The 57671-nt window shown below is 54.2% G+C and carries 55 protein-coding genes and 1 tRNA gene; 11 read left to right on the top strand and 45 right to left on the bottom strand.

The features are described from left to right. Nucleotides 1-50: 50 nt before the first annotated feature. Nucleotides 51-1283, top strand: a complete 1233-nt coding sequence (gene pepT / locus ED901_RS24690) for a peptidase T (protein WP_122097533.1) — start codon at nucleotides 51-53, stop codon at nucleotides 1281-1283. 50 nt (nucleotides 1284-1333) lie between these two features. Here pepT and hisP read toward each other — a convergent pair whose 3' ends face one another. The 15 genes from hisP to ED901_RS24615 all read right to left on the bottom strand — a co-directional run bounded on the left by hisP (nucleotide 1334) and on the right by ED901_RS24615 (nucleotide 15921). Further along, the gene (hisP, locus tag ED901_RS24685) at nucleotides 1334-2107 is read right to left on the bottom strand and encodes a histidine ABC transporter ATP-binding protein HisP (RefSeq protein WP_056782185.1); all 774 of its coding nucleotides are present in this window, start codon (nucleotides 2105-2107) and stop codon (nucleotides 1334-1336) included. Nucleotides 2108-2142: 35 nt separating this feature from the next. Continuing rightward, nucleotides 2143-2859 carry an ABC transporter permease gene (locus ED901_RS24680; protein WP_056782183.1) on the bottom strand — a complete coding sequence of 239 codons (717 nt, stop codon included), beginning with the start codon at nucleotides 2857-2859 and terminating at the stop codon, nucleotides 2143-2145. Further along, nucleotides 2856-3542 carry a histidine ABC transporter permease HisQ gene (locus ED901_RS24675; RefSeq protein ID WP_122097532.1) on the bottom strand — a complete coding sequence of 229 codons (687 nt, stop codon included), beginning with the start codon at nucleotides 3540-3542 and terminating at the stop codon, nucleotides 2856-2858. Before ED901_RS24675 ends, ED901_RS24680 begins: the two co-directional genes overlap by 4 nt. 105 nt (nucleotides 3543-3647) lie before the next feature. Continuing rightward, nucleotides 3648-4430, bottom strand: coding sequence for a lysine/arginine/ornithine ABC transporter substrate-binding protein ArgT (gene argT, locus ED901_RS24670; RefSeq protein WP_056782177.1), 783 nt, complete (start codon nucleotides 4428-4430; stop codon nucleotides 3648-3650). 323 nt (nucleotides 4431-4753) lie between these two features. Further along, entirely contained in the window at nucleotides 4754-5326 is a 573-nt protein-coding gene (locus ED901_RS24665) for a UbiX family flavin prenyltransferase (RefSeq protein WP_122097531.1), read from the bottom strand. Between the two features lie 127 nt (nucleotides 5327-5453). Next, nucleotides 5454-6971, bottom strand: a complete 1518-nt coding sequence (purF, locus tag ED901_RS24660) for an amidophosphoribosyltransferase (RefSeq protein WP_056782171.1) — start codon at nucleotides 6969-6971, stop codon at nucleotides 5454-5456. A gap of 30 nt (nucleotides 6972-7001) precedes the next feature. Continuing rightward, nucleotides 7002-7493, bottom strand: a complete 492-nt coding sequence (gene cvpA / locus ED901_RS24655; protein WP_034791821.1) for a colicin V production protein — start codon at nucleotides 7491-7493, stop codon at nucleotides 7002-7004. Nucleotides 7494-7757: 264 nt separating this feature from the next. Next, the gene (gene dedD / locus ED901_RS24650) at nucleotides 7758-8555 is read right to left on the bottom strand and encodes a cell division protein DedD (protein ID WP_122097530.1); all 798 of its coding nucleotides are present in this window, start codon (nucleotides 8553-8555) and stop codon (nucleotides 7758-7760) included. Beyond that, nucleotides 8545-9831: a bifunctional tetrahydrofolate synthase/dihydrofolate synthase gene (folC, locus tag ED901_RS24645; RefSeq protein WP_122097529.1), complete on the bottom strand. Its 1287-nt coding sequence runs from the start codon at nucleotides 9829-9831 to the stop codon at nucleotides 8545-8547. The genes dedD and folC overlap by 11 nt, the downstream gene beginning before the upstream one ends. A gap of 205 nt (nucleotides 9832-10036) precedes the next feature. Continuing rightward, nucleotides 10037-10954 carry an acetyl-CoA carboxylase, carboxyltransferase subunit beta gene (gene accD / locus ED901_RS24640; protein WP_056782162.1) on the bottom strand — a complete coding sequence of 306 codons (918 nt, stop codon included), beginning with the start codon at nucleotides 10952-10954 and terminating at the stop codon, nucleotides 10037-10039. 262 nt (nucleotides 10955-11216) lie between these two features. After that, nucleotides 11217-11885 (bottom strand): DedA family protein, encoded by a 669-nt coding sequence (locus ED901_RS24635; protein ID WP_122097528.1) that lies wholly within the window; start codon nucleotides 11883-11885, stop codon nucleotides 11217-11219. Nucleotides 11886-11920: 35 nt separating this feature from the next. Then, nucleotides 11921-12751 (bottom strand): tRNA pseudouridine(38-40) synthase TruA, encoded by an 831-nt coding sequence (truA, locus tag ED901_RS24630; protein ID WP_122097527.1) that lies wholly within the window; start codon nucleotides 12749-12751, stop codon nucleotides 11921-11923. 2 nt (nucleotides 12752-12753) lie between these two features. Then, complete coding sequence (locus ED901_RS24625; RefSeq protein ID WP_056782155.1) at nucleotides 12754-13764, bottom strand: aspartate-semialdehyde dehydrogenase; 1011 nt, start codon at nucleotides 13762-13764, stop codon at nucleotides 12754-12756. Between the two features lie 119 nt (nucleotides 13765-13883). Then, a complete protein-coding gene (pdxB, locus tag ED901_RS24620) occupies nucleotides 13884-15011 on the bottom strand; it encodes a 4-phosphoerythronate dehydrogenase PdxB (protein ID WP_122097526.1) in 1128 nt (375 codons plus the stop codon). Between the two features lie 100 nt (nucleotides 15012-15111). Then, nucleotides 15112-15921: a helix-turn-helix domain-containing protein gene (locus ED901_RS24615; protein ID WP_371414340.1), complete on the bottom strand. Its 810-nt coding sequence runs from the start codon at nucleotides 15919-15921 to the stop codon at nucleotides 15112-15114. A gap of 137 nt (nucleotides 15922-16058) precedes the next feature. Between ED901_RS24615 and ED901_RS24610 the strand changes: the two genes are divergently transcribed. Together ED901_RS24610 and flk are read left to right on the top strand one after the other, a co-directional pair. Continuing rightward, a complete protein-coding gene (locus tag ED901_RS24610; RefSeq protein WP_056782150.1) occupies nucleotides 16059-16955 on the top strand; it encodes a DMT family transporter in 897 nt (298 codons plus the stop codon). A 252-nt stretch (nucleotides 16956-17207) separates the two neighbouring features. After that, entirely contained in the window at nucleotides 17208-18257 is a 1050-nt protein-coding gene (flk, locus tag ED901_RS24605) for a flagella biosynthesis regulator Flk (protein WP_122097525.1), read from the top strand. Between the two features lie 36 nt (nucleotides 18258-18293). Here flk and ED901_RS24600 read toward each other — a convergent pair whose 3' ends face one another. Continuing rightward, nucleotides 18294-18749: a rhodanese-like domain-containing protein gene (locus ED901_RS24600; protein ID WP_122097524.1), complete on the bottom strand. Its 456-nt coding sequence runs from the start codon at nucleotides 18747-18749 to the stop codon at nucleotides 18294-18296. An 84-nt stretch (nucleotides 18750-18833) separates the two neighbouring features. On the opposite strand from ED901_RS24600, the gene ED901_RS24595 reads away from it, so the two are divergent. Next, nucleotides 18834-20375 (top strand): PLP-dependent aminotransferase family protein, encoded by a 1542-nt coding sequence (locus ED901_RS24595; RefSeq protein ID WP_122097523.1) that lies wholly within the window; start codon nucleotides 18834-18836, stop codon nucleotides 20373-20375. Here ED901_RS24595 and ED901_RS24590 read toward each other — a convergent pair. From ED901_RS24590 to fabB, 6 genes are all read right to left on the bottom strand, one after another. After that, the gene (locus ED901_RS24590) at nucleotides 20329-21456 is read right to left on the bottom strand and encodes an SLC13 family permease (protein WP_122097522.1); all 1128 of its coding nucleotides are present in this window, start codon (nucleotides 21454-21456) and stop codon (nucleotides 20329-20331) included. The genes ED901_RS24595 and ED901_RS24590 overlap by 47 nt on opposite strands. Before the next feature lie 191 nt (nucleotides 21457-21647). Next, complete coding sequence (locus ED901_RS24585) at nucleotides 21648-23954, bottom strand: Orn/Lys/Arg decarboxylase N-terminal domain-containing protein (RefSeq protein WP_122097521.1); 2307 nt, start codon at nucleotides 23952-23954, stop codon at nucleotides 21648-21650. Nucleotides 23955-24003: 49 nt separating this feature from the next. Continuing rightward, entirely contained in the window at nucleotides 24004-25341 is a 1338-nt protein-coding gene (adiC, locus tag ED901_RS24580; RefSeq protein ID WP_056782139.1) for an arginine/agmatine antiporter, read from the bottom strand. A gap of 271 nt (nucleotides 25342-25612) precedes the next feature. Continuing rightward, entirely contained in the window at nucleotides 25613-27067 is a 1455-nt protein-coding gene (locus ED901_RS24575; protein WP_122097520.1) for a PepSY domain-containing protein, read from the bottom strand. A 93-nt stretch (nucleotides 27068-27160) separates the two neighbouring features. Then, nucleotides 27161-27637: a DUF2946 domain-containing protein gene (locus ED901_RS24570; RefSeq protein ID WP_122097606.1), complete on the bottom strand. Its 477-nt coding sequence runs from the start codon at nucleotides 27635-27637 to the stop codon at nucleotides 27161-27163. A gap of 130 nt (nucleotides 27638-27767) precedes the next feature. Then, nucleotides 27768-28988 carry a beta-ketoacyl-ACP synthase I gene (gene fabB, locus ED901_RS24565; protein WP_056782131.1) on the bottom strand — a complete coding sequence of 407 codons (1221 nt, stop codon included), beginning with the start codon at nucleotides 28986-28988 and terminating at the stop codon, nucleotides 27768-27770. A 169-nt stretch (nucleotides 28989-29157) separates the two neighbouring features. On the opposite strand from fabB, the gene mnmC reads away from it, so the two are divergent. Next, entirely contained in the window at nucleotides 29158-31188 is a 2031-nt protein-coding gene (gene mnmC, locus ED901_RS24560; protein WP_122097519.1) for a bifunctional tRNA (5-methylaminomethyl-2-thiouridine)(34)-methyltransferase MnmD/FAD-dependent 5-carboxymethylaminomethyl-2-thiouridine(34) oxidoreductase MnmC, read from the top strand. An 81-nt stretch (nucleotides 31189-31269) separates the two neighbouring features. On the opposite strand, the gene ED901_RS24555 is transcribed toward mnmC, so the two are convergent. From ED901_RS24555 to prmB, 6 genes are all read right to left on the bottom strand, one after another. Further along, nucleotides 31270-31548 (bottom strand): YfcL family protein, encoded by a 279-nt coding sequence (locus ED901_RS24555; RefSeq protein ID WP_056782127.1) that lies wholly within the window; start codon nucleotides 31546-31548, stop codon nucleotides 31270-31272. A 32-nt stretch (nucleotides 31549-31580) separates the two neighbouring features. After that, nucleotides 31581-32138: an elongation factor P hydroxylase gene (locus tag ED901_RS24550; protein WP_056782125.1), complete on the bottom strand. Its 558-nt coding sequence runs from the start codon at nucleotides 32136-32138 to the stop codon at nucleotides 31581-31583. Between the two features lie 102 nt (nucleotides 32139-32240). Then, the gene (locus ED901_RS24545; RefSeq protein WP_056782123.1) at nucleotides 32241-33041 is read right to left on the bottom strand and encodes a sulfite exporter TauE/SafE family protein; all 801 of its coding nucleotides are present in this window, start codon (nucleotides 33039-33041) and stop codon (nucleotides 32241-32243) included. 42 nt (nucleotides 33042-33083) lie between these two features. After that, nucleotides 33084-33941, bottom strand: a complete 858-nt coding sequence (gene mepA / locus ED901_RS24540; RefSeq protein WP_240994012.1) for a penicillin-insensitive murein endopeptidase — start codon at nucleotides 33939-33941, stop codon at nucleotides 33084-33086. A 7-nt stretch (nucleotides 33942-33948) separates the two neighbouring features. After that, nucleotides 33949-35034, bottom strand: coding sequence for a chorismate synthase (gene aroC, locus ED901_RS24535; protein ID WP_056782117.1), 1086 nt, complete (start codon nucleotides 35032-35034; stop codon nucleotides 33949-33951). A gap of 70 nt (nucleotides 35035-35104) precedes the next feature. Further along, nucleotides 35105-36037, bottom strand: coding sequence for a 50S ribosomal protein L3 N(5)-glutamine methyltransferase (gene prmB, locus ED901_RS24530; protein WP_056782114.1), 933 nt, complete (start codon nucleotides 36035-36037; stop codon nucleotides 35105-35107). A gap of 202 nt (nucleotides 36038-36239) precedes the next feature. On the opposite strand from prmB, the gene smrB reads away from it, so the two are divergent. Beyond that, nucleotides 36240-36779, top strand: a complete 540-nt coding sequence (smrB, locus tag ED901_RS24525) for an endonuclease SmrB (protein WP_056782366.1) — start codon at nucleotides 36240-36242, stop codon at nucleotides 36777-36779. An 88-nt stretch (nucleotides 36780-36867) separates the two neighbouring features. On the opposite strand, the gene sixA is transcribed toward smrB, so the two are convergent. The 4 genes from sixA to ED901_RS24505 form a co-directional block, all read right to left on the bottom strand. Further along, complete coding sequence (gene sixA, locus ED901_RS24520) at nucleotides 36868-37356, bottom strand: phosphohistidine phosphatase SixA (protein ID WP_056782111.1); 489 nt, start codon at nucleotides 37354-37356, stop codon at nucleotides 36868-36870. Between the two features lie 402 nt (nucleotides 37357-37758). Further along, nucleotides 37759-39942 carry a fatty acid oxidation complex subunit alpha FadJ gene (gene fadJ / locus ED901_RS24515; protein WP_122097518.1) on the bottom strand — a complete coding sequence of 728 codons (2184 nt, stop codon included), beginning with the start codon at nucleotides 39940-39942 and terminating at the stop codon, nucleotides 37759-37761. Beyond that, entirely contained in the window at nucleotides 39939-41252 is a 1314-nt protein-coding gene (gene fadI / locus ED901_RS24510) for an acetyl-CoA C-acyltransferase FadI (protein ID WP_056782106.1), read from the bottom strand. The genes fadJ and fadI overlap by 4 nt, the downstream gene beginning before the upstream one ends. A 211-nt stretch (nucleotides 41253-41463) precedes the next feature. Further along, entirely contained in the window at nucleotides 41464-41796 is a 333-nt protein-coding gene (locus ED901_RS24505) for a YfcZ/YiiS family protein (RefSeq protein WP_122097604.1), read from the bottom strand. Nucleotides 41797-42213: 417 nt separating this feature from the next. Between ED901_RS24505 and fadL the strand changes: the two genes are divergently transcribed. After that, nucleotides 42214-43491, top strand: a complete 1278-nt coding sequence (gene fadL, locus ED901_RS24500; RefSeq protein ID WP_056782104.1) for a long-chain fatty acid transporter FadL — start codon at nucleotides 42214-42216, stop codon at nucleotides 43489-43491. Between the two features lie 67 nt (nucleotides 43492-43558). On the opposite strand, the gene mlaA is transcribed toward fadL, so the two are convergent. From mlaA to ccmA, 10 genes are all read right to left on the bottom strand, one after another. Further along, nucleotides 43559-44326, bottom strand: coding sequence for a phospholipid-binding lipoprotein MlaA (gene mlaA, locus ED901_RS24495; protein ID WP_056782103.1), 768 nt, complete (start codon nucleotides 44324-44326; stop codon nucleotides 43559-43561). Between the two features lie 35 nt (nucleotides 44327-44361). Beyond that, nucleotides 44362-45576, bottom strand: coding sequence for a c-type cytochrome biogenesis protein CcmI (gene ccmI, locus ED901_RS24490; RefSeq protein WP_122097517.1), 1215 nt, complete (start codon nucleotides 45574-45576; stop codon nucleotides 44362-44364). Then, nucleotides 45573-46058: a cytochrome c-type biogenesis protein gene (locus tag ED901_RS24485; RefSeq protein WP_056782097.1), complete on the bottom strand. Its 486-nt coding sequence runs from the start codon at nucleotides 46056-46058 to the stop codon at nucleotides 45573-45575. The genes ccmI and ED901_RS24485 overlap by 4 nt, the downstream gene beginning before the upstream one ends. Further along, entirely contained in the window at nucleotides 46055-46606 is a 552-nt protein-coding gene (locus ED901_RS24480) for a DsbE family thiol:disulfide interchange protein (protein ID WP_056782095.1), read from the bottom strand. The genes ED901_RS24485 and ED901_RS24480 overlap by 4 nt, the downstream gene beginning before the upstream one ends. Beyond that, the gene (locus tag ED901_RS24475) at nucleotides 46603-48576 is read right to left on the bottom strand and encodes a heme lyase CcmF/NrfE family subunit (protein ID WP_056782093.1); all 1974 of its coding nucleotides are present in this window, start codon (nucleotides 48574-48576) and stop codon (nucleotides 46603-46605) included. Before ED901_RS24475 ends, ED901_RS24480 begins: the two co-directional genes overlap by 4 nt. Continuing rightward, complete coding sequence (gene ccmE, locus ED901_RS24470; RefSeq protein ID WP_056782091.1) at nucleotides 48573-49067, bottom strand: cytochrome c maturation protein CcmE; 495 nt, start codon at nucleotides 49065-49067, stop codon at nucleotides 48573-48575. The genes ED901_RS24475 and ccmE overlap by 4 nt, the downstream gene beginning before the upstream one ends. Next, the gene (gene ccmD / locus ED901_RS24465) at nucleotides 49064-49324 is read right to left on the bottom strand and encodes a heme exporter protein CcmD (RefSeq protein ID WP_056782089.1); all 261 of its coding nucleotides are present in this window, start codon (nucleotides 49322-49324) and stop codon (nucleotides 49064-49066) included. The genes ccmE and ccmD overlap by 4 nt, the downstream gene beginning before the upstream one ends. Further along, on the bottom strand, nucleotides 49321-50058 hold the full coding sequence (locus tag ED901_RS24460) for a heme ABC transporter permease (RefSeq protein ID WP_056782087.1): 738 nt from the start codon (nucleotides 50056-50058) through the stop codon (nucleotides 49321-49323). Before ED901_RS24460 ends, ccmD begins: the two co-directional genes overlap by 4 nt. 216 nt (nucleotides 50059-50274) lie before the next feature. Continuing rightward, entirely contained in the window at nucleotides 50275-50934 is a 660-nt protein-coding gene (gene ccmB, locus ED901_RS24455; RefSeq protein WP_122097516.1) for a heme exporter protein CcmB, read from the bottom strand. A gap of 21 nt (nucleotides 50935-50955) precedes the next feature. Further along, the gene (gene ccmA, locus ED901_RS24450; protein WP_122097515.1) at nucleotides 50956-51597 is read right to left on the bottom strand and encodes a cytochrome c biogenesis heme-transporting ATPase CcmA; all 642 of its coding nucleotides are present in this window, start codon (nucleotides 51595-51597) and stop codon (nucleotides 50956-50958) included. A 249-nt stretch (nucleotides 51598-51846) separates the two neighbouring features. Here ccmA and ED901_RS24445 point away from each other — a divergent pair, with 249 nt between their 5' ends. Together ED901_RS24445 and ED901_RS24440 are read left to right on the top strand one after the other, a co-directional pair. Further along, a complete protein-coding gene (locus ED901_RS24445; RefSeq protein WP_056782081.1) occupies nucleotides 51847-52764 on the top strand; it encodes a formate/nitrite transporter family protein in 918 nt (305 codons plus the stop codon). Nucleotides 52765-52875: 111 nt separating this feature from the next. Continuing rightward, a tRNA-Arg gene (locus tag ED901_RS24440) sits at nucleotides 52876-52950 on the top strand. 181 nt (nucleotides 52951-53131) lie between these two features. Here ED901_RS24440 and ED901_RS24435 read toward each other — a convergent pair. Together ED901_RS24435 and ED901_RS24430 are read right to left on the bottom strand one after the other, a co-directional pair. Further along, nucleotides 53132-54136: a DUF2971 domain-containing protein gene (locus tag ED901_RS24435; RefSeq protein WP_122097514.1), complete on the bottom strand. Its 1005-nt coding sequence runs from the start codon at nucleotides 54134-54136 to the stop codon at nucleotides 53132-53134. Between the two features lie 8 nt (nucleotides 54137-54144). Further along, nucleotides 54145-54951: a DUF2971 domain-containing protein gene (locus ED901_RS24430; RefSeq protein ID WP_122097513.1), complete on the bottom strand. Its 807-nt coding sequence runs from the start codon at nucleotides 54949-54951 to the stop codon at nucleotides 54145-54147. A gap of 763 nt (nucleotides 54952-55714) precedes the next feature. On the opposite strand from ED901_RS24430, the gene ED901_RS24425 reads away from it, so the two are divergent. Both ED901_RS24425 and phoC read left to right on the top strand, forming a co-directional pair. After that, nucleotides 55715-55993, top strand: coding sequence for a DUF3761 domain-containing protein (locus ED901_RS24425; protein WP_072158082.1), 279 nt, complete (start codon nucleotides 55715-55717; stop codon nucleotides 55991-55993). Between the two features lie 137 nt (nucleotides 55994-56130). Next, entirely contained in the window at nucleotides 56131-56868 is a 738-nt protein-coding gene (phoC, locus tag ED901_RS24420) for an acid phosphatase PhoC (protein ID WP_056774350.1), read from the top strand. Between the two features lie 71 nt (nucleotides 56869-56939). On the opposite strand, the gene nlpA is transcribed toward phoC, so the two are convergent. Continuing rightward, a partial coding sequence (gene nlpA / locus ED901_RS24415) for a lipoprotein NlpA (RefSeq protein ID WP_240994010.1) occupies nucleotides 56940-57671 on the bottom strand: 732 nt, incomplete at its 5' end.

Genomic DNA, 57671 nt, shown 5'->3' with positions numbered 1-57671 from the left:
ATGAAAATCTTATAACAAGTAAACCCATTGGCGATCATTCAGAGGTCAAGATGTCGACAACAATCGCAAAACAGCTTACCGAACGTTTCTACCGCTATCTCTCCGTGACGTCACAAAGTGACGCCAGCGTGAACACCTTACCGAGCACGCCGGGCCAGCATGACATGGCGCGGTTACTGGCTGAAGAGCTGCATCAGCTCGGTTTAGAAAACATTCAGATTGATGAATATGCGACCGTCACCGCGGTCAAACCCGGCACTAAAACCGGCGGGCCGCGCATAGGTTTTATCACTCACATTGATACCGTCGATGTGGGCCTGAGCGCGGATATTCATCCGCAAACGCTGCGCTTCACCGGCGATGACCTGTGCCTGAACAAAGAAAAAGATATCTGGCTGCGCCCTGCTGAGCGCCCGGAAATCCTGGCGTATCAGGGTGAAGAAATCATCTTCAGCGACGGTACCAGTGTGCTGGGCGCAGATAATAAAGCCGCCGTGACGGTGGTCATGACCATGCTGGAGAATCTGAACGCGTCGCAGGAGTATGGCGATATCGTGGTAGCGTTTGTGCCTGATGAAGAAATCGGGCTGCGCGGTGCGAAAGCGCTGGATCTCGCCCGCTTTGACGTGGATTTTGCGTACACCATTGACTGCTGTGAACTGGGTGAAGTGGTGTATGAAAACTTCAACGCGGCAGCCGTGGAAATCGACTTTACCGGTGTGACGGCGCATCCGATGTCAGCCAAGGGTGTGCTGGTCAATCCGTTACTGATGGCGCAGGATTTCATCAGTCACTTTGACCGTGCAGAAACGCCGGAAAATACCGAAGGCCGCGAAGGCTACGTCTGGTTCAACGGCATGAGCGCTTCCCAGCAGGGTGCGCGGCTCCATGCCTCCATCCGTGATTTCGACAGCGCCAGTTTTGCGGCCCGTAAGCAGAAAATTCAGGATGTCGCGAAAGCGATCGCAGCTCAGTATCCGACGGCGAAAGTCTCGGTGGATATCAGCGATACCTACAGCAATATCAGCAGCGCGATCGGGGAAGACCGCCGGGCGATCGATCTGATTTTTGCCGGGCTGAAAGAGATCGGCGTTGAACCGAAAGTGATCCCGATGCGCGGCGGCACTGACGGCGCAGCGCTGTCAGCCAAAGGTTTGCTGACACCGAACTACTTCACCGGCGCACATAATTTCCATTCGAAGTTTGAGTTCCTGCCGGTGAATTCGTTTGTGAAATCCTACGAACTGACCGTACAGCTGTGCCTGCTGGCAGCGAAAGGGTAACCCTGTCATCCAGCGTTCCCCTCATGAGAGGGGAACGCTGCGTAACGATATTACTTCAGCGCACCTGACAGAAACTGTTGCAGACGGGCACTTTTCGGGCTGCCGAACACGTCGGCAGGGTTGCCCTGCTCTTCAATCACGCCCTGATGCAGAAAAATCACATGGCTGGACACGTGGCGGGCAAACTCCATTTCATGCGTGACGACCACCATGGTTTTCCCCTCTTCCGCCAGTTTCTGCATGATGCGCAGCACTTCACCGACCAGCTCAGGGTCGAGCGCCGAAGTAGGCTCATCAAACAACAGCACTTCGGGTTCCATTGCCAGTGCACGGGCGATAGAGACACGCTGTTGCTGACCACCGGACAAGTTCACCGGGTATTTACCCTGCGCACGTGCATCGATGCCGACTTTATCGAGGTATTTCACCGCACGCTCGCGCGCTTCGGCTTTGCTCAGCCCCAGCACCTGTACCGGCGCTTCCATGACGTTTTCAAGCACCGTCATGTGGCTCCACAGATTGAAGTGCTGGAACACCATCGTCAGTTTGGTACGCAGCAGTTGCAGCTGTTTTTTGTCGAACACTTTCAGTTGCCCGTCGGTGTCGCGCACCATGCGGATATCCTGATTGCTGACGCTGATTGACCCTTCGCTCGGCTTCTCCAGGAAGTTAATGCAGCGCAAAAATGTACTTTTCCCTGAACCTGATGAACCAATAATACTGATCACATCTCCCGCATTGGCGGAGAGCGACACGCCTTTGAGCACCTCATGGTCGCCGTAGCGTTTGTGGAGATCGAGAACGGCTAATTTGTTTTCTGACATAACGTTTCCCGCAATGGTGTCGATAGTTGGCTTTTTTAATGAGCGGACTGGGGCTTCACATGCGCCAGCCAGCGTTTTTCCGCCTTACGGAACAGACCAATCAGAACAAAAGAAACACAAAGATAAATCACCGCCGCGATCCCGAAGGCGTAAAACGGCTGATACGTCGCCGAGTTAATATCGCGGGCAATCTTCAGCACATCCGGCACGGTGGCGGTAAACGCCAGGGCGGTGGAGTGCAGCATCAGAATGACTTCGTTACTGTAAGCCGGCAGCGCCGTGCGTAACGCCGAAGGCAAAATAATGCAGGTATAGAGTTTAAAACGCGAAAATCCGTAGGCGTTCGCGGCTTCGATTTCACCGTGAGGCACTGACCGGATGGCACCGGCAAATATCTCGGTGGTGTACGCACAGGTGTTGAGCGTCAGCGCCAGGATCGTACAGTTCAGACCGCTGCGAAAGAACGCATTCAGAAAGTCCGTGCCACGCACGATCTCCAGGCTGTACATTCCGGAGTAGAACACCAGCAGTTGCACATACAGCGGCGTGCCGCGAAAAATGTAGGTGTATAACCAGATCGGATAGCGGATTAATTTATTAGACGACACGCGCCCGACGGCCATGGGCACCGCCAGCAATCCGCCGATCACCACGGAACTGATCAGTAACCAAAGGGTGATCGCCAGCCCGGTGAAACGGTAGCCATCGCTGTACAGCAGCGACCAGCCATATTGTTGGAGGATTTCGATCATAGCTCAGCCCTCTTCACACCCAGCGAATAACGGCGTTCAAGCCATAACAGCACGCCGTTCGACAGCGTGGTAAAGATCAGATACACCACACCCGCCACAATCGCAAAATAGAACGGCTGATAGGTGCCCTTTCCTGCCAGCTGCGTGGCTTTCACCACATCATTCAGGCCGAGCAGTGACACCAGCGCGGTGGCTTTTAAAATCACCTGCCAGTTGTTACCGATACCAGGCAACGCGAAACGCATCATGGCCGGGAAGAGGATACGGCGGAAAATTTGTGAGCCGGTGAAACCATAAGCGGTGGCCGCTTCAATCTGCCCGCGGGGAACGGCCATAAACGCGCCGCGAAATGTCTCGGTGAAATACGCACCATAGATAAAACCGAGCGTGATGATACCGGCGCTCATCGGGTCGATATCAATTTGCGTCATCCCGAGAGATTCGGTGACGCTGTTGAGTGCAATCTGCAAGCCGTAAAAAATCAATAACATCAACACCAGATCAGGTACGCCGCGGATAAGCGTGGTGTAACACCCAAAGAAACCAGAAATAACCCGGCTTTTTGACAGCTTCCCACCCGCCCCGATAAGCCCTATCACCAGCGCTAAAACAACTGACGAAATCGCCAGTTCCAGTGTCACCAACGTGCCCTGGATGATTACCTGGGAATACCCATACAGCATGGTTTTTTCCTGTCTGAAAGGATCCCGGCGCGGCCAGAAAACGGCGCGCGTCAGAACCTCAGGGAGCAGCGCACCGCCCCCTGTGGCACATCACACAGCGCGCAATTAGCCGCCGTATACGTCAAAGTCGAAGTATTTCTTCGCCAGCTTGTCGTAAGTACCGTCTTTACGCATGCTGTCAAACGCCTTATTCAGCGCGGCTTTCAGATCCGTATCGGTCTTACGCAGACCCATGCCGGTACCCACGCCGAAGAATTTATCGTCTTTAACAGACGGACCCGCGAACGCGTATTCTTTACCTGCAGACTGTTTCAGGAAGCCTTCGCTGCCCGCCACTTCGTCCTGGAACGCAGCATCAAGACGGCCTGAAGCCAGATCCGCATAAATCAGATCCTGATTCTGGTAAGCCACAACGTTGATGCCTTTTGGCTGCCACATGGCGTTGGCATAGGCTTCCTGAGTGGAACCCTGCAATACACCGACGTTTTTGCCTTTCAGCGCGTCCAGTTCAGGCAGAACTTTGGAGCCTTTAGGCGCGATCAGACGGGCGTTGGCAGCGTACAATTTCTCAGTGAAATCAATTTCCTGCTGGCGTTTTTCAGTGATGGACAATGAGGAAATGATCGCATCAATTTTTTTGGCTTTCAGGGAAGGGATCAGTGCGTCGAAATCACTTTCGACATACGTGCATTTAATTGCAGCGCGTTTACACATTTCATTTGCGAGATCGATATCAAAACCTACCAGCTTGCCGCTGGAATCCTTTGATTCAAATGGGGCATACGTCGGATCAGTACCGATATTAATTGCTTTAGGTGCGGCAGCGAACGCACTACCTGCGCTGGCTAAGACCAAAACCAGCGGAAGAACCTTGAACAACTTTTTCATACATTAGCCTCAGTGATTATTCATCTGTTGTGGTTGCGTGTGCGTGAATGAACGTCTTTTTATAGTTTGCTGAACGATGCAAATGGCTTTTTTGCCAGATTCTCTCATGCACGTTTCGTGCCGTTTCTTAGCGAGGGCAATTTCCCCGTTAAGAGAGTGAAAACCGGTCAAAAAATCATCAGGAATATGAAAGTATTCAGAGGTCTGAGGAAAGGATAGCGTAAGCGCTCGTTAACAATGCACCAGAATGAATCAAATTGTGATCAGCGTTGGTGCATTGTTAGTGAAATGCTAGAAATAAGTGCGTAGAGGGGGGAGAAAACTCAGTGGCTGCCCTGCCATCGAACAAACAGGTCTTCCGGCAACTCAATATCGAACTGATCGATGACGCGGTTAACGGTCTGATCGATGATATCTTCCACCGACGCCGGGCGATGATAGAACGCCGGAACTGGCGGCATGATGATGGCTCCGAGCTCAGCGGCCTGAGTCATCAGGCGCAGGTGGCCAAGATGCAGCGGCGTTTCGCGGACACAGAGCACCAGACGGCGGCTTTCTTTAAGCACCACGTCTGCCGCGCGGGTCAGTAATCCATCGGTATAGCTGTTAACAATGCCGGACAAGGTTTTGATCGAACAGGGTAAAATCACCATTCCGGCGGTTTTAAAAGATCCGGAAGAAATACTGGCGGCGATATCGCGGGAATCATGAACCACATCGGCCATGGCCTGCACGTCGCGCAGCGTCAGATCGGTTTCCAGAGTCAGCGTCTGCCGTGCGGCATTACTCATCACCAGATGGGTTTCGACATCCGGTACGCTTTTTAACACCTGCAACAACCGGACACCGTAAATTGCGCCGCTGGCGCCTGAAATACCGACAATAAGTCGTTTCATGAACACTGCCTTAGAAGAATGAACCCGGACGGTGCTAATACTGACATACATTCAGGCATAAAAAAACGCGCCCGACCTGTGTGTTCACAGGAGGGGCGCGCTTTGTATCATGCCAGCAACGCGCTTATCAGCCTTCGTTGTGCATCTCGAGGTTTTCAGCTTCCTGCTGACCACGTAACGCCTGAGCGTCGTCGTTGCGCAGGGCTTCGAGGTATTCCAGGTAATTCTGGTCAACGTCTTTCGTGACGTAAATACCATCGAATACTGAACACTCAAATTTCTCGATATCGCTGTTGTCTTCTTTCACTGCGGCGATCAAATCGCTCAGGTCCTGGAAGATCAAGGCATCGGCACCGATGATTTGGTTGATTTCGCTGACTTCACGGCCATGCGCAATCAGTTCGTTGGCACTTGGCATATCGATGCCGTAGACGTTCGGGAAACGAATTTCCGGTGCCGCTGAAGCCAGATACACACGTCTTGCCCCCGCTTCACGTGCCATCTCAACGATTTGCTGAGACGTGGTGCCGCGCACGATGGAATCATCCACCAGCAACACGTTCTTATCACGAAACTCCGCGCGGTTAGCATTGAGTTTGCGACGCACAGATTTACGGCGTTCCTGCTGACCCGGCATGATAAATGTACGGCCAACATAACGGTTTTTCACAAAACCCTGACGGTACGGTTTATCAAGGATGCGCGCGATTTCCAGCGCGATATCACATGAGGTTTCCGGGATAGGGATCACCACGTCGATATCCAGATCTTCCCATTCACGGGCAATTTTCGCGCCCAGCTTTTCACCCATACGAACACGGGCGCTGTAGACGGAAATTTTGTCGATAAACGAGTCAGGACGTGCGAAATACACGTACTCGAACAGGCACGGATTGTACTGCGGATTCTCAGCACACATGCGGGTGAACAGCTGGCCTTTTTCGGTGATGTACACCGCTTCGCCCGGCGCCACATCACGCAGGAACTCAAAGCCCAGTGTATCTAACGCCACGCTCTCAGACGCCACCATGTACTCATTGCGGCCATCTTCCAGCGTACGTTTGCCGATCACCAGCGGGCGGATGCCGTGCGGGTCACGGAAGGCCAACATGCCGTGGCCGATGATCATCGCCACGCAGGCATAAGCACCACGGATTTTCAGGTTCACCGCCGACACGGCAGCGAAAATGTTGTCAGCTTCGAGCGGATAATGCTGGAAACGATCCAGCTCGCTGGCCAGGATATTCAGCAGGACTTCAGAATCAGAAGTCGTGTTGACATGGCGACGCTGGCCTTCGAACAGATTGCTTCTCAGTTCATGGGCATTGGTCAGGTTACCGTTATGGGCCAGGGTGATGCCGAACGGAGAGTTGACGTAAAAAGGTTGAGCTTCTGAAGCGCTGGAACTGCCAGCCGTTGGGTAGCGAACATGGCCGATGCCCATGTTGCCTTGCAAGCGTTGCATATGGCGGGCTTCGAAAACATCCTTCACCAGGCCATTCGCTTTCCGTAAACGGAAGTTATTATTGGCATCAATGGTGACGATGCCTGCGGCATCCTGCCCACGGTGTTGTAACACCGTTAACGCGTCATAAATCGACTGGTTTACCGGCATGAAACCGGCGATACCGACAATACCGCACATGTTGTCTTTTCCTCTTCAGCGCTGCCAAAACTAAAGATGTTTTGGCAAGAAACTCGACGTGCTCTGCAGGTAGTCAAAGAACCACCTGATGATATAACTGAACTGTGGGATCAACTGGGATTGCTTCCAGTCTTCACTTTGTGAGAAGCCGGTAAAAGTATCCAGGAAGAACAGCATCGCGGAGACAATCAACACCCCGCGCAGCGCGCCGAAGCACACACCTAACACCCTGTCTGTGCCGGACAATCCGGTTCTTTCCACCAGCGAACCAATCACATAGTTGACAATTGCACCTACGATCAACGTCGCGATGAACAAGATGGCAATTGCGATCCCGTTTCGAACTAACTCATCTTCGAAACGCGTGAAGTAGATGGCGAGGTAAGGGTAATAATGACTGGCAACGAAGAAGGCGCAAGCCCAGGTTACCAGTGATAAAGCCTCACGAACAAAGCCACGAATCAAACTGACTAATGCAGAAAATCCGATAACCGCAATGATGACGTAATCAATCCAGACCATTAACTATTCCAGTGTCTAATCCAGTCACGTCTACCCCGGCATCCAAATCGCTGCGAATTCTAACAGAAAAAGAAAACGTTTGCGTAGGGGAAATCTGCCGGTCAGACAAATTAATAATAGCGATTAAAAAAACCTCAATCGCAGCATAACCCTATAAAAACCCAACCTGAGGATCTTATAGAAAAAGGGCACAAATCGCTTGTGCCCTCCCTGGTATTTTTTATGTTTTATCAGTTCCCTCCCCGGCAAAGGGGAGGAGTCACGTCAGTGTGCAGAGTAAGCCCGGACCTGGCCGCCTAATCCGCTGAGCTGTTGCAACTGCGGCAACGAGGCTTCGAGCTTCTGCCTGGAGGCATCCGGCCCGACGTAGAGGCGCGTTATCTGCCCCTGTACCGGCGTTGACGGAACCGTGTAGGCACGGAAACCGGAGAGTCGCAGATTCGCCACGATCTCATTGGCTTTGGCCGCATTTTTCAACGCCCCCAGCTGCACAACATACGACTGCCCCGCTGGTGCTTTTTCTTCCTGCGCCGGCTTCGGCTGTTCTGCGGCTTTCGGTTGCTCTGCCGGTTTAGGCTGTTCAACCGGTTTCTGTTTGACGACAGGCGGTGCTTCGACCATCGGTTTAGGTTCGATCGTCTTAGGCTTCTGAACCACTGGCTTTTGCTCAACCGGTTTCTGCTTCGCAGGTTCGGTACGCGTAGTTTGCACCGTTTTTTTCTGCTCTGGCAGCGTCGTTGCCGGTGGCGTTTCTACCGTGGTATTCCCCGGTGCCACCGCGCCACGATTGGCAGCCGTGGTGTTGGTCGCGGAATTGTCAGATTCCGGTGCGCCATGCATCGACTGATCTGCGCCTTCAGGCACCTGAGCAGGCAGCGACTGCGTCACCGGCGGTACCGAATCCTGCTCCTCGACATCACCCGCTTTTGGCACCAATGGGATCGACGCAAATTCGTCTTCGTAATGTTTTTTCTTGCCGTCGAGTAATCCGGGCAAAATGATGACGCCCAGCGCCACCAGAATGACCGTACCGACCAGGCGATTTTGAAACTTACTTGCCACTGGTTTTCCCCGTATCTAAAGCATCCATTACGTGAGCGACGGTATGAAACGAACCGCAGACGATCACAATATCCTGAGGAGCCGCCTCCTGCATGGCCTGCTTCCAGGCTGACTCCACATCCGTAAACTGACGCGCCGCGGGCAGATGCGCCGTCAGTTCTTCAGCGCTGGCACCGCGCGGGCCTTCAAGCGGCGCGCAATACCATTCATCCACCTGCGGGGACAGACACGCCAGCGTACCGGCAATATCTTTATCTGACAACATGCCGACAACGGCCCGTACTTTCCCGCCATGGCGTGGCTGTTCAGCCAAACGCCCGGCCAGATAGGCAGCAGCGTGAGGGTTATGCGCCACGTCGAGGATCAGGCGCGGTGATTCGCTCACGGTCTGGAATCGTCCCGGCAGCGCCGCACGCGTCAGGCCACTGTGCAACGCCTCAGCCGGGATCTCCAGCGGCGAATAATGCAGGGCTGCCAGTGCCGTCGCAGCATTGGCTAAGGGAACGTTTGGCAACGGCAGAGCCTCCAGAACGGTGGTTTCCGCCCCTTCCTGCAACGCCGCCCAGCGCCAGCTGTCAGAACCGGCGGTAAAATGCCACTGGCTGTCACGACGGCAGAGATCGGCATTTTTTTCCTGCGCCACATCCGCAATCGACTGCGGCATATCCGGCTCACCGACCACCGCCGGTTTACCCGAACGGAAAATACCGGCCTTTTCGCGGCCAATGCTTTCGCGGTCTGACCCCAGCCAGTCCGTGTGATCCAGCGCGATGCTGGTCACCACGGCAACCGTGGCATCAACAATATTGGTGGCATCCAGACGACCGCCCAGCCCGACTTCGAGGATCACCACATCCAGCTTAGCCTGCTTAAACAGCTGCAAAGCAGATAAAGTGCCGTACTCGAAATAGGTCAGTGAGATATCGCCGCGCCCGGCTTCCAGCTGCGCGAAAGAGGCGCAGTGTGCCGCTTCGGGTAACTCGTCGCCCTGAATACGCACGCGCTCGGTGTATCGCACCAGATGAGGAGAACTGTAAACACCGACACGGTAACCCGCCGCCATCAGAATCGATTCCAGCGTGGCGCAGGTGGTGCCTTTGCCATTGGTACCGGCCACGGTAAAGACCAGCGGCGCAGGTGTCAGTAAATCGAGTTTGGTGGCGACTGCGCTGACGCGGCTAAGGCCGAGTTCAATCGCCTGAGAATGGAGATGTTCGAGATAATAAAGCCACGTGGCCAAAGGCGACGTGGCTTGAGGGATAAGTTGATTTTGCATGAGCCCCGTTCAACCTGCATTAGGTTCACTTCGACACTACATCACCAGACTGTGACAGCAGGCAATGCCCTCTTTTTCAGATACTGCTGAAAGAGTAAAAGCACGGCCTGCCAGTCCTGAGCGATAACAGCTTGACGGCGACAGCTTGGGCGGCACAACGATGAGTGGCCGCCCTGAACAACTGACCGGCTTTTACTCTGATCGATCAGGCATCCTGATGATTGTCAGCGGCAGAACCGTTGACCGCAGCCGGCACCTCAGCCACACGTGGCTCAGGTTGTCCGGTGAGCTTCGCCAGAACGCTGCCCAACTTGGCACGCAGATCCGGGCGACGGACGATCATATCGATCGCGCCTTTCTCAATCAGGAATTCACTGCGCTGGAAACCAGCAGGCAGTTTTTCACGTACGGTCTGCTCGATAACGCGCGGGCCGGCAAAACCAATCAGGGCTTTTGGCTCAGCCACGTTGATATCACCCAGCATCGCCAGGCTGGCAGAAACGCCGCCCATGGTCGGGTCAGTCAGCACAGAAATGTACGGCAAGCCGCGTTCCTGCAATTTCGCCAACGCCGCACTGGTTTTCGCCATCTGCATCAGCGACATCAGCGCTTCCTGCATACGTGCGCCGCCACTGGCTGAGAAACACACCAGCGGGCAGTTATCTTCCATGGCCTGTTCAACGGCACGGACGAAACGAGCCCCGACCACTGACGCCATGGAACCGCCCATGAACGCAAACTCGAACGACGCCACTACGATCGGCATACCAAACAGCGTGCCTTTCATAACAACCATCGCGTCTTTTTCGTTGGTTTCTTTTTGTGCAGCAACCAGACGATCTTTGTATTTTTTGGAATCTTTAAACTTCAGAACATCTTTAGGCTCAAGCTCGCTACCTAATTCAACCTCACTGCCCTCGTCCATGAAAGTGGACAGACGCATACGCGCAGACATACGCATATGGTGGTCGCACTTAGGGCAAACCATGAGGTTGCGCTCGAGCTCGGCGCGGTAAAGTACCTGTCCGCAGCTGTCACATTTAGTCCAGACGCCCTCAGGAATGCTTGCCTTACGGGTTTGCGAGTCAGTGCTCTTACTAAGAATTCGTTCAATCCAGCTCATCGATAACCTTTCTGTTTGAACCCGGCCAAAGCCAGTCCGCTGTTCATGCAGTAACAAGTCCCCTGAAACCTACCCAAAAATGTCTGTGTCGGGCGTGATAAAAAACCTCACACGCCGCATCACAGAAGGGTTGTTCGCAGGAACAGACCATAAATTGTCGCTCATTAAACCATAACAGCCAGAGACTGTGGATAAAAAACTGGTGAGTCTGCGGGTTTAATGACCGTCAATATCCTGTTAATTGATAAAAATTGTCACGGGATCACCCCTGATGACGTTTCTCTTTCGCCGCTGCGCGTTTGTGCCGCCAGATTTCAATCACACCCGGCAGGATGGAAACCACAATGATGCCGACGATCAGTAATTTCAGATTTTCCTGAACAATTGGCAAGGTCCCGAAAAAATAACCAGCATAGGTAAACAGCAGCACCCAAACTAACGCACCAATAACGTTATACGCAGCGAAATGACGATAAGACATATGCCCCATGCCCGCGACAAACGGCGCAAATGTCCGGACGATCGGCACGAAGCGCGCCAGAATAATCGTTTTGCCGCCATGTTTCTCGTAAAACTTATGCGTCTTGTCCAAATAACTGCGACGGAAAATCTTCGAATCCGGGTTACTGAACAGACGCTCACCGAACACCCGCCCGATCGTATAGTTCACCGCATCGCCCAGGATGGCGGCAATGACCATTAGTAATGCCATCAGATGGACGTTAAGATCATTACCCGGCAATACAGCCAGAGATCCTGCCACAAATAACAAGGAATCGCCCGGCAGGAAAGGTGTCACCACCAGGCCGGTTTCACAGAACAGGATCAGGAACAAAATCCCGTACACCCAGGCGCCATACTGCGCGACCAGCTCCGCTAAATGCACATCAATATGTAGAATAAAATCGATCACAAACTGAATGAAACCCATTTGATTTCCGTCCTTTTTTACACCATCAATGGTTCTTAATCTTCTAAGAACAGCGGCCCCATATTGACCTGGGGTAATGCAAATTTCTCGGGGTAATCCACAGAAACCAGATACAAGCCTTCGGCTTTTCCGGTCGCCGCGGCCAGATTGCGATCTTTCGCCGCCAGCAGCTCTGCCATCCAGCTCACCGGCTGATTCCCCGCACCAATTTCCACCAGACTGCCGACAATATTGCGCACCATATGATGCACAAACGCGTTCGCCTTGATGTCCACCACGACATAATTACCGTGGCGTGTGACATTCAGGTGCAACATGTAGCGCCACGGCGTACGTGACTGACACTGCGACGCGCGAAACGACGTGAAGTCGTTCTCACCCAGCAACGCCTGACCGGCGAGCTGCATTTTTTCCACGTCGAGCGGCATGTGAACGTGCGTCACACCGGTGTGCAAAATCGCCGAACGGTAGCGATGATTGTAGATAACGTAACGATAACGGCGGGCAGTGGCGCTGAAACGGGCGTGAAAATCTTCCCCGACGTTGGCACACCAGCGTACCGCAATGTCTTTCGGCAGGTGCGTGTTCACGCCCATTGTCCAGGCCGCATCGTTACGCATCACCGGCGTATCGAAATGGACCACCTGACCGGTGGCGCTGACGCCCGCATCGGTGCGCCCTGCGCAAAACACCACAATCGGCGAATCGGCCACACGGCTCAGTGATTTCTCCAGACATTCCTGAACGCTGGCGGCTCCCTGCTGACGCTGCCAGCCGAAATAAGCGCTGCCGTTGTACTCAATACCTAACGCAATGCGCCCCACTACCGGGGCCGCACTGACGTCAGAAATAACCTCGTCGGACATAATCAGTACCAGTACTCATTGATCAGTTTTTCTGCGGTTTCCACCGCCATCAGGGCACCGCCGAAACGCACGTTATCCGCCACTGACCAGAATTGCAGTAATTCAGGCACGCCATAGTCATTACGCAGACAGCCAATGCTCAGATTGGCATTGCCGGACGCATCACTGACCTGGGTCGGGAAATCGTCTTCATCGCTCAGGGAAATATCGTCGATACGTTCAAGTTCCGCGCGCGCTTCGTCTGCAGAGAGCGGGCGCAAACCTTCCAGATGCACTACCTGCGCGTGACCGTAAAACACCGGCGATTGCACGCAGCTGACAGAAATAGGTAAACCGTCGTCCTGCAAGACCTTACGCACCTGATCCACCAGACGACGTTCCTGCAACACGCTGCCCTCTGCATCACTCACCAGCGGCAACAGGTTAAACGCCAGTTGCTTACTGAAGATGCCTTCCTCTGCCGGAATACCGTTCAGCAGGCGCGCACTTTGCCCGGCTAAGTCATCCACCGCAGCCTTACCCAGCGCAGACACGGAGAGCAGTGACGTCACATGCAGACGCGACAAACCGGCCTGTTCAGTCAGCGGTTTGATGGCGGTCAGCAACTGACTGGTCAGGCTGTCAGCCACGGCCACGATATTACGGTTACGGTAATGGGACAGCGCGTCCGGGTTCACGCCCGGCACCACCAGAGGAATGTCGTTTTCCAGCGAGAACAGGCCGCTGCTGTCGATAACCAGACATCCCTGATTCGCCGCTTCTTCAGCGTACAGTGCCGAGGCTTCGCTGCCCGCGACAAAAAACGCCAGCTGAACCTGCGACCAGTCGAATTCAGACGCCAGCTGCACGCGCAGGCTTTTGCCATTGAAACGCACGGTCTGACCGGCGCTGCGCTCACTGGCCAGCGGGAAGAGCTCACCAACCGGGAACTGACGTTCAGCCAATAATTCCAGTAACGCATCACCGACTGCGCCCGTTGCGCCAAGCAGCGCAATATTCCAGCCATCAGACATGTTGGTTTTCTCCAGAAATAAAAGTGCAAAATACAAAGGGGCGATGAATGATCACCGCCCTGCTTTCGAAATCGTTATCAGATTACTGTATGTGAAAAAGCTTAAGGCCGCGTTAAGCCTCAGCCTGGCTGCGTGGTAAAGCCCAGCTTTTTCAGCATCTCCGCGGTGGCCGGATCGTCACATATCACCCGTAAAGATGACCACTCGCGACGCTCTTCATAGAACTTACGCAGTTTGTCGAATTCACCCGCTTTTCCGGCGACACGGCGCAAAGGCCGGTCATCGCGGCGCACATCATACACTAAGTGAATAAGACGCAGCAGTTTGGCTTCACTCAGTGCACCGCGCAGCGCGACTTCAGCAAATTCTGGCGGCGGTAACAGCGAGGCCAGCGCCACGGTTTGCGGCTGACCGATAAACTGACTGAATGCCTCAAACACCTGCGTGGTGCCGCGCGCCTTGCCTTCCAGGCTGTAGCCTGCGATATGTGCCGTGCCGATAGCCACTTTTTCAAGCAGCGCCAGCGATAAATCAGGCTCCGGCTCCCAGACGTCGAGCACGGCGGTCAGCTTTTTCGTGCCGTTCAGCGCATCGAGCAGCGCGGCGTTATCCACCACTTCACCACGACAGGCGTTGATCAAAATACGGTCAGCCGGCAGGCGCGCCAGCAGATCGGCATCCACCAGATGATGGGTCGCGTAAGGGCCGGACGGGTTGAGCGGCGTGTGGATGGTCAGAATATCAGCGTCGGTGACCAGTTTTTCCAGCGGCCAGAATTCCCCTTCATCACCGCGATCGGCACGCGGGGGGTCGCATAACAGGGTGCGGACACCCAGCGCTTCCAGACGGGCATTGAGGCGTGAACCGACGTTACCCACGCCGATAATCCCGACGGTTTTATCGCGCAGCTGGAAACCATCGCGCTCTGCGAGGATCAGCAGTGAGGAGAACACGTATTCAACCACCGCAATGGCATTACAGCCCGGAGCGGCTGAGAAACCGATGCCCTGCGCAGCCAGCCAGGCATCATCAACGTGATCGGTCCCCGCTGTGGCTGTACCGACAAATTTCACCGGTTTGCCCGTCAGTAAACTTTCGTTCACCTTGGTCACCGAACGCACCATCAGCGCATCGGCATCGTTGAGCGCATCCTGCGGAACAGGACGGCCGGGAACAGCCTGCACAGTGCCCAGCCGGCTGAACAGCTCAACGGCATACGGCATATTTTCATCAACCAGGATTTTCACGTTTGACTCCGGCAACACGGCCTAAAGAAAGAATAGAAAATAAAGAAGACAGGGATTTTGCCACGTTCGTGGCGTTGATCCCAACTTTCAGGGCACAACTTTACCTGTCGTTACGAAAACGCTGCGGGGTGGTGCCGGAAATTTGCTGGAACATGGTGATGAACGCCGAAGACGAGCTGTATCCCACATCGTGAGCAACGTCCTGCACATTTTTTCCCTGCTCAAGTAACGAGATAGCATGTAAAAAACGCAACCGCTGACGCCATTGGGCAAAACTCATCCCCAGTTCCTGCTGGCAGCGGCGCGACAGCGTCCGTTCGGTGGTGTAAATCTTTGCCGCCCATTGCGCCAGCGGCGTGCTGTCAGCCGGATTCTTTTCCAGTGCGCTCAACACCTGCGACAACAATTTGTCTTCCGACGTCGGCAGATAGGTGTTTTGCCGGGGTGCCAGGCTGATTTGATCCAGCAACACGCGGCACATGCGCAGGTCCGTCTCCGTCTCCGGTTCCGTCAGTTTTCGCGAAAAACAGTCATCGGCAATCGCATTAAAAATCGCAGTGGGCGTTAACAGACAGGGGGCAGACGGCAGATTTTGGTCCAGTTCGGGAGCGATATCGATGGCGCAAAAGCGCGTCGTTTTGCGGTTATAACTCGAGTGCTCGGTGCCCGCCGGTAACCAGATGGCAAATTCGCGCGGCGCCAGATAGCGCTGCCCGGCCACCAGCATGGCAAGCACACCGGATTTGACGCAGATAATCTGGCTCCACGGATGCGAATGGCGCACATACTCCGAGTTGCCTGCCACGACTTCGCCGCGAAACAGCAGCGTGGTCGGCATTTTCTCCGGCAACGGCGGATAGTAACGTGGAGGAGGTGATGTGCGCTGAGCCGTGCCGCGTGGTGATGCCATAAAAGCCTTTTGTCTGTGACGGAAATCCCGCGCCAGCAGGTTGTCTGAATTACGCGAAGGGTTGTCTGATTATCGTTATATATAACAAATAAGACAATCGTACACTGGCGCAACGATTTACTGAGGGATGATTTGTCATGAATGTACTTTTTCCGCTGATGGCCGTGTTGATCTGGTCACTCAATGCCGTGGTCAGCAAGGCTTCCGCGACCGCCATTGATCCTGCTGCCATTTCTTTTTACCGCTGGCTGCTGGCGCTGCTGACACTGACACCTTTTGTCTTGCCCGGCCTGCTGCGTAACTTTCAGGCGGTGAAACAATACTGGTGGAAACTGCTGATCCTCGGCCTGCTGGGGATGGTGCTTTATCAAAGCCTGGCCTATTACGCCGCACACAGCGTCAGTGCGTTGTTCATGGGGATACTGAACTCGCTTATCCCGCTGCTGACCGTGGTGATCAGTCTGTTCCTGCTGAGCGTGGTGCCCACTGTCGGTATCGCGCTGGGCTGCATCATTTCTTTCGCCGGTCTGGTGTGGCTGGTCAGTGCGGGCGATCCGGCGCAACTGCTGCAACATGGGATTGGCAAAGGCGAGCTGATGATGTTTTGCGCCTCCGCGGCCTACGCGCTGTATGGCGTGCTGACCAAGCGCTGGGCGATCCCGCTGCCTAACTGGCAGTCGCTGTATGCGCAGATCGTTTTTGGCGTGTTACTGCTGCTGCCCAACTTCCTGCTGGCGAACGACGTCAGCCTGACGGTGCACAACATTCCGCTGGTGCTTTTTGCGGGGATTCCGGCCTCGATCATTGCGCCCTTTTTGTGGATCCAGGGCGTTATCCGCCTCGGTGCCAACAAAGCGTCCATTTTCATGAACCTGTCGCCGATTTTCACCGCCATTATCGCGGTGCTGTTCCTGCATGAGCATTTGCAGAGTTACCACATTATCGGCGGCGGCATTACGCTGGCCGGGGTGGTGATCGCCCAGCGGCTGCGCAAACCGCTGTTTGGCGGCGCCTGCCCTCCCGCAGAGAAATAACGCCACTGAACGTCACTGCTCTGCGCGAAAATCAGCAGAGCAGTGACTGATTTTTCGCTTTCGCGCCCCGCCAGACGTTTTTAACGCCCGTTTTGATAAATAATATTTCTAAGAATAGTCATCAGCCTGCCATTCACGGTGTCGATTAATAAACTTTGCAGGTATGATGAGGCGCTTCTGCGCTCTTGCGCCGCGCTTTGACTTTTCTTCCAGGTTCAGGCGACGTTTTAATTTCCAGCGAAGGACGGTGATATGCAACCTTTGAGCGGCCCGGGCATGCCGGTTGGCGACAACAGAACACAGCCTCAGGGTCAGACCGTTCCTGCTCAATCGGGTGGCGAACTGCCATTAACCCCGGCGCAGCGAACCACGCTGGAAAAGCTGATCGTAAAGCTGATGGCGCTGACGCCGATTAAATCTGCGGAGATCTGGGCCAACCTGCGCCACGACCTCGCTTTGCCGCACGACGCAGAGATCACCTCGTCGCAATTTCCTCAGGCGCAGACACTGCTGCAGGGAAAACTGACGCAGGCACAGGACAGCCACGCTTCGCGCCAGCTGATGCTGCAACTGACCGAGCTGCTGCCGCAGGGCAACAATCGTCAGGCAGTCAGCGATTTCATCCGTCAAAGTTTTGGCCACACCGTGCTCAGCCAGCTGACCCACCCGCAGTTGCAACAGGTGCTGGATCTCATTCAGACACGCCAGATGAATATTCCGCAGCCGCAGCAAACACCGGTCACCGATCGTCCTTTGCTGCCTGCCGAACACAATAACCTGCAGCAACTGGTCACCCGTCTCAGTGCGGCCACCGGTGAAGCGCCGGTGAAAGTGTGGCAGGAGCTGTTCAATCTGGTGGGCGTGAAAGTCGGCGATGCCATACCGGCGAAACACTTCCAGCTGCTGAGCCAGTTTATGCAGGTGAAAGCCTCACTGAGCCAGCAAACAACGCCACCGACGCTGACGACCCTGCTGAGCGTGCTTAAACAACCCGCCACGACGCAGGAAATTCGCCAGCTCACCGAATACGTGGAAAACCGCTTCAACGCGACGTTATCATCGCCCCTCACGCCGGTGCAGGTGAATGACCTGATTGGCGTACTGTTCAGCCAGCGCGTGGATCGCACGCCGCGCAGTGAAGAGATTGATGATCACTTCACTACCACGACGCGCACCGATCCCCAGCCGATCATGAATCCGCTGGTTGCGATGTTGCCGCCTTCCATGCAGGCGCTCGGCGGCAAGCCGCTGCTGTTTATCGCCTTTGTGGTGATTGTGCTTTTACTCTGGGCGCTGTTTTAAGCCCGCTTCGCTCCTGAACCTGCAAGGGTTCAGCACTCAGGCACAGCCGCAATCTTGCCGGGCGACGTGACGGGAATAGTCTCCCCGTTCCTCTCCCGTTGCCAGCGGATGCCGGTCGCGGATCCAGAAATCCAGCCCGCCAATCATCTCTTTTACCCGAAATCCGAGCTTAGCCAGCTTGTACGCGCCCTGTGTAGAACCGTTACAGCCAATCCCGTCACAATAAGTCACATACACCACCTCTTTACTGAGGGCAGCCGTGCTCTGAGCGGTCATCAGTTTATGTGGAAAACTCACCGCCCCCGGCACGTGCCCGCGTACATAATATTCAGCAGAACGGGTATCAATAACCACAATACCGGTGACACCATTTTGCAAATCTGCGGCTACATCGGCTGCGTCGGTGTAAAAACTCAGTTTTGACAGCAAATATGCAGCGCTGACTTCCGGTGACGGTGGCTCAAAAGCCAGAACATACGATGAATGCGACATATCTTCTCCTGTGAGATTTTCTTTGTTGAAAGCCGTTCCATCATCACCAATTTTGGTCTTATTATTGATGCCAATTTCAGCCCTATGATAAGACCCATTATGCCCAAAACGGATCGGCCTTCCGCCTTGATCACTTTGTTCGGAGATACCGCTGAGCGGGGTCATGCAGCGCCTGCCGGGCTGCGCGACCGCCTGTGTGCCGCACTGCGCAGCGCCATTCACAGCGGTGCGCTGATTGCCGGGGAGAGATTACCGTCATCCCGCCTGCTGGCCGCTGATCTGAACCTGTCGCGCATCACCGTGGAAGCGGCGTATGCCCAGACAGAAGCGGAAGGTTATCTTTATCGTCAAACGGGAAAAGGCACCTTTGTCAGCGCATCCCTTCCCCGCCCCGCAGCACCGCGCAAACAGGCCGTTATTGCCGTAAGCCCTCCGAGACTGTCTGCACGTGGACAAACCATTTTGGCCACCGGCGGGTGCCGCGATCCGCAATTCCCGCTGGCTTTTGCCGCCGGTTCGCCCGATCTGCGCGCATTCCCGCTCAAAACCTGGAAACAGCTGACCGCCAGGCAATTGCGCGTTCACGGCGAGCGTCTGCTGGGTTATGGCGATCCGCAGGGCTATTTACCCTTACGCGAAGCCATCGCCAGCTATCTGCAACAATCGCGCGGCGTGGTGTGTTCGGCAGAACAGATCCTGATCACCACCAGTTCGCAGCAGGCGCTGCAATTACTGGCGATGCTGCTTATCGATCCGGCCGATTGTGTCTGGCTGGAACAGCCCGGTTATCCGGGTGCACGCAACGCGTTTGCCAGTGCGGGCGCGGATATTTTTGCCGTTGCGGTTGACGGTGAAGGGATCGCGCCGGCGGCGAATTTACCCGTGCCGCGCCTGATGTATCTGACGCCGTCACATCACTACCCGACCGGCGTCAGCCTGAGTTTGCCGCGCCGCCTGCATCTGCTTGACTACGCTAAGCGTTACGGCAGCTGGATCATTGAGGACGACTACGACAGCGAGCTGCATTACGACGGACGCCCTCTTCCGGCCATGCAGGGGCTGGATAAACATCAGCAGGTCATTTATCTCGGCACGTTTTCGAAGGTTTTATTCCCTTCTTTGCGGCTGGCCTACGCCGTGCTGCCGCCAGCACTCGTCGGGCCAATGGTCACGATGCGCACGGTGAATGACGGACACTCTTCACAGCTGATGCAGGCGGTGACCGCTGAATTCATGCAAACGGGGCATTTCGCCGCCCACCTGCGTTTTTCCCGCCAGCTGTACCACAGCCGTCGTGATCATCTGCTTGAACACATTAAGCAAAAAATCAGCTGGCTGACACCGCAGGTTGCCGCTGGCGGTTTACAGCTTGCTGCCCGCCTTCCTGCCGGTCAGGAGTCACACCTGAGCACGCTGGCTGCACACGCCGGGGTGGAAACACCCCGCCTGTCGCCGTTATTTATGGATGTGCCAGGCTCTGCCGCCCGGCATCAGGACGGCTGGTTGCTGGGATTCTCCGCACTGACGCCTGCGGAAATCACGGCAGCCGTCAACCGGCTGGCGTCAATCAACGTTGCCGTTACTTCGCCAGCAGCGGCAGCAGCCACCACCCCGCCAGCCCGCTGAACAGCAGGAACGGGAAAGAGTAGTAATGAAACCTGAGCCAGATCTTTTTGTCATTCGCCATACGCAGGGCAATCAGATTGGCAAGCGAACCGATTGCCAGCCCGAAGCCTCCCGCGTTAACGGCGTAAGCCAGCAGCGGGCCGGACGGCAGATAGTTGATCATCAGGATCGTCGCAGGCACGTTGCTGATCACCTGTGAAAGCCCGATGCTCAGCAGATAATGTCCGTAATCGGGCAAACTGTGGATGTGGGTAAACGCGGGCTGCAAAGCATTCAGCCCGACCAGCAAACGCACATCAATAAACATCACGATAAACACCAGAATCAGCGGCCAGTCGATGCGCAGCAAAACGTTGCGTGCCAGCAACAGGAAGCACGCAATCACAGCCAGTAAACCGTAAAGTGCCAGCCCCAGATCCACACAGGCGATGAACACCACATACAGCACTGCGCAGCTGAAAAGCAGCCGTTTACGGAAAGGATATCCCTGATTACTTTCAAGCTTTTTCAGGCTGTGCGACGGAAAACAAAACCACGTCACCAGCAACAGTGCAGCCAGCGTCACCACCGCCAGCGGCGCCATCTGCCCGATAAAATGCAAAAATGACTGCCCGGACTTATTCCACAACAGGATGTTTTGCGGATTGCCGATAGGCGTGAGCAGGGATCCGGCATTCACTGCCAGCGCTTCGAAAATGATCAGCCGGGTCACCGGCAGCGATGTCAGTTTTTTTAGCGTAATCGTCAGCGGTATCACGATGAACAGCGCAACGTCATTGGTCATAAACGTTGAAAGCACCGCCGCCGCCATCACCAGAAACAGGGCCAGCCACCGCTCATTGTCGATGGCGTTAATCATCTTTCGGCCCACAAAATCAAAATAGCCGCTGACCTCCACGCCTTTGGTCAGCATCAGTAAACCGAGCAACGTGACGATGGTGTTCCAGTCAACAAACTGCGGGAACTGAGTGATTTTCTCCGGCTGGAACACGGTCAGAATGACGCCAAGCAGAATTAACAGATGCAAAAATCTGTCACGTAAAAAAGGTTTAACGACTGTGCCGAACGCTGCTATCAACATGGTTATTCTTCGCTGAACAAGATGCGCTGACGTTACCCGAAGAAATTCTCTCCTGCCAGCGCAAAAATGATTTCTCCGGGATGTCGCGCAAAAAAAACGAGGCTCATACAGAGCCTCGTCATCGGATTGCGGCGTATCCCGCAATGCTTTTATCTCATACCACTTTCCGCTTGCCGGTGAAAAAACAGACGCTACTCTTTCAGCACCCAGATGTGGTACTGGCCGTCTTTGAACTCTGCCCCTTCGAGCTCTTTTTCGAAGCCGGGGAATTTCTCGCCCCATTGCGCGATGCTGCGGATATAACTCAGCCACGGGTCGTTTTTGGCACCGAAACTTTCACCCGGCATGACGATAGGGATCCCCGGTGGATAAGGGATCACGCCGACCGCGGAGACGCGACCGGCCAGCTTGTCGAGGGTCAGATGCTCACAGCGCCCGGCCATGTGGTCCTGAAACGCAGCGCGCGGCAGTTTGACCGGTGTCGGGATTTTGCCGAAAGCGTCGGACTGCAGTTTGTCCATCTGGCTGGTTTTCATGTACGCGAACATCTCGTCGCAGAGATCTTTCAGCCCCATACCGGCATAGCGCGCGACGTTGGAGGAGGCCAGATCCGGCAGGCACAGCGTCAGCGGGCTGTTGTCGTCGTAATGCTGTTTGAACTCCAGCAGAACGTTGATCAGTGTGCCCCACTTGCCTTTGGTCACGCCGACCGAAAACAGACACAGCACCATAAAATCGGTGGTGCGCGAAGGGACAATGCCGTGCTGAGAAAGGAATGCCGTCACCATCGCCGCAGGAATGCCGTTTTCCAGCATCTTGCCGTCATCGCCCATGCCTGGCGCCAGAATACCGGCTTTGATCGGGTCGAGCATGCACCAGTCGTCGTCGAGCTGATCAAAACCGTGCCAGCTTTCGCCCGGTCTGAGCACCCAGCAAGACGGGTCTGTCGTCAGTTGTTCTTTGGAGGCATTAATGAACGGAATTTTTTTACCGGTTTTCACATCCAGCACGTCCGGCGCATTCCACGGCGAGAAGAACCATTCGCCCTGAGCGGAGAACGCTGCATGAACTTTTGCCAGCGCCATGCGGAAATCGACCGCTTCGTTGATCACTTCCTGAGTCAGCGATTCGCCCTGCTTGCCGTCCATCATCGCCGCGCCCACTTCATTGGCGGCAATAATGGCGTACAACGGCGACGTGGTGGCCTGCAACATGTAGGACTCGTTGAAGCGCGAATGCTCCACCGGTTTTTTACCGTTACGGATGTGGATGTAAGAAGCCTGAGAAAGCGCGGCCAGCAGTTTGTGCGTGGAGTGCGTGGCGAAAACCGTCGGGCCTTCAGGGTCGTGATCGGCCGGATTACCGCGCATGGCGTAACGATCGCGGTAGAACGGATTAAAGCGCGCATAGGCATACCAGGCTTCATCGAAGTGAATATTATCGACGCTCTTCGCCAGTAAATCCTGCGCCTGTTTGGCGTTGTAGCACATGCCGTCGTAAGTACAGTTGGTGACGACGGCATAAACCGGTTTCGGATCTGAGGCGAGTTTTTTCAGCGGATGTTCATCCATTTTCTGCTGGATGGACTCGGCCATAAACTGCGATTTGGGGATCGGCCCGATGATGCCAAAGCGGTTGCGCGTCGGGATGAAAAAGACCGGTATACCGCCGGTCATTACCAGCCCCTGCTCGATCGACTTATGGCAGTTACGGTCACACAGCGCGAACTGACCATCGCCTACCACCGCCGTCATGATCGCGCGGTTAGAGCCTGATGTGCCGTTAAGCACAGAGTAACTCTGGTGCGAGCCGAAAACCCGTGCGGCGTAGGTTTCAGATTCTTTAATCGGACCGCTGTGATCGAGTAATGAACCCAGCGCACCGCGCTCGATACCGGTATCGGTGCGGAACAGGTTTTCACCAAAGAAATCGAGAAACTCGCGCCCTACCGCTGTTTTGGTAAAGGCGACACCGCCCTGATGACCGGGTGCCGCCCACGAATATTCCGGAGAATATTTGGTGTAGTGAAACAATGCTTTGGTGAACGGCGGCAACAGCTGGTCATAATATTTATCGATCAGGGCAACAGAGCGTGCCGCGATAAACTCTGCGGTGTCCTCGTGCATCCAGACAAATTCGTTGACCATTTTCATGGTGTCGAGGGTCAGGGTGTCGATACAGGAGTGCTCCGCCATCAGCAGCACCGGCACGCCTTTGTTGCGGCGGCGGATCTCCTGCAGCAGCGCAAACGCCTGGCTGTGCGAAACATCGTCGTTGCCGCCGGAGGTCCAGTCGACAAACACGCAGCAGATAGAGGCATCAGACGTGATGGTCGCGATGCCGTCTTCAAAGGTGACGGCGGGGATCACCGTCAGGTTGGTGTCTTCCAGCGCTTCGATAAGTTCGCGCACGGCGCGGCCGTTCGCGGTATTAACCTCGGAAATATTGCTGTCAACCACCAGCACTTTACGTTTTTTATGGCGACTTAAATCGATCATAACCTTTCCTTTCCTCTTGAATTTCAAAATGTCAGGGAGCTAAAAACGGTCAGTCCAGTTCAAGCGGTTTGCCCAACGGATACGGGTTTTTATGACGACGGTTATAGTTGAAGCTGTACAGCGCGGTAATCACCATCAGCGCGATGAATGACCACATCACCTCTTCCGCGCCGGAGCCGACCACGGCCCATACGCAATACACAAAGGCGATCAGCGTTATAAAGCTGTACATTCCGGTGCGGTTGCCCAGATGACCATGCCCGACCAGCATCAGCGCGGCGCAGGTATACAGATACGGCACTAAGGTGAAAATGACGGAAACCGAGGAAACCAGGGCGAACTGTTCCGTGGCATCAGGAGAAATGGTCGATACCTGGAAGATAGTCATCAGGATACCCAGCACGATAAGACCTTTGACCGGTACCCCCTCTTTGTTGACCTTGGCAAATATCGGCGGGAACAATCCGTCATCGGCGGCGGCTTTTGCGGTCTGGCTGGCAAGTAACGTCCAGCCACCGAGTGAGCCCAGACACCCCGCAGCGGCGCAGAAGGTAACAATGGCCCCTGCCGTTTCGCCCATTGCCATCCTTGCGGCATCACCGAACGGCGACGTGGAGAGGCGCAGCGCCGCATTCGGGATCATGCCCATGATCGCGGTGGTCGAGAGCACGTAACAGACCGCAGCAATCAGCACGCCGCCAATGGTGGCAATCGGCACGTTGCGTTTCGGGTTTTTCACCACCGCCGCCGCGACCGAGGCGCTCTCTACGCCGATAAATGACCACAGCGTCACGCTCAGGGTGCTTTGAATCGCGCCAAAGGTGCTTTTTCCACTGACGTTCCAGGCCTCCATGTAAGTATCACTTTTGAACCAGAACCAGCCAAAAATGGCGATCGCCAGAATCGGGATCAGCGCCAGCACCGTCGCGACGGCCTGAACGCGGGTGATCATCTTCGCACCGACAATGTTGAGAATGACGAACAACCACAGCACGGCAACGCAGGTGAAGGTCAGAACCAGCGGCTCTTTTAAAATAGGGAAGAAGTAGCTGAGATAACCAACGCCGATCACCACCATCGCGATGTTACCGACCCAGCACGCCAGCCAGTAAAGCAGGTTGGTTTGATAACCCAGATAGGGGCCAAATGCCCTGCGCGCATAGGCGTAGGAGCCCCCTGCACTGTCATCAAGCGATGACATTTTGGCGTACACCATCGACAGCGCCAGCGCGCCAATAATCGTCACCAGCCAGCCATATATCGCTACCCCGCCAGTGGACGCCAGGTTGGCCGGCAGGAGGAAAACTCCCGAGCCCATGATATTCCCGGACACCATCAGGGTGACCGGAATTAACCCCACTTTGTGATCATCTGATTCAATAGCCATGAACAAACCCCTACATAAAGTAATGCATTAATTTACAAAGGAAATATTGAATAAAACAAAGACATTCTTCGGACTTTTCTGATGCAAGAATAAGACTAGTAGAGTTTTTGGCGGGCGTAATAAATAGCGCGATAATTTAAATAAATGGTTAATTATCACAAATATAAAAATCAGTTTTATCAGTGTGATATATGAAAATGAAAAAATGAGATTCAGAGGAAGGAGAGTAACGCCGGTGGTGCATCGCATCAGCACCACCGGAAATTTAAGATTAGTTCAGGTTACGGGTGCGGTACACCCTGCGCTCAGAGGTTGCCCAGCGGGCGATATCAATCAGCAGGAAAATGACCAGGCTGACGCCCATCACCGGCAATGAAATCGCAAGCCCCAGTGTGATCAAAAAGAGTGGGCATTGCAGGCTGAAAGGCACCGATTTCCAGGTTTGCATCAGCGTGATCACCGGGTTTACCCCGCCGCTGCTCACGTTTCTGCGCAACCACCACAGGCGATATCCCCAGGCAATCATCACGCAAAGCCCGGTACCAAACACCGCCAGAATCACCTGATTCCACAGGCCAAACAGAATACCCATGTGGGCATCCACGCCCCAGCGGGTCAATTTCGCCAGCAAAGGGAAATCGGCAAAACGGACGTGATCGACAATCCGCAGAGAGGTCGGATCGACAGAAACGGCATCCACCTGCGTCGGCCAGCTGCGATCGACTTCGGTCACCGTCCAGGCTTTACCGGGGGTATAGGCCGGGCGGATTTCAATTTTATTCGCCCCGATCCCTGACGCCCGCGCGGCCTGAACGACAGTATCAAAAGTATCGGGAGTGACCGGCACGGTTTCAGGTTTCTCGTGCATCGCATGACCAGACATCTCCATGCCCGGCATATCCGCCATGGTGGCGTGATGCTCAGCGTGCTCGTCAGCAGGCGCGGCCGGAGCGTCAGCCTCTAAGGCCGTGTTCACCGCCGGCGTCAGCCAGCCCATGTGCGCGCGCAGCACGCCAATATTATCCCCTGCCCACTGCGACCAGGTCAGACCCGTGGCTGAGAAAAACAGCAAACCGGCCATCAGCGCCAGCCCCAGCGTGCTGTGCCAGCGACGGCTGCGCTCCTGCTTCGCCACTTTTTCGCTCAGTTTTCGGGGCGAGCGGCGTTTCGGGCGGCCTGTCAGCCACAGGATTATGCCGCCGATTGCCGCAACCCATAGCCAGGAAGCCGCAAGCTCACTGTAAATACGCCCGGCATCGCCCAGCAGCAGGCCGCGATGTAAATCATCCAGCCAGGTGCGAAACGGTAAAATCCCGCTGGTGCCGTACACCGTCATATCGCCTTTTACCGCCAGCGTGGCGGGGTCGATAAAGATGGCGCGGCTTTTGGAAGCACCCAGTTGCGGATCGGAGAACATCACCCGCGTGGTATCGCCCTCATGAGGCGCAGGGCGGACGGCGTAAATTTTCGGATGCGGACCGGCCACCTTCACGGCAGCATCAATTTGTTGCGACAGCGGCTGCGCTTCCCCCTGAGAAGAGGTGAACAGCGCATCGGCGTACAGATAGTTTTCAAACTGCGGCGTGAGGACATACAGCGTGCCGGTCAGTGCAGCGACAAAAATAAACGGGCCGACGAACAGGCCGATATAAAAGTGTATGCGCTTGAGCAGCGCAAGAGATGCGGCTTTGACCGTCATTTTTTGAGAAACAGCAGGCTGGCTCATCAATCAGATTTCCTGAATTTTCCATAGCAAACACACAACGGTTACGCGGGTTAAGCGCCGTTATGTCGATAATTTTCATGTGAAGAGAAAAAGCTAAAGAAAATGAGGAGGCGCGCGGGGCTGGGAATCAGTGAAGAACAGCGAAGGAAAGAGACGTTGTATTACTGAACGCGAAGGCGCGCGGCCGGAATAAGCCCGCGACCACAGCATCGGCATGGCCTGTAAGTCGAGCATCGGCAGATGCACTAGCAACACGCAATAACCGCAGGCGGCATCGCTCATGTCACCGAACATCATCCTTTTGGCGATATCTTTCGGCGCAGACTGACAGGATAGCTTCTGACAATGTTCCGGCGAGTCATGGTGGTCAGGCATCATCATGCCAGCCATCTCACCCTCTGGCATGTCCATATCGGACATTACCATTCCCGGCATCATTGTGTGCTGCGCACCCTCAACCCCCTGTGATTTGGAAATCACCGGAGCAATAAACAACATCAGGATCGCCAGGATCCCAAGCCAGGCCGGGAAGCGCAGATGTCGATGATTGATGTGTCGGAGTGAGAGCATTATGTCAACAAAGTGAAAATAAGAAGCGGCGAAATTGTACCTGAATTGTTGAGGGATAACAGAAGGGATAAACAACAGACGTAAAAAAGCCCGTGTTAAACGGGCTTTTATTAGTGCTTAACGACAGGAATTATTTGTCGTTTTTCATCTTGCGCATAACCAGCGTGGCGTTAGTGCCGCCGAAACCGAAGCTGTTGGACATCACGGTCGTCAGCTCGCGCTGAGTTGGCTTAGTGATGATATCCATGCCTTCCGCTTTCTCATCGAGGTCTTCGATGTTGATGCTTGGCGCGATGAAGCCGTGCTCGGCCATCAGCAGGGTGTAAATCGCTTCCTGAACGCCTGCGGCACCCAGAGAGTGACCGGTCATGGCTTTGGTGGAAGAAAGCGCTGGCGTTTTATCGCCGAACACTTCACGGATCGCACCCAGTTCTTTCACGTCGCCGACCGGAGTAGAAGTCCCGTGCACGTTAACGTAATCGATAGGCGTATCCACGCCGTTCATTGCCATTTTCATGCAACGCACAGCGCCTTCACCGGATGGAGCCACCATGTCTGCGCCGTCAGAGGTTGCGCCGTAGCCAACGATTTCTGCGTAGATGTGCGCGCCACGTGCCAGAGCGTGTTCCAGCTCTTCCACGACAACCATACCGCCGCCGCCTGCGATAACAAAACCGTCACGGTTCTGATCGTAAGTACGGGAGGCTTTTTCAGGGGTTTCGTTGTAACGGGTAGACAGCGCGCCCATTGCATCGAATTCACAGGCCATTTCCCAGCACAGTTCTTCGCCGCCACCGGCAAAGACCACGTCCTGTTTGCCAAGCTGAATCATTTCTAACGCGTTACCAATGCAGTGAGCAGAGGTTGCGCAGGCAGAACTGATGGAATAGTTCACGCCACGGATTTTGAACGGGGTCGCCAGACAGGCTGAAACACCGGACGCCATCGCTTTGGTCACCATGTAAGGGCCAACGCCTTTCAGGCCTTTGGCACGCATACCGTCGGAACCCGCAACCTGGTTGCGCGGAGAACCGCCGCCGGAACCGGCGATAAGGCCGGTGCGGTCGTTGGACACCATTTCAGGGGTCAGACCGGAATCTTCAATCGCCTGTTGCATGGAAAGATAAGCGTAGATCGAGGCATCACTCATGAAACGCACAATCTTACGATCGATAAGGCCTGCGGTGTCTAATTTGACATCACCCCAGACGTGACTACGCATGCCGGCATCTTTCAGCTCTTGCGAGAAGGTGATCCCAGAGCGACCCTCTTGCAGAGATGCAAGAACTTCCTGCTTGTTGTTACCGATGCTCGAGATGATACCCAGGCCAGTAATCACTGCACGTTTCATTTAATACCTCTTGTACTATTCACCATTCGGGATTTCGTCACGCACTCTAGCGTACAGTTGTACGCCGAACAAGTCCGATCAGCAATTCCTTGTGTAAATCGTGGTAAATTTGCGCGGGGTCAAACGCAGGCGTAAACTCCGGCATCGCCTTGAACTGAGAGAGTTTCACGTGAGCCATAACCCGATCACACCCGCTGAATTAAGCTGGAACGAACAGGGTACACCTGTTTCCCGACATTTTGATGACGTCTACTTTTCCAATCAGGACGGCTTACTGGAAACACGCCATGTCTTCCTGAATGGCAATCATTTTCCGGCACGTTTTGCCGATCACCCGCGCCCGCTTTGCATCATTGCGGAAACCGGATTCGGTACCGGACTGAATTTCCTGACGTTGTGGCAGACCTTCGAGGCGTTCCACTCTGAGAACCCTGAGGCCACCCTGCAACGGCTGCATTTCATCAGCTACGAAAAATTTCCGCTATCCGCCCGCGACCTTATCGCTGCCCATGCACAATGGCCGGAACTGGCTGACTACTCCGCCGAACTCTGCGAACAATGGCCGATGCCCTTTGCCGGATGCCATCGTTTGCTGCTGGCCGGTGGGCGTATCACGCTCGACCTGTGGTTCGGCGACGTGACTACCCTGCTTCCGGCATGTGACACCAGTATGAATCAGCAGGTCGATGCCTGGTTCCTCGACGGCTTTGCGCCCTCGAAAAACCCGGACATGTGGACACCTGAGCTTTTCAACGCCATGGCAAAAATGACTCGTCCGCAAGGGACCTTTGCCACTTTCACCGTCGCGGGCATAGTCCGCCGTGGCCTGCAGGAAGCCGGTTTTGACATCAGCAAAGTGCCGGGCTTCGGTGAAAAGCGCCATATGTTATCCGGTGTTTTACCGGCAGAAATTGATGTTCCTCATCCTGCCCCGTGGTATTTACGTCCTGCGGCGAAAAATGCCATAGAGTTTGCAGTTTTAGGCGGCGGCGTTGCCAGCGCCGTGCTTTCACTGGCACTTTTGCGCCGTGGCTATGCAGTCACGCTGTACTGCGCCGATGAAAAACCGGCGCTCGGGGCCTCCGGCAACCGTCAGGGCGCGGTTTATCCGTTGCTTAATGGCCGTGGCGATACGCTGGAAAACTTTTTCGCCCAGGCCTTCACCTTTGCCCGGCGCCAGTACGCGCAGCTTGAAACGCTGAATGTACCTTTCGACCACGGCTGGAGCGGCGTGACGCAGCTCGGTTATGACGAAAAAAGTCAGGGCAAAATTGACGGCATACTCAAAGGCGGCTGGCCGGAAGAACTGGCAAAAGGGCTGAGTGAAGAAGACGTGGAAGCGTTGTGCGGATTACCGTGCGGCAGCGGCGGCGTGACCTATCCGCTCGGCGCGTGGCTGTGCCCGGCAGAACTGACCGCATCGCTGATTTCTCTTGCCGAAACCCAGGGCTTAACGGTGCATTATTACCAGCGCGCGACCGCATTAGAATTTGACGCTAATTCGCAATGGGCGCTGACCTTTGCTGACGGCCATGTCGCCCGACATCAGGGTGTTGTGCTGGCGAACGGCGCAGACATTACCGATTTCAGTCAGACAGAAAAACTGCCGGTTTATGCCGTCAGCGGCCAGGTGTCGCATATTCCGACCACACCGGCGCTGAGCAAGCTGACGCAGGTGTTGTGTTATGACGGCTACATGACGCCGGTCAGCCCGCAGAATCAGCACCATTGTATTGGTGCAAGCTATCACCGCGCCGACAAATGCACGGATTACCGTGACGGCGATCAGCAGGAAAACCGCCAGCGTCTCATCAGGTGTCTGCCGGATCAGCAATGGCCGCATGACGTGGATGTCAGTGAAGGCGAAGCGCGAAACGGCGTGCGTTGCGCGACCCGGGACCATCTGCCGATGATCGGCTCGGTGGCTGATTATGATGCGCTGCTGGAGAGTTATCAGACGCTAGATCTCGACATTAAACGCCACCGCCCGGTAGCGCCGGCGCCGGTGTATGAAAATCTGTTTCTGTTTGGTGCGCTCGGTTCACGCGGGCTGAGTTCTGCGCCGCTCGGGGCAGAAATACTGGCGGCGCAGATTGCCGGTGAACCGCTGCCGCTCGACAGCGAAACGCTGGCGGCCCTCAATCCGAACCGCATGTGGGTCAGAAAATTACTGAAAGGCCGTCCGGTGGAATCACACTAAGCAGGTTTCAGACCTGACTTTGGGTAAATAAAAAAGCGCAGCCGGTTCACCCTGGCTGCGCTTTTTTTTACTGAAAGGGGATTATTGTGGCAAGGAAGCCTGATAAAGATTTTCCCACATGCCCTGAACCAGTGCCTGATCGCGCGGCGATAATTCGCCGGCGCGGATAGCCTTATCCAGTCCGTCCTGAACACGAATTTTCAGCGCTTCGGCGGTGTGTTCACCGTTCTCTTCCGCTTCTGCTACCGCGACCGTCAGATGGCCCCGCAGATAGCCACTGGCAAACAGTTCGTCGTCGCTGGCGCTTTCGACCATGTCGTCAATCAGCGTTAAAATCCGCGTTTCAAATTCTGCGATCATTACTCTTCCTCTCGTGTCCGGTATTGAGTCTTTTATTCGATCGGCTGCAACGCAGGGAAGTCTGCAGGCGTCAAAGGGGCGGTATTGTAAAACGATTGTAACGCTTTAATAAAGCGCGAAGGTCTTTCCGGAATGCCCTGCTCCAGCATACGCAGCACTTCTGCACGCACTTTATTCTGGAAACCGACGCGGTCAGGCTCGCAATCGCCGCTCAGATTGTCGCAACTGACGTTAAACGCAAAACCCGCTGCCGCGCAGAACAACCATTCATAGGATTGCGGTTTGATTTCGACTTTCTCAAACTCGCTCTGCGTCTGGGCATCACGGCCGTCCGGGCAGTACCAGTAACCGAAATCAACCAGTTTGTGGCGTTCCGCACCCGCGACGCACCAGTGAGAGATTTCATGCATTCCGCTGGCGTAATAACCGTGGGCAAAAACGATGCGGTTAAACGGCTCCTGCTCATCCGCAGGCAGATAGATCGGCTCGTCATCGCCTTTAATCAGGCGCACGTTAAATTCCTCAAAGAAGCAGGAATCAAAAATGTCGATCAATTGATGATAGTTATGTGTTGCAGTCGAATCAGACATAATTGCTGTGAAACTCGTTAAAGTAAGATCAGGGGCGACAATATACCCCTGATTGAATGGCGTATTTCATGACTTCGGGCAAGCATTCTGCTGCTGGTAAAATTATAAATGCAGACTTAGCCAGTGCATGATTTCGGTACCGTGATTGTCGTAAATCAGCTTGCAACTCATCACCACGGACACGGTCACCACCATCGGGCGGATCATCTTCTGCCCTTTGCTCAGCACCATCCGCGCACCAAGACGCGCACCGATAAACTGCCCGGCCATCATCACAAATCCCAGCACCCACACCACTTTGCCGCCGAGTATGAAGAACAGCAGGCCGCCGAAGTTGGAGGTGAAATTCAGGACTTTTGCGTGTGCCGTGGCTTTAGCGAGGTTAAACCCACATAAAGTCACAAAACCCAGCGCGTAGAACGAGCCCGCACCGGGGCCGAAAAATCCATCATAAAAACCGACACAACCGCCGCCGACCAGCGCATACGGCAACGCATTCAGGCGTCTGGCGCGATCGCTTTCGCCCAGACGGGGCGTCAGCAGGAAATACAAACCAATGCAGATAATCAGCAGAGGCAGAATCTGACGCAGCATGTCGGCGCGCAGATGCTGAATCAGGATTGCACCAATCACCGAACCGACAAAGGTGCAGGCGATATTGAGCTTTTGATCGTTGAGGTCCACCACCCCGCGCCGCACAAAATAGAGGCTGGCGGAAAATGATCCGCCAATGGATGACAGCTTGTTGGTGGCAATGGCCTGCGCGGGGGAAACCCCCGCCGCCAGCAGTGCGGGCAGGCTAATAAGCCCGCCGCCCCCGGCAATGGAATCAATGAAACCGGCAAACAGTGCAACGAAAAATAAGACGATTAATACCCACGGTGCAACGATCAGCCAGTCCATTCATTTCACTCAACAAGATGAAGTCAAAATCGTACAGGCCAGTTAAAGCTGACCAACATGTTTATCCAGCAGCGCCTGACAGGTTGGCGGCAACGGAGGTGGCTCGCTTTTCACTGAAGTGCCGCTTCCCGGTTTTGGCGGCAGGAACCAGCTTTGCAGCTCAGCGCCACAGCCATCTCCCGGAGGAGGTGGTGCCTGATTGTCGCATTCCAGGCTTCCGGCCGGGCAGCTCAGGCGCACATGCATATGCGCACGATGGCCGAACCACGGACGCACTTTGTGCAGCCATTCACGATCGGTTCCCGCATCGAGGCAAAGCTGTTGCTTGATCGCCGGGTTGACGAAAATGCGTACCACCTCTTGATCCTGCGCGGCCATCTTGATCAGCGTTTCGATCCGCGGCTGCCACTGGCCTGGCACAACGGATTTACCGTTAGCACTGACCAGATCGATAGGCTGCGGTTTGAGCAACATCTGTTCGCTCCAGCGCTGACGCGGCAGTTGCAGCCAGATATCCACATCCAGCCCGGACTGATGGCTGGCGTGACCGCTGCTGAAACGTCCGCCCGCGGGCATCGCCATATCGCCGACCAGCATGGTGCCCAGGCCTTTCTCACGCGCCTGAGTGCCCAGACGGGTGATAAACGCCAGCAAATCCGGCTGCCCGAAATAGCGGCGCTGATCGGTTCGCATCACCTGATAATCCGGTGAATTGAGCGGCAGTGGTTGCGCACCAATCTGACATCCGTTGGCGTAGCTGCCTATGGCCTGAGGCGCGCCGGAAATCGGTTGGGTAATTTTCTGCCACGGCGTTGCCGCCAGAGCAGGCGCGCAAAGCGCGAGCACCAGAAGACTGGCGCAGGCGGCTTTCAACGCAGGAACAGGGCGTAAAAGTTTCATCGAAGGGTTACCAGCGTGGCACGGTGGAATGAACGTCGCCGTTCTGAGCGCGCTGACGCAGTAAGTGATCCATCAGCACAATCGCCATCATCGCTTCCGCAATGGGTACAGCACGGATGCCGACGCACGGATCATGACGCCCTTTGGTGATCATCTCGACCTGCTCGCCTTCACGGTTGATGGTGCGCCCCGGAACGGTGATGCTGGACGTAGGTTTCAGCGCCAGATGCGCAACCACCGGCTGGCCGCTGCTGATCCCGCCGAGAATACCGCCCGCATGATTGCTTTCGAAACCGGTCGGCGTAATTTCGTCACGGTTTTCGCTGCCGCGTTTGTTAACCACGGCAAACCCATCGCCAATTTCAACGCCTTTCACCGCGTTGATGCTCATCAGCGCATGCGCCAGATCTGCATCCAGACGGTCAAACACCGGCTCGCCCAGGCCGACCGGTACATGATCTGCCACAACAGTAATTTTGGCACCGATGGAATCGCCTTCTTTTTTCAGCGCGCGCATCAGTTCGTCCAGTGCTTCGAGCTTGCTTTCATCCGGGCAGAAGAACGGGTTGGTTTCGACCAGATCCCAGTCTTTCAGTTCGCAGGTGATATCGCCCATCTGGGACATATACCCGCGCACTTTCACGCCGAATTTTTCCAGCAGATATTTCTTCGCCACGGCACCTGCGGCCACGCGCATTGCGGTTTCGCGGGCAGAAGAACGGCCACCGCCACGATAATCGCGCACGCCGTATTTTTGTTCGTAGGTGTAATCCGCATGTCCCGGACGGAACACGTCCTTGATGGCGCTGTAATCCTGTGAGCGCTGATCGGTATTCTGGATGATCAGGCCGATGCTGGTGCCGGTGGTCACGCCTTCGAACACGCCGGACAAAATTTTCACTTCGTCGGCTTCGCGGCGCTGCGTGGTGTAACGCGAGGTGCCAGGGCGACGCCTGTCGAGATCGTGCTGCAGATCTGCTTCGGTCAGCGCAATACCCGGCGGCACGCCGTCAATAATACAGCCCAGTGCCACACCGTGGGATTCGCCAAACGTGGTGACGCGGAAAAACTGCCCAATACTGTTCCCTGCCATCACGGCTCCTTACCATTATGTTGATGTTTGATGCTGGAATGACCGGCGAAAGGCCGGTCATGAGAAGTCATTAGTCACGGTAGCCGGTGAAGTATTCGGCGCATTCAACGAGCTGCTGTTTGGTCAGCATAAAGACGCCATCACCGCCGTTTTCAAACTCCAGCCAGGTGAACGGGATCTCAGGATATTGTTCCATCAGATGTACCATGCTGTTTCCTACTTCACAAATCAGCACGCCGTTGTCCGTCAGGTAATCCGGCGCACAGGCCAGAATACGACGGGTCAGTTTCAGGCCGTCAGTGCCGGAAGCCAGGCCCAGCACAGGTTCGTGGCGGTATTCCTGTGGCAAATCAGACATGTCTTCTTCATCCACATACGGCGGATTAGTGACGATCAGGTCGTATTGCAGCGGCGGTAATTCGCGGAACAGATCAGAACGGATCGGCGTGACCCAGTTCTCGATGCCGTGCGTATCAATATTGCGTTCAGCCACGGCCAGCGCATCGGCAGAGATATCCACCGCATCCACTTCGGTTTCCGGAAACGCGTAGGCACAGGCGATAGCAATACAGCCGCTGCCGGTGCACATATCAAGAATATGCTCAGGTTTCTCGTGCAGAATGCCGGAGAAGCGGTGTGTGATAAGCTCACCAATCGGCGAGCGTGGCACCAGAACGCGCTCATCGACATAAAATTCCATGTCACAGAACCAGGCTTTGTTGGTCAGGTAAGCCACCGGCACACGTTCATTGACGCGGCGGATCACGCGCTCCACGATGCGGTGACGCTCACTGGAGGTCAGACGCGCAGTGTGCATATCTTCAGGGATATCCAGCGGCAAAAACACGCTCGGTAACACCAGTTGCACGGCTTCGTCCCACGGGTTATCGGTGCCGTGACCGTAATAGACATTGGCTGCGTTCAGGCGGCTGACGGTCCAGCGCAACATATCCTGAATGGTATGCAGTTCACTGACCGCTTCGTCGACGAAAATTTTGTCCAATTTTATTCTCCAGGCATGCACGGGTTTTTAACAGACGTTTAACCCATAATTTGCCGCATAGTTTGCCACGAAGCCCGTCACAAATCAGCAGCTAGTCAACGCACTTGCGCGATGTCTCGAAGAATTTAACCCTGAGTTTTCTTTAAACCACAGGTCGCCCGCAGGTACACTGTCGGCATTGTGCGAAAAAGACGACCCGAAAATGAAGAAAAAGCACCTGCTGAGCCCGGAAGAAGCCGCGATATTTCGCGAGGCCGTTCCGGGCGTCAAGCGCCTGAAAAATGACACGATTACCCATCCACCACGGCGAAAAAAAGTGACGCAAATGTCGCCTCAAAAGCTGCTGCAGGAGCAGGTGGACGCAAGCTATTATTTTTCTGATGAATTCCAGCCGATGTTGCAGGAAGAGGGTCCGGTACGTCATGTCCGGCCTGATGTCAGCCATTTTGAATTGAAAAAATTACGCCGCGGGGATTATTCCCCGGAACTGTTTCTCGATTTGCACGGGTTAACGCAAATGGAAGCCAAGCAGGAATTGGGCGCGCTGATTGCCGCCTGTCGCCGCGAACATGTCCATTGTGCCTGCGTGATGCACGGGCACGGCAAGCATATTCTCAAGCAGCAAACGCCGCTGTGGCTGGCGCAACATCCTGACGTCGAGGCATTTCATCAGGCGCCGAAAGAGTTCGGCGGCACCGCCTCGCTGCTGGTGCTGATTGAGCTGGATGACAAAATCAGCTAACCCCGGCTGGCGAAACACAGAAAGCAGAAAGGCACAGCGCGTTCACACGGCTGTGCCTTTCTTTTGTTTACTTTTCCATCCCGGAAAATTAAACCTTTGCCATCACCTGGCACGGACTAAATTGCCACTCGAAAGTGCCCTGCCCGGTTTCACCATTCAGTTCCACACTGGCCATCGCGGAAGTGGCAAACATTGGCGGGCACAGACCCGGACACAGTTCCGCGACCAGATAGCCCACCAGCGGCAAGTGAGACACCACCAGCACGGCATTCACACCGGTCAGCGCCAGATGTTGCAACTCGCTGGCCACCAGTGCGGGATCGCCGCCCGGCGTCAGTTCTTTCAGCGTATCGATTTCAACGTTGTCTGGCAGCGCCAGGCTCAGCCGCACTTTTTCAAGCGTCTGCTGCGCACGCAGATACGGACTGACCAGAACGCGATCAATTTTGACGCCACGGCCATTGAGCCAGGCTGCCATATGTACTGATTCGTCACATCCGCATTCGCTTAACGGGCGAACCGAGTCGCTTGCAGCTTCAAGAACCGCATCACCGTGACGCATAATAACAACTTGCATATTGCACCGCTTTTGTTAACAAAAATAGCGCTATACAGAAACGCTTTGCGTGCTGTATCACCCATTGCCCAGCGTTTTTTCATCGTCGTTTCACAACAAAAAAGCTGAAAGGCAGTACATCCACTTAACCCGCCTGGCCACATGCTTTGCATGGTCAGCATCAGCGGTCGGGCATTCTGCCTGAAAGTTCACGTAAAGAAAACGCTGTTTTTTACACCAACCCTTACCGCATGTAAACTATTCAGGCTAATTTTTAACCACTCGGGTTGTAGATCAATCGTTTGGGTTTGTTCTTGTACAAAACCGACCTCCCCATAAAAAAGATCCCGCAGGCTTAAGTATGGCTGCAAGCAGGATCTGTTCCACACTCTCGCGAAATACATCGTCACACAGTGACGGAGGTCACACTGCGTCGGCAATTTCCTTCGCCTCGCCTTTCGGATAGAAAAGCCCGCCGTTCGCCGCGCGAAGCACCAGGCCTTCGCACGGCGTAAAGTGTTCACCGTAACGCTGCGCCAGTTGCTCCAGGGTTTTCACCGCGTTTGCCGCCCCCAGCGTATCAATGTAGCGGAACGGCCCGCCGCGAAACGGTGGGAAACCGATGCCAAATACCGCGCCTAAATCGCCATCACGCGCGCTGCGGATCACCTTTTCATCCAGACACCGCACCGCTTCATTGAGCATCAGCATCACACAACGTTGGGCGATTTCCGTCTCCGGCTGCTGCACTTTCGGGGTGACGTTGAGCAGGCGATAAACGGCAGGATCGACCTGCTTTTTCTTAGCCATGCGCCCTTTCTGGGCATAAAGATAGAAGCCTTTGCCGTTTTTACGCCCTTTGCGATCGTCTTTGAGCACCGCATCAAAACCGGCGGGCGCAGCAAATCGTTCGCCAAACGCATCCACCAGAATCGGGCTGATTTTAGTGCCGACGTCGATCCCTACTTCATCAAGCAACTGCACCGGCCCGACCGGGAAACCAAAGCTGACCAGCGCTTTGTCGATATGATCGATGGGTTCGCCAGCCAGAACACAGCGCGCCGCTTCGTTGATGTAAGGCGCAAGAATGCGGTTAACGTAGAACCCGGCACTGTCACCCACCACAATGGCTGTTTTTCCCTGTTTCTTCGCCAGCGACACTGTTGTGGAAATCGTCTGCGCACTGGTGCCGGCATGAGGGATCACTTCCACCAGCGGCATTTTATCCACCGGGCTGAAATAGTGCAGACCAATCACCTTTTCAGGTCTTTCCGCCTGTGCGGCTATCTGATGAATAGGTAAAGAAGAGGTGTTTGAAGCGAAAATAGTGTGCGGAGCGGCATTTTTCTCAATCTCCGCCACCATGCCCTGTTTCAGCGCCAGATCTTCGAAGACGGCTTCAACCACCAGATCCACCTGCGCAAAGCCGCTGTAATCGGTGGTGCCTGAAATAAGCATCATCTGGCGTTGCTGTTCATTGCGCGTCAGTCTGCGGCTGCGCACTTTTTTCTCCAGCAAATCCCAGCTGTATTTCAGCGCATGGCGGATACCCTCGACATTGATGTCTTTGATACGCACCGGCAGCCCGGCGCGGGTGGCCGTAACGTTAGCGATACCCCCGCCCATCAGCCCGCCGCCAAGAATGCCGACACGGCGAAGCGGCAGCGGTTGGGCGTCCGCACCTGTTTCTTTTTTCAGCGCCGTGGACGCAAAGAATAAGCTACGCAGCGCAGCGGATTCAGGCGTCATCACCAGTTCGCCAAAGGCGTTTGCTTCCGCCTGATAACCGTTACCGCTGCCCTGATCCAGACCGGTTTTCACCACATCGATGATTTTTTCGGTGGCCGGATAATTGCCGTGGGTTTTGGCGCGCGTCTGTTTGCGCACAAAATGGAACAGCACACTTTTCCCCAGCGGTCCGCCCGCCAGTCTTGCCTGCCACGGCAGCACAGGGCGCGCCCTGCGGCCTTTGGCTACGCGTTCCAGCGCCGTTTGCAGCAAGATCGAATAAGGTACAGCGTCATCCACCAGCCCCAGTTTCAATGCCTGTTTCGCCCGCAGGCTTCGGCCGGTGAGCATCAGTTCCAGCGCTTTCGGCGCACCGATTAAACGCGGCAGGCGCTGCGTACCGCCGGAGCCTGGCAACAGGCCAAGTTGCACTTCCGGCAGGCCGAGCTGAGTTTTATCATCCAGCGAACAAATGCGGGCATGGCAGGCCAGCGCCAGTTCCAGACCGCCGCCGAGGCAGGCACCGTGAATGGCGGCCACCACCGGCACGGAGAATGAGGCAATCTGCGACATCACCGTCTGGCCTTTCAGCGCGAGCTGGCTGGCCTCTGCGGCGGTTTTGCAGCCGGCAATCATGGTGATATCAGCACCGGCGATAAAAGAATCGGGTTTGCCGGAAATCAGCACCAGCCCCTTCAGATTCGGATACTGCTGCGCTTTATGCAGAATAGAGGAGATTTGCTCAGCAAATTCAGCCTTTAAGGTATTCACTTTTTCACCGGGAACATCAATGGTGATGATGCCGATATGTTCGTTGGTAAACATCAGTGAAAACGCGGAATCCGGCGCTGTGATTGAGTTTTCCATGCTGTCTTTCATTGTGCCGCCTCCAGGATCATCGCCGCGCCTAAACCCCCGGCGGCGCAGGCCGTCGTCAGGCCGTATTTTCCGCCACGGCGGCGTAATTCATGCAGTGTCTGGGTGATCATGCGCGCGCCGGTGGCGGCAAACGGATGTCCGTAAGCCAGCGAACCGCCAAGCACATTGAACTTATCCCAGTCGATTTCCCCCACCGCTTCGCTGCGCCCCAGTTTTTCACGGGCAAACTGCTCGCTGCCCAGCATTTTGATGTTCGCCAGCGTCTGTGCCGCAAAAGCTTCATGCATGTCGATCAGATCGAGATCGGCAAACGTCAGCCCCGCCCGGTCAAGGGCGATCGGCGTGGCGTACGCCGGGCCGAGGAGCATATCTTCCCAGACATCGATGGCGGCAAAGGCAAAACTTTTCAGATAGCCGAGCGGCTGCAGGCCAAGCTCACGGGCGCGGGACTCGCTCATCATCAGCACTGCGGCGGCGCCGTCCGTCAGCGGCGTGCTGGTGGCGGCGGTGACAGTGCCATGTTTGCGGTCAAACGCCGGACGCAGTTTGGCATATTGCCCGATCTCTGAATTGAGGCGGATATTGTTGTCTTTTTGCAGCACCTCGCGGTACGGCGGGATCTGCGCGGCCATTACCTGACTGTTCAGGTAGCCCTGTTCCCAGGCCAGCGCCGCCAGCGTGTGGGAACGGTGCGCCAGTTCGTCCTGCTGCTGACGGGTAATGCCGTGGCTTTTCGCCATCTGCTCGGCGGTGTCGCCCATGCGCAGGCCGGTAGAATACTCCGCAACCGCCGGAGGTACCGGCATCAGGTCACGCAGTTTGAGTTTACTGAACAGCGACAAACGCTGTGACAGTGTGCGGGCTTTGTTGACGTCAACCAGCGTGCGGGCGAGACGTTTACTGACGCCAATGGGCAGCACCGAGGAAGAATCTGCGCCCCCGGCGATGCCGACGCTGACCGTTCCGCTGAGAATGCTTTCAGCCACATTCGCCACCGCCTGAAAACTGGTGGCACAGGCGCGCGAGACGCTGTAAGCATCGGTCGAGACATTCATGCCGGTGCCGAGCACAATTTCGCGCGCAATGTTCGGCGCTTCCGGCATTTGTACCACCTGTCCGAACACCAGCTGATCGATAACTTTCGGGTCAATCCCACTTTTCGCCAGCAATTCGCTGACCACCATTTTGCCCAGATCCACGGCGGGGATGCCGTGGTAGGCGGTGGCCTGTTTCGCGAATGGCGTGCGTAAACCATCGACAATCGCAATGCGATCGCCTTCACGCGTTACCAGTGGAATGACCTTGTTCATACATGCTCCTGAGTAAATAGGGTCTAAGAGGTCTGACCTGATAACTCAGTTTTAACCATGTATTTACATTTGGCAAAGCGAAAGCGGCCGAAGTGCGAGCAACAGCAAATTTTTCTGAAATTAGAATGAGAAGGAAAGCAGGCGGGAAAGGATGACGGACAAAAAAATACCGCTGCGGGCGGGCAGCGGCATGTGAAATGCTCAGGTGGGATTATCTTAAAGCCAGCTGGAAGATCATGGTTTCAGCCTGGCAGCTAAAAGTGAAATCGATATTCAGCTCAACGCCACCGTCCACTTTTTCCATGCGGCTGGTGATCTCGCAGGGTTCAGATTCGACACCGCGCGCACGTTCGGTCAGGGATTGCAGCATCTCTTTGGCCTGGGCTTCGTTTTCGAAAACGCGGCTGTAAGAAGCGGTGCAATCGGTGTTGTCCATGATAGTGCCCACATCAACACAACAGCAGGCTGCCGTTTCTTCTGCGCCGCATTTGTTGATGGAGTGCAGAGGTTGGGTGGATTTAGAGGACATGGTTACGTCAGACATAATTTTCTCCCCGGCATCAACGGCAACGTCCACCGTCTGGCCTTTTGCGAATTTAAGATTTATTTTCCTTTCGTATTTTACGCCACCCTCTCCCGCTTCGACTAGCACTTACTTTTTATGTGTGTTTATCGTGCTTCAGATCACAAAATGGTGAAGAACAGATTAAATTTAAGTCAGGTTTCTCAGTTTAACGTTTCTGAATTGAACTTTTAATGTTGGTTTTTTGTTAAGTGGATCCGATTTCTTGCATCAAATAAGAAATATCAATGAAACATGATTGCAACTACACCACAGGTCAGACCTATACTTCGCTCACTGGTCTGATTTGTCAGACTGATAACGGACCCTACAATCCCGCGCTCATTGTTACTCGATGTAACATTGTTTGATAAAAAACATAAAATTGAGGTTTTGGTCATGAACCAGAAAAACCTGTTTAAAAGATCAGCTCTGGCAGCTGCAGTGGCAATTGTTTCTTCCAACGTTTATGCAGCAGGTTTTCAGCTCAACGAATATACCGCTGCGGGTTTAGGTCGTTCCTTCTCTGGTGAAGGCGCGATTGCAGACACCGCGGCGTCTGGTAGCCGCAACCCGGCGACCATGACGATGTTTGATCGTCCGGCATTTTCCATCGGTGCGGTTTACGTTGACCCGGATGTCAGCGTGACGGGCAAATCCCCGGTCACCGGTGCCAGCACCGATGCAGGTAACATTGCGCCGAACCAGTGGGTGCCGAATATTCACTTTATTATGCCGCTGAATGAACAGTGGGCAGTGGGTGCGTCGGCGACGTCTAACTACGGTCTGGCGACCGAGTTTAACGATAATTACCCGGCGGGCCCGATCGGTGGCGAAACCGATCTGATGACCATCAATAATAACTTAAGCGTCGCTTATCGTTTCAACGAGAACTTCAGCTTCGGCGTGGGCTTTGATGCCGTTTATGCGAAAGCAAAAATTCGTCGTACCGCCGGTGAACTCGCCCCGCTGGCGACCCGTGGTCTGATTTCTGAAGATACCGAAGCGGCCAAGCTGAAAGGCAACGAATGGGGCTACGGCTGGAACGCCGGTATTCTGTATGAAGTCGATGACAACAACCGCTACGCCTTCACTTACCGTTCAGAAGTGAAAATTGATTTCGACGGAGAATACCGTAACGGCATTCCACGCGCACTGGGCGGCACTGGCGGTCAAACCGTGCCTGGCTCCCTGACCCTGAACCTGCCGGAAATGTGGGAAGTGTCAGGTTATAACCGCGTTGCGCCAAAATGGGCCGTTCACTACAGCCTGGCTTACACCAGCTGGAGCCAGTTCCAGGAGCTGAAAGCCACCGGTTCTAACGGCCAGACCCTGTTCCAGAAAGACGAAGGCTATCACGATGCTTACCGCATCGCGCTGGGTACCACCTATTACTACGACGAAAACTGGACCTTCCGTACCGGTGTGGCATTCGATGACAGCCCGGTTCCGGCGGATAACCGCACCATTTCGATTCCGGATCAGGACCGCTTCTGGGTCTCTGCAGGGACCACGTACGCATTCACCAAAGATGCTTCAGTGGATGTCGGCGTCTCTTATATGCATGGCCAGACCGTCAACATCAGCGAGCAGGTGTCTGCCAACGCGCCTAAGTATGAATTCCAGGCGAAAGGAACGGCCATGTTGTACGGCGCGAACTTTAACTACAGCTTCTGATGAGTTGAGTGTGACGCCTGAAATGAAAAAAGCGCCGAAAGGCGCTTTTTTTATGGCGACGAAACGGTTATTCCGAATCGATATCTTTCAGGTCACCCTGAATCAGTGCCGCATTCGGGTTTTCCTGCGGCGTCAGCTGACCGCCTCTCGCCAGGAAGTCGTGACGCTGGAAGTAAGCTTCACGGATCATCAGGTAAGGATCAGAAGAGTTACGAATGATGCCATCAGAATCCAGCAATTCAGCACGGGTTTCGACGCCTTCCAGCACCCATTTACCGGCTGACATCCAGAACGTCAGATAGCTGAGCATCGGATAGAGATCATCGACTAAATCGCCCCCCTCGTCACGCAGGGTCGCGCTGCCATAACCTGGCAGAACGGCGTACGGGCCGTAACCGACACCATAATGTCCCAGCGTGCTGCCAAAGCCCTGCGCCTCTTCACGCGCCAGTTTCGGGTTCGCCATTCCTGCCACGTCAATCAGACCGCCCATCCCTAACAAGGTGTTCAGGAAGAAGCGGTTGAAGTGGATCGCCGCGCGGTACGGGTCACCTTTGAGCAAGGAGTTCACCATGCTGGCCGGTTCGTCGAGGTTGCTGAGGAAGTTACTGGTGCCGTTACGCGCCGGTTGCGGGACATAATCACGCCACGCCACGGCAACAGGCCGCACCAGATACGGATCCATATAGTTATAGTTGAAGTCGAACATGACCCGGTTGAAACCTTCCAGCGGATCAGAACGTCCCTGCTGTTCGCTGTCAGAGGATCCGGACGTGCCGGCACAACCGACCAGTAAAACGGTCGCAAACGCCAGCCCAGTCAGGCGTAAGTTCATGGATATCTCCCTGTTATTGATCTTCGGCTCTCTGATTACGGAACCTGCTGATTAATTTCAATGCTGACCTGACCGTTACCGGCAAAATCTGTCAGCGGACTGTCGCCGTACCAGTCACCCGAAGCTGGCGTCGCCAGACCATTCTGTGAAATACGAACGCGTACTTTTAATTGATGCAGCGAAGAAAGCAAGCGTTCCGGCATCATCGCATTACTGTCGTCCACGGTGATCGCCAGCGGGAAGCGGCTCAGGGGCAGTTTTTTCACTGCCACCGGCACCGGGCTGCTGCCGTCGGTCACCGAAATAAAGACCGTGCCATCCTGCGGCAGTGTCTGCTGAGCCGTGGCAGAAAGGCTGACGTTGACGGCCAGTTTTGCCTGATCGGCACCGGACTTTTGTTTCGCCTGTTCGATACTGGCACGCACCATCTCAAGGCGCTTGTCACCGACGGGCAGAATTTTCAGCATAACTTCCCACGCACCAATCGCTTGCGGGTAGTGCCCCTGTTCAAATTCATTATAGGCCAGCAGGCTTAATACACGCAGGTCACCCTGAGATTTTTCCAGCATACCGCGCAGGAGATTTCCCCCGGTAAGGTTATCCTGCGGATCGGAAGAGCGGGTTAACACTTCGGCATACCCGAGTTTTACCGCCACATCATCCGGCGCAAGGGCATATGCATGGGCGTAAGCCTGCGTCGCCGTTGCGCCATTATTGAGCGCCATACCAACGCGGCCAAGCATCACCCAGTCCTGCACATTTTTCGGATCGTCCTGTAACTCAGTGCGCAGGCCTAATCCTAAATCCTGTACATCCATAATGGTCAGCGGTGTGCCGCGATCGTCTGCGATGCGGTGACGCAAATCGGGCATACGCTGCATCACCTGATTCCACGCACTCACCTGCCCCAGCCCCCCGGCGTAGAGATACACTCCCAGCGTGATGATCACCAGCAACAGTGCGCCCGGTACCAGCGTCCAGCGCGCGATCGGCTGCGACGCCGCCGGTGCCTGACCGGCCGGAATATCGGTCAGCAGATTTTCCTGTAATTCCTGAATATGCGCCGGACGTTCATCCACCACGCCCTGCGCTTCGTCTTCTTCCAGCTCACTTAACCGGTGATGATAAAACGCTTTGTTCAGCGCATCGCGCGTGGTGTGTTCGCGGCGGTCGCCGCGCAGAACCGGCACGATAAACAGCGCCAGCGCGATGACCAGCATCACCAAAATACACAGCCAAAAAATACTCATGATCCTTTCCTGTCGCTGTCTTTAAGTAACTGCGCCAGGCGCTGTCTCTCTTGTTCAGGCATCTGTTGTGCGGCGGTTCTGCTGCTCACCGGGCCACGGCGGGCGCGCATGAAAATCATTGCGCCGCCGATGAGCACCACCAGCACCGGTCCCAGCCACAAAATCAGGGTCGATGGCGTGACCGGCGGTTCGTACGTGACGAAATTGCCATAGCGCGCCACCATGTAGGCGACGATTTGCTGGCGATCTTGCCCCTCTTTCAGCAACTGAAAGACTTTGGTGCGCATGTCAGCGGCGATAATCGAATCAGACGCGGCGATGTTGGTGTTCTGGCATTTCGGGCAGCGCAGTTGTGCCGTGATGTCGCGATACGCCTGTTCCTGCTCCGGCGAGGCAAACTGGTAGGTGTCGATGGCGGCAAACGCGCTGACGCTCAGCATCAGGCCGAGCACTAACGCCGGCAATGACGAAAGCATTTTCATGCGCCACCTCCGTACTTTTTGTACAGCGGCAAGACTTCGGCCTGCCAGACTTTCTCATTTAAGTCACCGGCATGGCGATAGCGGATGATGCCCTGACCGTCGATCAGGAAGGTTTCCGGTGCGCCGTAAACGCCGAGATCTAAGCCTAACATGCCATCGCCGTCGTACAGGCTCAGCATGTAAGGATTGCCCAGCGTATTCAGCCAGTTCACCGCTTTCTGCCGGTTGTCTTTGTAATTGAGCCCGACCACACGCACGCCGGTGGCGGCAAGCCGGTTCAGATAATCATGTTCAGCCCGGCAGGTCGGGCACCAGGTCGCCCAGACGTTGAGCAGCATCGGTTTGCCATCGCGCAGTACCGACTGATCGTAAGTTTTCCCGGCCTCGGCCAGCGATTCCAGCGTAAACACCGGCACAGGTTTGCCGATAAGCGCAGATTCCAGCAGGGTCGGATCATCGCCGTTGGCATTGCGGGTCAGCTGCACCAGAAATGCCGCCGCCAGCGCCAGGAACAAGAACAGCGGAATAAAGAGGAGTTTACGGTTCATGCGTCTTCAGCCTCCGCCAGACCTTGTTTTTTGAGTTTTTTACTCATGCGGTATCGCGGATCCAAAATACACATCACGCCACCGGCTGCCATAAACAGGCCACCCAGCCATATCCAGCGGACAAAAGGTTTGTAGTACAAACGCACCGCCCACGAACCGTCGTCCATCTCTTCACCCAGCGCGGCGTAAAGGTCGCGCGCCAGATTGCCGTCAATGGCCGCTTCGGTCATCATGCTGCGCGCCACGCTGTAGAAGCGTTTTTCAGCATGCAGCGTGGTGATTTTTTTGCCGTTCTGCGTGACGTCAATATTCGCCTCACCGCCGGTATAGTTCGGACCGGTAATATCGCGAACGTCGCGGAAGATAAAGTGATAGTCATGAATATCCACGGTATCGCCGGCTTTCATGCGCACATCACGCTCAACGCTGTAATTCTGGCTGAACGCGATGCCGATCACCGTCACCGCCACGCCCAGATGGCCGAGCACCATGCCCCAGTGGCTGCGGGAAAGTTTGGTCAGGCCGCGCCAGAACGAGTGGCGATGCGTGGCGCGTTCGTGCAATTCCATCAGGGTAAGCACAATCACCCACACGGCCATCAGCATGCCGACCACGGTCATGCCGACGATCTTGTCCTGCAACAACCACGGCAGAAGAATCGACAAGACCAGCGTGACCAACAGCGCCACGCCCAGACGACGCCACAGTTTGCTCGGCTCATCACGACGCCAGCGCACCAGCGGCCCGATGCCCAGCAGCAGCGCCAGCGGCGCCATCAGCCAGGTAAACATCGTATTGAAGAAGGGTTCGCCGATAGAAATACTGCCCATACCCAGTTGTTTATGGATAAGCGGCAACAGCGTGCCGAGCAGCACCACCAGCATCGCCGCCACCAGCAGAACGTTATTGCTGAGCAAATACGTTTCGCGCGAATGCAGTTCGTGACGGCTCGGCGCACGCACCGAATTACCTTTGATGGCGTACAGCAGCAGCGAACCGCCAATCACAATCACCAGATAAGCCAGAATAAACATGCCGCGCGCCGGATCCGAGGCGAACGAGTGAACCGACACCAGCACGCCGGAGCGCACCAGGAATGTCCCGAGCAGACACAGCGAGAAGGCGGTGATCGCCAGCAGCACGGTCCAGGCTTTGAACGTCCCGCGTTTTTCCGTGACGGCGAGCGAGTGGATCAGCGCCGTCCCTGCCAGCCACGGCATAAAGGAGGCGTTTTCAACCGGATCCCAGAACCACCAGCCGCCCCAGCCTAATTCGTAATAAGCCCACGCCGATCCGAGCACGATACCGATGGTCAGAAATACCCATGCGGCCTGCGTCCACGGACGTGACCAGCGCGCCCACGCGGTATCCAGGCGCCCTGCCATCAGTGAAGCAATCGCGAAAGCAAATGCTACGGAGAAACCGACATATCCCATGTACAGCAACGGCGGATGGAAAATCAGGCCGATATCCTGCAACACCGGATTGAGGTCACTGCCGTCCACCGGGAAATTCGGCAATGAGCGGATAAACGGATTCGAGGTCAGCAGGATAAACAGCAGGAAGCCGCCGGTGATCATGCCCATCACGGCCAGCACGCGCGCGATGGCATCCTGCGGCATCTGGCGGCTGAACAATGCCACCGCCAGCGTCCAGCAACTGAGCAACAGCACCCACAACAGCAGGGAACCTTCGTGCGCGCCCCAGGTGGCCGCCACCCGGTAATACACCGGAAGATGGGTGTTGGAATTGTTCGCGACATAGGCGACGGTGAAATCATTCACCACAAACGCATGGACCAGAATAATGAATGCCAGCGTGATGCAGGCAAACATCCCGTAAGCCAGCGGACGCGCCATCGCCATCATGCGGCTATCCTGCCGCGCCGCGCCCCACTGCGGATAAATACTCAGTAACACCGCCAGACCTAATGCCAGACAAAGTGCAAATGTTCCCAGTTCCGGCATCATGAGCGGTCGTTTCCTTTCTCGTTACCCACATAGGCCGAAGCAGGCCCTTTGTGGTTTTCTTTCATGGCGTCGGCGACTTCCGGCGGCACATAGTTTTCATCGTGTTTCGCCAGAACCTGAATGGCATTCACCACGTTTCCCGGTTCCATCACGCCCTGCGCCACCACGCCCTGCCCTTCACGGAACAGGTCGGGCAGAATGCCGTTGTAGGTCACCGCAATCGCCCCGCGCGCATCATAAATTTTAAAACTCACCTGCAAACTTTTCGGGTCACGTTTTACCGAACCGGGCATCACCATGCCGCCGATGCGCAACCGCTGGCCAACTTCCGGCATTTCGTGGTTTTCCCCTTTGCCCTGCAAAATTTCACCCGGCGTATAGAACAAATCAATATTGGAGCGCAGCGCGTACATCACCAGCGTGATGCTCAGGCCAAGGCCGATCAGCACCAGCAGCGCCAGCGTCATGCGCTTTTTACGACGTGGATTCACAATAACTTCTCCGGGGAGGTGTCCGGTTCCAGCGCTGACGTCTGTGCGCCAGGCTGTTTTTTAGACTGAGACTGAATAATGCGTTTTTCGCGGGCCTGACGGCGGCGGACCTCATTGAGGATCTGGCGGTGCTGCACGAAGGTGTGCGCCACCAGCGCAATCAGGGAAATCAGCGTGGCGGCAACGGACAGCCAGACATAAAACGCATAGCCGCCCATCGCAAAGAAATCATGCCAGCTTGAGAAGGCAGGGCTCATCCGCGACGCTCCTTATTCAGCAGGCCAGCCACCCACGGACGCAGACGCTCCTGAACCAGGATCAGGTTACGTAAGCGCATCAGCGTCAGGGTAATAAAGAAGAACAGATAACCGAAGATCGCCCAGCGCAGCGGGTAGCGCATACTCGGGTCGATGGTTTGCTGCATATTGGTCGACCCCTGATGCAGGGTGTTCCACCATTGCACGGAATAATGAATGATCGGGATATTCACCACGCCGACCAGCACCAGAATACCGGCCGCACGCCCCGCCAGACGGCGATCGTCGAACGCGTTGTAGAGCGCAATCACGCCAAGATAGAGGAACAGTAACACCAGCTCGGACGTCAGACGTGCGTCCCACACCCACCAGGTGCCCCACATCGGTTTGCCCCAGGCAGAGCCGGTAACCAGTGCAATGAACGTGAAAACAGCCCCCACCGGTGCCATGGCAGCCACGGCCAGATCGGACATTTTCATCTGCCACACCAGCCCGATAAAGGCGGCGATAGCCATGCCGCTGTAAATTCCCATCGACCAGATGGCCGCCGGGACATGAATATACATAATCCGGTAACTGTTACCTTGCTGATAATCCGGCGGCGCGTAGCCAAAACCCCATACCCAGCCGATCAGCAGGCAGGCAATGCCAAGCAGCCCGAGCCACGGAATGAACCGGCCACAGACGTGGTAAAGCCGTTCAGGCCTTGCGAGTTGATGTAACCATTTCCACATTGTTATCGTTGCTCACTCTAAAATGTCACTGTGCGGGTTGCCGTGGAGCCTCATCGGGCTCTTGCGCGGTCAGACAGCGGTCTTCCGCACTTACTTAGCAATCTCTCTATTTTTGATCATAGAGAAATGTGATGTTAGTCAAAGGTTGCGTTTTTTCTTCCGTATTGTAACGACAGGTAAAATAATTCCACTTCACACGGCGCACAGACACAACTGTCAGTGGACGCTCACTCTCAGCGCCGCCGCCGTGGCGAAGGGCGCTAACGTCGCACTGCCCGCCAGCATCGCGCCGAGGATAGCCAGATAACCGTCGATCGGCATCGACATCGACGCCGCATCAATCGCGCCGGTGGAAAAAATCAGTACCGGAATATACAGCGGCAGCACCAGCAGGCTGAGCAGCACGCCGCCTTTGCGCAGCCCGACGGTGAGCGCCACGCCAATCGCACCGATAAAACTCAGCGTCGGCGTGCCCAGTAACAGGGTCAGCGCCACCGCTTTCCAGGTTTCAAAATCCAGCGAAAGCAGTAAAGCAACCAGCGGTGACAGGAGCAGTAATGGCAGACCGGTCACCACCCAGTGAGCACATACTTTCCCCACAACCGTGAGCGCCAGCGGCGAAGGCAGTAACAGCAGTTGCTCGAGCGTGCCATCCAGATAGTCATCACGGAACAACCTTTCCAGCGCCAGAAGCGAAGACAACAGCGCCGCGACCCAGACAATACCGGGTGCTATCCGCGCCAGCAGCTTAGGCTCCGGGCCAATGCCTAGCGGAAACAGAGTGATCACAATCAGGAAAAACCACAGCGGGTTGATAATTTCGGCGCTTTTGCGAAAGGCAATTTTCAGTTCACGTCGCAGGACTTTAGTAAACATTCCGTCTCATTTCCCCAGGCGTCACGCCAGCTCTTCGCTGGTCAGACGGAGTTTTCGCACGTCACGGCTCACGCCCTGCAAATCCTGATGCGTGGTCAGCAGCACCATGCCGCCCTGCTCTGCGTGTTGTTCAAACAGGTTGATCAGCGTGGCAACGCCTTGTTTATCAATGGCGGTCAGCGGTTCATCAAGGATCCATAACGGCGCGGTGCTTAGCCATAAACGCGCCAGGGCAACGCGGCGCTGCTGTCCGGCGGACATTTGCGCCACTGTCACATCCTCGTACCCCAGCAGCCCGACATTGTCTAATGCCTGATAAATCGCATCGGCATCGGCTTCAGCCTTTCCGGATGGGCGGTTAACAGACAGATAGAAGGCAAGGTTTTCAAACGCAGTAAGCACTGACTTTACGCCGGGCTGGTGGCCGAGATACAGCAGCTGCTGATGAAAAACGTCGCGCTGACGGCGGGTATTCACGCCCTGCCAGCGAACTTCACCGGCGTCCGCAGAGGAAAGCCCGGCAAGAATGCGCATTAAGCTGGTTTTACCGGCGCCGTTGCGCCCCTCAATCTGCACGATTTCACCCGGTTCGAGGGTGAAACTTAAGCCGCTGAACAAGGTTCGCTCATCGCGAACACAACTCAGATTAAGGGCTTCAAACATGAGGATATCTCTTATTTTTCACAAGTACGCATCATATCACAGGCGTCAGAGGCGACGCAGCGCAAGGTGCCACAGTTTACATGGCTGAAAACCCTGAAATCCAGCACACAATCCACAAATTGTCCCATAAGGTTCATGGGTTAATGCTTTGTAACTTTTATGTATATTTGCTCATAAACGCGTTGTCTCGCCTATGCTTATCCCTGAACACATTTTAAAGCCGCCTTGCGGCACACCGAAGGAATCACCATGCAACAAGAGCACAAAAAACAGGGCAACAGTGACGTCGACAGTGACGAGCACGCACAGGGCAAAGAGATCGAAACCGGCGAGGACAATTTGCCGTCCAAAGCCGCAGCGGTACACGAAGTTATCCGCATGGAAGGTGAGAAAGAGCTGGAGCGCGACGGGCAGGCTTTATTGTGGTCAGCCATCGCCGCCGGGCTTTCCATCAGCGCGTCATTAATGGCGAAAGGCATTCTGCACGCACGCCTGCCGGATTCCCCGGAACGGTTCTTCATCGAGAACATCGGTTATACCGTCGGGTTCATTATTGTCATCATGGCGCGCCAGCAGCTGTTCACTGAAAACACCGTGACGGCGGTTTTACCGGTGATGCAAAAACTGACCGGCAAAAATATCCTGCTGCTGCTGCGGTTATGGGGTCTGGTGCTGGGCGGCAACATCCTCGGCGGCGGGATTGCGGCGCTGGCGTTCCATCTGGTGCCGTTCTTCGATACCACCACTGACGAAGCCTTCCGCACCATCAGTCTGGAGATCATGGAGAAAGGCCCGGAAGCCATGTTTGTCGGCGGAATGGTGTCCGGCTGGCTGATTGCCACGATGGTGTGGATGATCCCGTCAGCCGGTACCGCCAAACTCTGGGTGATCATGCTGATGACCTACATGGTGGCAATAGGCGACCTGACGCACATCGTGGTCGGTTCGGTGGAGGTTCTCTACCTGGTGTTCTCCGGCGCAATCCCCTGGTATGAATTCATCTGGCCGTTCGCCCTGCCAACGCTCGCGGGGAACATCGCCGGTGGCACCTTTATCTTCGCACTGATCAGCCACGCGCAGATCCGTAACGACATGAGTAACCAGAAGAAAGCCAAAGCCAAAAAAGAGGAACAGGAAGCCGCGAAGAAAGAGGCCGCGAAACCGTAAACGTCAGTAAAACCGCCGCAACTGGCGAGGAAACGACCAAACGGCAGGCTAACGCCTTATTATTGAGAGAAAAACGGGTATACTACGCGGGCGCTTTCCACAGGCGCCCGTGTCTCCTTAGTTAAACGGATATAACAAGCCCCTCCTAAGGGCTAGTTACAGGTTCGATTCCTGTAGGGGACACCATTTTTAGTTCTCATTATGTTTTTTTAAATCTAAAAGACTACTGTCTCAGACAACTCATTTAAACAGCTCATGCTTATCTACGTTCGAGTCCCATTTGCCGCCTCTAATGACGCAAGCAAGATAGTGAGTCAAAGGAGCATAACTTAATTTGGATAATCTAAAAAATCGTTCAAAATCATGATTATTTTCTTTTAAAATAAGCATCAATCTCCGCTAAAGAAAAATATTTCTTCTGATATTTATCATCGTCTGATATATATATAACGAAAATCATAGGATTGGAGGCACTCCCTCTAAAAACAGATAAATCTACGTCAGATATTATTTTACTATTGGGTAACTCTGACACTATCTTAATTGCATCGTGAAAATAATTTTCATATTTCTTATTAGCCAATGAAATATAGGGAATGCCATCCTCTACAACTGCCAGTTCTATTTTCTTGTATGTATAACCAGCATATTCATCTCTAAGTTCAACCCTCTCCAACTCATAAGAATTACTTCTAGTTTGCATTTTATAGTATTTAATACCTCTTCCTTTCATTACTTTCATAACAAATTTATGCAAATATGTAAGACTCCTACAACCAAAATATATTGCTTTTAAACTATTATATTCATACTTATATTTCCCAGACACAGCTGTCACTATTCTCAACTCGCGTTCATGACTCCATCTTTCTGACTTCGTTGCTATTAACTTTTTGTTGAGAGCACTTTGTAAACTTTTTGTTTTTTGAAAAACAAATAAATCAGTGAAGGTTAAAGTGGGAACTTCTTTTTGATATATCACATCTATGATAAGTTCATCTCGCATCCTGTAAGATACTAATTCATCAAGCTCATACTCTAGGCAGAAACCTTTATGCGAATTAGCATAGTAAGCCCATAAAATTTCATCACCATAATTTTTACTCAATGAATACACACCAAATTTACCGGATAATTCAATATATTTATTTAAAACATCCAGTGCATTATTTTTTATGTCATTTAAATTATCACCCTCAAGATAATTGTCCATCAAGTTGAGTTTAAAGCCCCCTTCATCAAGAATATACTTAGCTTCAAAGATATCGTTTAAACTATCAATAGGAGCACTATATATTTCATTATTGATAAGGCTTCTCAAATCCCGTTTTAATGCTAGACCCTCTCCACTTCTGTATTTATATACTTTCACTCTGCATCCTAATAATTTTTCGTATCTACATAAAGCTCAAAACCATGTTGAGCCCTTTTTATTTTTTTAATAATGATTTTTTTCCCTTCAATCACATCTAGTAACTTGTTTAAGGCTTCTGTATCTGCCGAAAACCCTAGAATTATGCAATCAATAGCCTCATCAGAATAGGTACAAACTCGATAAAAGTCCGTCTCGGAAATTGCTAAGTCATTATGAATAAAACGGTATTCTTTTTCGTAAGCCCATGCTTCTGACTTACTGAATATAATATTTTTAGCTAAATTACTACCGTCATACGTTCCTTTCATAATATTTACTGGTTCATTATTGTAAATTACATTTCCAAATTCTGAAATTGATAAATCCCTGAGCAATATTTCTTTTTTAAATCTTATGCAAAATCCTGTGTGTGAATCAGCATAATGAGACCATAACAATGGATTGGTGGATGTTGTAGAGAAGCAACATACAAAACTCCTAAGTAGAGTTGCCGCAACAATATTAAATACAGGTGCTAACTCATGAGATTGTACACCTAAAGTATCTATCAATAACTGACTATCCTCCATTTGTTTATTGATGACTTCTTCAAGAATGTAATGGTTATTCTTAGCAATCTCAAACATGCTACTATTGGTTGTGTTTTTATAAATAAACTCCTTCAATGACCCTTTACTCATTAAATTAACTGGAACATTAACTGAGCAATCGAATGGATCATTAAATTTAACACCTTGCGAGAACCATATTTTATTTTCCTTCAAAGCATTTAGACTATTCTTTTCAAATTTACGATATTTGTATATATACAAAGCGGATATCCTTATTCTAACTTTGAAGCTCTTAATGTCCATTATTATAACTTAACGCATGAAGACGCTCAAATGTCGAAAAATGCACTACACCGCACCCACCAGAAGTTTTTGTAATGCATAAGTTTTTCAGTTTTCATTTTCTACAAACCGATACGCCAGACCGCACCGCGCCTGGGGTTATCTCGTAAATCCCAAACTGAAAAGATTGAGATGAATTTCAGTATTTTTCAGTTTTACGTGAAAATGAGTCACCGAAAAAGGGGGTGGTATATGGCTGGGGTAAAACATGAGAACTCTTGCGCCATGCGCTCTGGCAGCACAAGGGATAAAAACAAAACTGAAAAAAATGTAAGGTTAAGACCAGCGGCTCCCTATTTGAACTTTCTATCAACAAGCTGATTTCTGCGAACTGCCATAATTATGTCTCACTAACGCACTTTACCTTTTCCTGTTGTTACTCACAGACAATGTCATATGAGTGGGCATTTATTCCCGCAGGGGCTCAGCGAGGGATACTCCGCGCAATCATCTTAAGATCCTAAAATATGTCTTGGTACTGGGACTACACGTATGGAAACACCATCCACCCCTTCAAATCCTGTTCATCTTGCTCCAAAAATATATCCCTCCTTCTCTTTATGCACATCCTTTAGCCGCTCAACTACTGTTCAAATATCAGCATTGTTTATGTGGTTTTCAGGTGTATTCTCGTCGCAAATAATTACAACCCATACAGCAACGACAGGGATGCAGTGCCATCATGCGCTTACTCGGATTTGTTCTTTTTGCGATCACGCTTTTATTCAATACCGCAACGGCAAAACAGCATACACAGTCTCCGCCTCAGGATAATGAACTTGTCGAGCAAGGGGATTACACCAACTCTGACGGGCAGGAAATTCACCGTCCGGCGCATACGAAATCGGGTAACGCGCCCGATGGCGCATCGGCTCAGTGCAGGGATGGCACCTACAGTTTCAGTACGCATCGACGGGGGACCTGTTCCAGACACGGGGGTGTCGCTGCCTGGCTCAACTGACAGCAATCTCCACAAATTCCCAGTTTTGAGATCTCACGCAAACTTTCCTGCAAAAAATTTGTTTTACTTACACATGTTAAAAAATGTTACGTAAATGAGTTCGTAATGAAATCTAAGATGTAAGTAAGGAAACTTTGATGAAGACTTTGACTACTTTTTGCCTCGCCAGCCTGTTTTCTGTCAATGCATTCGCCCTCACCGGCAACGATGCGACCACCAAACCAGACCTTTACTATCTGAAAAACGATCAGGCGATCAACAGCCTGACGTTGCTTCCGCCGCCACCTGCCGTCGGCAGTATCGCGTTTCTCAACGATCAGGCCATGTATGAACAGGGCCGGTTGCTGCGTTCAACCGAGCGCGGTAAACAGGCTGCTGAAGACGCTAACCTGAGCGGCGGCGGCGTGGCGAATGCCTTCTCCGGTGCGTTCGGCTCGCCGATCACAGCCAAAGATACGCCGGAGTTGCACAAGCTTTTGACCAATATGATTGAAGATGCCGGCGATCTTGCGACCCGCTCAGCCAAAGAGAAGTACATGCGCATTCGTCCGTTTGCGTTCTACGGCGTGCCGACCTGTAACACCACCGAGCAAGATAAGCTGTCGAAGAACGGATCCTATCCTTCCGGCCACACCTCTATCGGCTGGGCGACCGCGCTGGTACTGACTGAAATCAACCCGCAACGTCAGGATCAAATCCTTCAGCGCGGTTATGATCTGGGCCAGAGCCGTGTGATCTGCGGATACCACTGGCAGAGCGATGTCGATGCCGCCCGCATCGTCGGCTCCGCGGTGGTCGCCACGCTTCACACCAACGACGCCTTCCAGCAGCAGTTGAAGAAAGCCAAAGAAGAGTTTGCGAAACAACATAAATAAAGCGGCATCATGATGTGACGCTTTGGTCAGACAGGCGCGGTTCAGCGCCTGTCTGACACCTCAACCGCCTGTCACCACCCCGGCACCGCGCCACCGTTAAAGATTTTCTCTGCCGCCTTCGCCACTTCTGGCGACTGGTAAGAATTCAGAAACTCCTTCACGTTCTGCGCCTCTTTATTGTCTTCCCGCGAGACCAGAATATTGACGTAGGGAGAGTTTTTATCTTCGATAAACACGCTGTCATGCACCGGCGAGAGTCCGGTTTGCTGAATGTAGGTAGTGCTGATGATCGCCACGTCAACTTTCGGGTCGTCCAGCACGCGCGGTAACTGCGCACCTTCCAGCTGCATAATGTTCAGATGATGCGGGTTTGCAGTGATATCCAGCGCCGTCGGCAGCAGGCCGGTTCCCTCTTTCAGGGTGATCAGTTTTTCTTTTTGCAGCAGCAACAGCGCACGCCCGAGATTGGTCGGATCATTCGGGATCGCGACCGTCGCGCCTTCGCTGAGTTGATCAACGGTTTTAATTTTCTTTGAATAACCGGCCATCGGGAAAACGAAGGTATTGCCGACGGCGACCAGATGATAGTTATGCGCTTTATTATCCTGTTCAAGGAACGGGCGATGCTGGAAGACGTTCGCATCCAGATCGCCATGCTCAGTGGCATCGTTCGGCAGTAACGAACCGCTGAAACCGACCAGCTCGACCTCCAGACCGTATTTCTCTTTGGCGACTTTTTTAGCCACTTCCGCCACATCCTGCTCGGCGCCGTTAATCACCCCCACCTTAATATGTTTCGCATC

The organism is Rahnella sp. Larv3_ips, assembly GCF_003697865.1.
Classification (GTDB): domain Bacteria; phylum Pseudomonadota; class Gammaproteobacteria; order Enterobacterales; family Enterobacteriaceae; genus Rahnella; species Rahnella rivi.
Note: the sequence above shows the minus strand (reverse complement) of the source record. Positions and strands in the feature narration are given on the sequence as shown.

Excerpts from the sequence above, each read along its gene's own strand:
- pepT (WP_122097533.1), top strand. The coding sequence starts at position 51 with ATGTCGACAACAATCGCAAAACAGCTTACCGAACGTTTCTACCGCTAT.
- hisP (WP_056782185.1), bottom strand. The coding sequence starts at position 2,107 with ATGTCAGAAAACAAATTAGCCGTTCTCGATCTCCACAAACGCTACGGC.
- ED901_RS24680 (WP_056782183.1), bottom strand. The coding sequence starts at position 2,859 with ATGATCGAAATCCTCCAACAATATGGCTGGTCGCTGCTGTACAGCGAT.
- ED901_RS24675 (WP_122097532.1), bottom strand. The coding sequence starts at position 3,542 with ATGCTGTATGGGTATTCCCAGGTAATCATCCAGGGCACGTTGGTGACA.
- argT (WP_056782177.1), bottom strand. The coding sequence starts at position 4,430 with ATGAAAAAGTTGTTCAAGGTTCTTCCGCTGGTTTTGGTCTTAGCCAGC.
- ED901_RS24665 (WP_122097531.1), bottom strand. The coding sequence starts at position 5,326 with ATGAAACGACTTATTGTCGGTATTTCAGGCGCCAGCGGCGCAATTTAC.
- purF (WP_056782171.1), bottom strand. The coding sequence starts at position 6,971 with ATGTGCGGTATTGTCGGTATCGCCGGTTTCATGCCGGTAAACCAGTCG.
- cvpA (WP_034791821.1), bottom strand. The coding sequence starts at position 7,493 with ATGGTCTGGATTGATTACGTCATCATTGCGGTTATCGGATTTTCTGCA.
- folC (WP_122097529.1), bottom strand. The coding sequence starts at position 9,831 with ATGCAAAATCAACTTATCCCTCAAGCCACGTCGCCTTTGGCCACGTGG.
- accD (WP_056782162.1), bottom strand. The coding sequence starts at position 10,954 with ATGAGCTGGATTGAACGAATTCTTAGTAAGAGCACTGACTCGCAAACC.
- ED901_RS24635 (WP_122097528.1), bottom strand. The coding sequence starts at position 11,885 with ATGGGTTTCATTCAGTTTGTGATCGATTTTATTCTACATATTGATGTG.
- truA (WP_122097527.1), bottom strand. The coding sequence starts at position 12,751 with ATGTCCGACGAGGTTATTTCTGACGTCAGTGCGGCCCCGGTAGTGGGG.
- ED901_RS24625 (WP_056782155.1), bottom strand. The coding sequence starts at position 13,764 with ATGTCTGATGGCTGGAATATTGCGCTGCTTGGCGCAACGGGCGCAGTC.
- ED901_RS24615 (WP_371414340.1), bottom strand. The coding sequence starts at position 15,921 with ATGGCATCACCACGCGGCACGGCTCAGCGCACATCACCTCCTCCACGT.
- ED901_RS24610 (WP_056782150.1), top strand. The coding sequence starts at position 16,059 with ATGAATGTACTTTTTCCGCTGATGGCCGTGTTGATCTGGTCACTCAAT.
- flk (WP_122097525.1), top strand. The coding sequence starts at position 17,208 with ATGCAACCTTTGAGCGGCCCGGGCATGCCGGTTGGCGACAACAGAACA.
- ED901_RS24600 (WP_122097524.1), bottom strand. The coding sequence starts at position 18,749 with ATGTCGCATTCATCGTATGTTCTGGCTTTTGAGCCACCGTCACCGGAA.
- ED901_RS24595 (WP_122097523.1), top strand. The coding sequence starts at position 18,834 with ATGATAAGACCCATTATGCCCAAAACGGATCGGCCTTCCGCCTTGATC.
- ED901_RS24590 (WP_122097522.1), bottom strand. The coding sequence starts at position 21,456 with ATGTTGATAGCAGCGTTCGGCACAGTCGTTAAACCTTTTTTACGTGAC.
- ED901_RS24585 (WP_122097521.1), bottom strand. The coding sequence starts at position 23,954 with ATGATCGATTTAAGTCGCCATAAAAAACGTAAAGTGCTGGTGGTTGAC.
- adiC (WP_056782139.1), bottom strand. The coding sequence starts at position 25,341 with ATGGCTATTGAATCAGATGATCACAAAGTGGGGTTAATTCCGGTCACC.
- ED901_RS24575 (WP_122097520.1), bottom strand. The coding sequence starts at position 27,067 with ATGAGCCAGCCTGCTGTTTCTCAAAAAATGACGGTCAAAGCCGCATCT.
- ED901_RS24570 (WP_122097606.1), bottom strand. The coding sequence starts at position 27,637 with ATGCTCTCACTCCGACACATCAATCATCGACATCTGCGCTTCCCGGCC.
- fabB (WP_056782131.1), bottom strand. The coding sequence starts at position 28,988 with ATGAAACGTGCAGTGATTACTGGCCTGGGTATCATCTCGAGCATCGGT.
- ED901_RS24555 (WP_056782127.1), bottom strand. The coding sequence starts at position 31,548 with ATGATCGCAGAATTTGAAACGCGGATTTTAACGCTGATTGACGACATG.
- ED901_RS24550 (WP_056782125.1), bottom strand. The coding sequence starts at position 32,138 with ATGTCTGATTCGACTGCAACACATAACTATCATCAATTGATCGACATT.
- ED901_RS24545 (WP_056782123.1), bottom strand. The coding sequence starts at position 33,041 with ATGGACTGGCTGATCGTTGCACCGTGGGTATTAATCGTCTTATTTTTC.
- mepA (WP_240994012.1), bottom strand. The coding sequence starts at position 33,941 with ATGAAACTTTTACGCCCTGTTCCTGCGTTGAAAGCCGCCTGCGCCAGT.
- aroC (WP_056782117.1), bottom strand. The coding sequence starts at position 35,034 with ATGGCAGGGAACAGTATTGGGCAGTTTTTCCGCGTCACCACGTTTGGC.
- smrB (WP_056782366.1), top strand. The coding sequence starts at position 36,240 with ATGAAGAAAAAGCACCTGCTGAGCCCGGAAGAAGCCGCGATATTTCGC.
- sixA (WP_056782111.1), bottom strand. The coding sequence starts at position 37,356 with ATGCAAGTTGTTATTATGCGTCACGGTGATGCGGTTCTTGAAGCTGCA.
- fadJ (WP_122097518.1), bottom strand. The coding sequence starts at position 39,942 with ATGAAAGACAGCATGGAAAACTCAATCACAGCGCCGGATTCCGCGTTT.
- fadI (WP_056782106.1), bottom strand. The coding sequence starts at position 41,252 with ATGAACAAGGTCATTCCACTGGTAACGCGTGAAGGCGATCGCATTGCG.
- ED901_RS24505 (WP_122097604.1), bottom strand. The coding sequence starts at position 41,796 with ATGTCTGACGTAACCATGTCCTCTAAATCCACCCAACCTCTGCACTCC.
- fadL (WP_056782104.1), top strand. The coding sequence starts at position 42,214 with ATGAACCAGAAAAACCTGTTTAAAAGATCAGCTCTGGCAGCTGCAGTG.
- mlaA (WP_056782103.1), bottom strand. The coding sequence starts at position 44,326 with ATGAACTTACGCCTGACTGGGCTGGCGTTTGCGACCGTTTTACTGGTC.
- ccmI (WP_122097517.1), bottom strand. The coding sequence starts at position 45,576 with ATGAGTATTTTTTGGCTGTGTATTTTGGTGATGCTGGTCATCGCGCTG.
- ED901_RS24485 (WP_056782097.1), bottom strand. The coding sequence starts at position 46,058 with ATGAAAATGCTTTCGTCATTGCCGGCGTTAGTGCTCGGCCTGATGCTG.
- ED901_RS24480 (WP_056782095.1), bottom strand. The coding sequence starts at position 46,606 with ATGAACCGTAAACTCCTCTTTATTCCGCTGTTCTTGTTCCTGGCGCTG.
- ED901_RS24475 (WP_056782093.1), bottom strand. The coding sequence starts at position 48,576 with ATGATGCCGGAACTGGGAACATTTGCACTTTGTCTGGCATTAGGTCTG.
- ccmD (WP_056782089.1), bottom strand. The coding sequence starts at position 49,324 with ATGAGCCCTGCCTTCTCAAGCTGGCATGATTTCTTTGCGATGGGCGGC.
- ED901_RS24460 (WP_056782087.1), bottom strand. The coding sequence starts at position 50,058 with ATGTGGAAATGGTTACATCAACTCGCAAGGCCTGAACGGCTTTACCAC.
- ccmB (WP_122097516.1), bottom strand. The coding sequence starts at position 50,934 with ATGTTTACTAAAGTCCTGCGACGTGAACTGAAAATTGCCTTTCGCAAA.
- ccmA (WP_122097515.1), bottom strand. The coding sequence starts at position 51,597 with ATGTTTGAAGCCCTTAATCTGAGTTGTGTTCGCGATGAGCGAACCTTG.
- ED901_RS24445 (WP_056782081.1), top strand. The coding sequence starts at position 51,847 with ATGCAACAAGAGCACAAAAAACAGGGCAACAGTGACGTCGACAGTGAC.
- ED901_RS24425 (WP_072158082.1), top strand. The coding sequence starts at position 55,715 with ATGCGCTTACTCGGATTTGTTCTTTTTGCGATCACGCTTTTATTCAAT.
- phoC (WP_056774350.1), top strand. The coding sequence starts at position 56,131 with ATGAAGACTTTGACTACTTTTTGCCTCGCCAGCCTGTTTTCTGTCAAT.